This is a genomic window from Nocardia brasiliensis IFM 10847 (assembly GCF_000710915.1).
Lineage (GTDB): Bacteria > Actinomycetota > Actinomycetes > Mycobacteriales > Mycobacteriaceae > Nocardia > Nocardia brasiliensis_A.
In genome coordinates this window covers 1-56447 of the sequence record NZ_BAUA01000051.1, presented here as the reverse complement: position 1 = coordinate 56447, position 56447 = coordinate 1, and the positions used below count along the sequence as shown (strand labels likewise).

The 56447-nt window shown below is 67.8% G+C and carries 51 protein-coding genes, 2 tRNA genes and 1 pseudogene (1 of these 54 running past the window's edge); 25 read left to right on the top strand and 29 right to left on the bottom strand.

The window, feature by feature from the left end:
• The 3 genes from ctaJ to NBRGI_RS11350 all read left to right on the top strand — a co-directional run.
• Positions 1-168: the 3' portion of an aa3-type cytochrome oxidase subunit CtaJ gene (gene ctaJ, locus NBRGI_RS11360; RefSeq protein WP_029895288.1), read on the top strand. It extends 135 nt beyond the left edge of the window; the window shows 168 of its 303 coding nt (coding positions 136-303); the start codon falls outside the window, past its left edge; the stop codon is at positions 166-168.
• Positions 155-619 carry a DUF5130 domain-containing protein gene (locus NBRGI_RS11355; RefSeq protein ID WP_029895286.1) on the top strand — a complete coding sequence of 155 codons (465 nt, stop codon included), beginning with the start codon at positions 155-157 and terminating at the stop codon, positions 617-619. Before ctaJ ends, NBRGI_RS11355 begins: the two co-directional genes overlap by 14 nt.
• Positions 620-816: 197 nt before the next feature.
• Complete coding sequence (locus NBRGI_RS11350) at positions 817-1614, top strand: NAD(P)H-binding protein (RefSeq protein WP_029895284.1); 798 nt, start codon at positions 817-819, stop codon at positions 1612-1614.
• 42 nt (positions 1615-1656) lie between these two features.
• Here the strand turns inward: NBRGI_RS11350 and pepN are convergent, their stop codons facing one another.
• Positions 1657-4236, bottom strand: a complete 2580-nt coding sequence (gene pepN / locus NBRGI_RS11345; RefSeq protein ID WP_029895282.1) for an aminopeptidase N — start codon at positions 4234-4236, stop codon at positions 1657-1659.
• 112 nt (positions 4237-4348) lie between these two features.
• Here pepN and NBRGI_RS11340 point away from each other — a divergent pair, with 112 nt between their 5' ends.
• On the top strand, positions 4349-5173 hold the full coding sequence (locus NBRGI_RS11340) for a phosphoribosylaminoimidazolesuccinocarboxamide synthase (protein ID WP_029895280.1): 825 nt from the start codon (positions 4349-4351) through the stop codon (positions 5171-5173).
• 6 nt (positions 5174-5179) lie between these two features.
• Here the strand turns inward: NBRGI_RS11340 and NBRGI_RS11335 are convergent, their stop codons facing one another.
• The 4 genes from NBRGI_RS11335 to NBRGI_RS11320 are packed head-to-tail and all read right to left on the bottom strand — an operon-like array spanning position 5180 to position 8606.
• A complete protein-coding gene (locus NBRGI_RS11335; protein ID WP_029895278.1) occupies positions 5180-5665 on the bottom strand; it encodes an NUDIX domain-containing protein in 486 nt (161 codons plus the stop codon).
• Between the two features lie 50 nt (positions 5666-5715).
• On the bottom strand, positions 5716-6942 hold the full coding sequence (locus NBRGI_RS11330) for an RNA polymerase sigma factor (protein ID WP_029895276.1): 1227 nt from the start codon (positions 6940-6942) through the stop codon (positions 5716-5718).
• A gap of 14 nt (positions 6943-6956) precedes the next feature.
• Positions 6957-7358, bottom strand: a complete 402-nt coding sequence (locus tag NBRGI_RS11325; RefSeq protein ID WP_029895273.1) for a YciI family protein — start codon at positions 7356-7358, stop codon at positions 6957-6959.
• Between the two features lie 12 nt (positions 7359-7370).
• On the bottom strand, positions 7371-8606 hold the full coding sequence (locus NBRGI_RS11320) for an NAD(P)/FAD-dependent oxidoreductase (RefSeq protein ID WP_029895271.1): 1236 nt from the start codon (positions 8604-8606) through the stop codon (positions 7371-7373).
• A gap of 178 nt (positions 8607-8784) precedes the next feature.
• Between NBRGI_RS11320 and NBRGI_RS11315 the strand changes: the two genes are divergently transcribed.
• Entirely contained in the window at positions 8785-9432 is a 648-nt protein-coding gene (locus tag NBRGI_RS11315) for a mycothiol-dependent nitroreductase Rv2466c family protein (protein ID WP_029895269.1), read from the top strand.
• A 43-nt stretch (positions 9433-9475) separates the two neighbouring features.
• Here NBRGI_RS11315 and NBRGI_RS11310 read toward each other — a convergent pair whose 3' ends face one another.
• Entirely contained in the window at positions 9476-10516 is a 1041-nt protein-coding gene (locus NBRGI_RS11310) for a M48 family metallopeptidase (protein WP_029895267.1), read from the bottom strand.
• Between the two features lie 142 nt (positions 10517-10658).
• Between NBRGI_RS11310 and NBRGI_RS11305 the strand changes: the two genes are divergently transcribed.
• From NBRGI_RS11305 to NBRGI_RS11285, 5 genes are all read left to right on the top strand, one after another.
• Positions 10659-11132 carry a ribose-5-phosphate isomerase gene (locus NBRGI_RS11305; protein WP_029895265.1) on the top strand — a complete coding sequence of 158 codons (474 nt, stop codon included), beginning with the start codon at positions 10659-10661 and terminating at the stop codon, positions 11130-11132.
• Positions 11133-11144: 12 nt separating this feature from the next.
• Positions 11145-11957 (top strand): Fpg/Nei family DNA glycosylase, encoded by an 813-nt coding sequence (locus NBRGI_RS11300; protein WP_029895263.1) that lies wholly within the window; start codon positions 11145-11147, stop codon positions 11955-11957.
• A gap of 30 nt (positions 11958-11987) precedes the next feature.
• A complete protein-coding gene (locus NBRGI_RS11295) occupies positions 11988-13106 on the top strand; it encodes a histidine kinase (protein ID WP_029895261.1) in 1119 nt (372 codons plus the stop codon).
• Positions 13103-13789 (top strand): response regulator, encoded by a 687-nt coding sequence (locus NBRGI_RS11290; RefSeq protein WP_029895259.1) that lies wholly within the window; start codon positions 13103-13105, stop codon positions 13787-13789. Before NBRGI_RS11295 ends, NBRGI_RS11290 begins: the two co-directional genes overlap by 4 nt.
• Before the next feature lie 125 nt (positions 13790-13914).
• Positions 13915-15093 carry a serine hydrolase domain-containing protein gene (locus tag NBRGI_RS11285; protein WP_051727665.1) on the top strand — a complete coding sequence of 393 codons (1179 nt, stop codon included), beginning with the start codon at positions 13915-13917 and terminating at the stop codon, positions 15091-15093.
• A 114-nt stretch (positions 15094-15207) separates the two neighbouring features.
• Here the strand turns inward: NBRGI_RS11285 and NBRGI_RS11280 are convergent, their stop codons facing one another.
• Positions 15208-16158 (bottom strand): GGDEF domain-containing protein, encoded by a 951-nt coding sequence (locus tag NBRGI_RS11280; RefSeq protein WP_014982562.1) that lies wholly within the window; start codon positions 16156-16158, stop codon positions 15208-15210.
• A gap of 913 nt (positions 16159-17071) precedes the next feature.
• Here NBRGI_RS11280 and NBRGI_RS11270 point away from each other — a divergent pair.
• From NBRGI_RS11270 to NBRGI_RS45100, 4 genes are all read left to right on the top strand, one after another.
• Positions 17072-17145 (top strand) — tRNA-Gly (locus NBRGI_RS11270).
• A 47-nt stretch (positions 17146-17192) separates the two neighbouring features.
• Positions 17193-17269: transfer RNA gene (locus NBRGI_RS11265), tRNA-Pro, on the top strand.
• 218 nt (positions 17270-17487) lie between these two features.
• The gene (locus NBRGI_RS11260) at positions 17488-17844 is read left to right on the top strand and encodes a VOC family protein (RefSeq protein WP_029895252.1); all 357 of its coding nucleotides are present in this window, start codon (positions 17488-17490) and stop codon (positions 17842-17844) included.
• 261 nt (positions 17845-18105) lie between these two features.
• Positions 18106-20169, top strand: a complete 2064-nt coding sequence (locus NBRGI_RS45100; protein ID WP_051727664.1) for a tetratricopeptide repeat protein — start codon at positions 18106-18108, stop codon at positions 20167-20169.
• Positions 20170-20195: 26 nt separating this feature from the next.
• Here NBRGI_RS45100 and NBRGI_RS11250 read toward each other — a convergent pair whose 3' ends face one another.
• The 4 genes from NBRGI_RS11250 to NBRGI_RS11235 all read right to left on the bottom strand — a co-directional run bounded on the left by NBRGI_RS11250 (position 20196) and on the right by NBRGI_RS11235 (position 25372).
• Complete coding sequence (locus tag NBRGI_RS11250; RefSeq protein ID WP_029895248.1) at positions 20196-22256, bottom strand: helix-turn-helix transcriptional regulator; 2061 nt, start codon at positions 22254-22256, stop codon at positions 20196-20198.
• Positions 22257-22459: 203 nt separating this feature from the next.
• Positions 22460-23395: a hypothetical protein gene (locus NBRGI_RS11245; protein ID WP_051727663.1), complete on the bottom strand. Its 936-nt coding sequence runs from the start codon at positions 23393-23395 to the stop codon at positions 22460-22462.
• Between the two features lie 3 nt (positions 23396-23398).
• Positions 23399-24448 (bottom strand): 3-oxoacyl-ACP synthase III family protein, encoded by a 1050-nt coding sequence (locus tag NBRGI_RS11240; protein ID WP_029895244.1) that lies wholly within the window; start codon positions 24446-24448, stop codon positions 23399-23401.
• An 87-nt stretch (positions 24449-24535) separates the two neighbouring features.
• Positions 24536-25372, bottom strand: coding sequence for an SDR family oxidoreductase (locus NBRGI_RS11235; protein WP_029895242.1), 837 nt, complete (start codon positions 25370-25372; stop codon positions 24536-24538).
• A 281-nt stretch (positions 25373-25653) separates the two neighbouring features.
• Here NBRGI_RS11235 and NBRGI_RS11230 point away from each other — a divergent pair, with 281 nt between their 5' ends.
• Complete coding sequence (locus tag NBRGI_RS11230) at positions 25654-26421, top strand: trans-aconitate 2-methyltransferase (RefSeq protein ID WP_029895240.1); 768 nt, start codon at positions 25654-25656, stop codon at positions 26419-26421.
• Between the two features lie 15 nt (positions 26422-26436).
• Here the strand turns inward: NBRGI_RS11230 and NBRGI_RS11225 are convergent, their stop codons facing one another.
• From NBRGI_RS11225 to NBRGI_RS11200, 6 genes and pseudogenes are all read right to left on the bottom strand, one after another.
• Positions 26437-27078 (bottom strand): TetR/AcrR family transcriptional regulator, encoded by a 642-nt coding sequence (locus NBRGI_RS11225; RefSeq protein ID WP_029895238.1) that lies wholly within the window; start codon positions 27076-27078, stop codon positions 26437-26439.
• A 130-nt stretch (positions 27079-27208) separates the two neighbouring features.
• Complete coding sequence (locus NBRGI_RS11220; protein ID WP_029895236.1) at positions 27209-28462, bottom strand: EstA family serine hydrolase; 1254 nt, start codon at positions 28460-28462, stop codon at positions 27209-27211.
• Between the two features lie 161 nt (positions 28463-28623).
• On the bottom strand, positions 28624-31218 hold the full coding sequence (locus NBRGI_RS11215; protein ID WP_029895234.1) for a polynucleotide kinase-phosphatase: 2595 nt from the start codon (positions 31216-31218) through the stop codon (positions 28624-28626).
• Entirely contained in the window at positions 31218-31682 is a 465-nt protein-coding gene (locus NBRGI_RS47400; protein ID WP_235210918.1) for a hypothetical protein, read from the bottom strand. Before NBRGI_RS47400 ends, NBRGI_RS11215 begins: the two co-directional genes overlap by 1 nt.
• A gap of 604 nt (positions 31683-32286) precedes the next feature.
• Positions 32287-33060 (bottom strand): annotated as a pseudogene (locus NBRGI_RS47395) (3' terminal RNA ribose 2'-O-methyltransferase Hen1); the annotation flags it as partial.
• A gap of 72 nt (positions 33061-33132) precedes the next feature.
• Complete coding sequence (locus NBRGI_RS11200) at positions 33133-35592, bottom strand: phosphoketolase family protein (RefSeq protein WP_370627720.1); 2460 nt, start codon at positions 35590-35592, stop codon at positions 33133-33135.
• A gap of 182 nt (positions 35593-35774) precedes the next feature.
• Between NBRGI_RS11200 and NBRGI_RS11195 the strand changes: the two genes are divergently transcribed.
• The 7 genes from NBRGI_RS11195 (at position 35775) to NBRGI_RS49040 (ending at position 42124) form a co-directional block, all read left to right on the top strand.
• Positions 35775-36350 carry an FKBP-type peptidyl-prolyl cis-trans isomerase gene (locus NBRGI_RS11195; protein WP_029895231.1) on the top strand — a complete coding sequence of 192 codons (576 nt, stop codon included), beginning with the start codon at positions 35775-35777 and terminating at the stop codon, positions 36348-36350.
• Positions 36351-36519: 169 nt separating this feature from the next.
• On the top strand, positions 36520-37920 hold the full coding sequence (gene tig, locus NBRGI_RS11190) for a trigger factor (protein ID WP_036558508.1): 1401 nt from the start codon (positions 36520-36522) through the stop codon (positions 37918-37920).
• Positions 37921-38099: 179 nt separating this feature from the next.
• A complete protein-coding gene (locus NBRGI_RS11185) occupies positions 38100-38690 on the top strand; it encodes an ATP-dependent Clp protease proteolytic subunit (protein ID WP_014982580.1) in 591 nt (196 codons plus the stop codon).
• A 69-nt stretch (positions 38691-38759) separates the two neighbouring features.
• Positions 38760-39425: an ATP-dependent Clp protease proteolytic subunit gene (locus NBRGI_RS11180; RefSeq protein ID WP_029895226.1), complete on the top strand. Its 666-nt coding sequence runs from the start codon at positions 38760-38762 to the stop codon at positions 39423-39425.
• A 443-nt stretch (positions 39426-39868) separates the two neighbouring features.
• A complete protein-coding gene (clpX, locus tag NBRGI_RS11175; RefSeq protein WP_029895224.1) occupies positions 39869-41149 on the top strand; it encodes an ATP-dependent Clp protease ATP-binding subunit ClpX in 1281 nt (426 codons plus the stop codon).
• 199 nt (positions 41150-41348) lie between these two features.
• A complete protein-coding gene (locus tag NBRGI_RS11170) occupies positions 41349-41810 on the top strand; it encodes an STAS domain-containing protein (protein WP_235210917.1) in 462 nt (153 codons plus the stop codon).
• A gap of 29 nt (positions 41811-41839) precedes the next feature.
• Positions 41840-42124: a ribosomal protein bL12 gene (locus NBRGI_RS49040; protein ID WP_036558493.1), complete on the top strand. Its 285-nt coding sequence runs from the start codon at positions 41840-41842 to the stop codon at positions 42122-42124.
• 12 nt (positions 42125-42136) lie between these two features.
• Here NBRGI_RS49040 and NBRGI_RS11160 read toward each other — a convergent pair whose 3' ends face one another.
• Positions 42137-42589: an Lrp/AsnC family transcriptional regulator gene (locus NBRGI_RS11160; RefSeq protein ID WP_029895218.1), complete on the bottom strand. Its 453-nt coding sequence runs from the start codon at positions 42587-42589 to the stop codon at positions 42137-42139.
• A 110-nt stretch (positions 42590-42699) separates the two neighbouring features.
• On the opposite strand from NBRGI_RS11160, the gene NBRGI_RS11155 reads away from it, so the two are divergent.
• On the top strand, positions 42700-43317 hold the full coding sequence (locus NBRGI_RS11155; RefSeq protein ID WP_029895217.1) for a LysE family translocator: 618 nt from the start codon (positions 42700-42702) through the stop codon (positions 43315-43317).
• Between the two features lie 3 nt (positions 43318-43320).
• Here NBRGI_RS11155 and NBRGI_RS11150 read toward each other — a convergent pair whose 3' ends face one another.
• The 3 genes from NBRGI_RS11150 to NBRGI_RS11140 all read right to left on the bottom strand — a co-directional run bounded on the left by NBRGI_RS11150 (position 43321) and on the right by NBRGI_RS11140 (position 45920).
• Positions 43321-43962: a PhzF family phenazine biosynthesis protein gene (locus NBRGI_RS11150; protein WP_029895215.1), complete on the bottom strand. Its 642-nt coding sequence runs from the start codon at positions 43960-43962 to the stop codon at positions 43321-43323.
• 93 nt (positions 43963-44055) lie between these two features.
• Positions 44056-45036, bottom strand: a complete 981-nt coding sequence (locus NBRGI_RS11145; protein WP_029895213.1) for an aldo/keto reductase — start codon at positions 45034-45036, stop codon at positions 44056-44058.
• Entirely contained in the window at positions 45036-45920 is an 885-nt protein-coding gene (locus NBRGI_RS11140; protein ID WP_029895211.1) for an EamA family transporter, read from the bottom strand. The genes NBRGI_RS11145 and NBRGI_RS11140 overlap by 1 nt, the downstream gene beginning before the upstream one ends.
• Positions 45921-45983: 63 nt before the next feature.
• On the opposite strand from NBRGI_RS11140, the gene NBRGI_RS11135 reads away from it, so the two are divergent.
• Positions 45984-46490, top strand: coding sequence for an Lrp/AsnC family transcriptional regulator (locus tag NBRGI_RS11135; protein WP_235210916.1), 507 nt, complete (start codon positions 45984-45986; stop codon positions 46488-46490).
• Positions 46491-47039: 549 nt separating this feature from the next.
• On the opposite strand, the gene NBRGI_RS11130 is transcribed toward NBRGI_RS11135, so the two are convergent.
• From NBRGI_RS11130 to NBRGI_RS11115, 4 genes are all read right to left on the bottom strand, one after another.
• Entirely contained in the window at positions 47040-47855 is an 816-nt protein-coding gene (locus tag NBRGI_RS11130) for a hypothetical protein (RefSeq protein ID WP_014982591.1), read from the bottom strand.
• A gap of 191 nt (positions 47856-48046) precedes the next feature.
• A complete protein-coding gene (locus tag NBRGI_RS11125; protein ID WP_029895207.1) occupies positions 48047-48424 on the bottom strand; it encodes a nuclear transport factor 2 family protein in 378 nt (125 codons plus the stop codon).
• A 120-nt stretch (positions 48425-48544) separates the two neighbouring features.
• Positions 48545-49858 carry a bifunctional o-acetylhomoserine/o-acetylserine sulfhydrylase gene (locus NBRGI_RS11120; RefSeq protein ID WP_029895205.1) on the bottom strand — a complete coding sequence of 438 codons (1314 nt, stop codon included), beginning with the start codon at positions 49856-49858 and terminating at the stop codon, positions 48545-48547.
• Positions 49859-49883: 25 nt separating this feature from the next.
• Positions 49884-50399 (bottom strand): OsmC family protein, encoded by a 516-nt coding sequence (locus NBRGI_RS11115; protein WP_029895204.1) that lies wholly within the window; start codon positions 50397-50399, stop codon positions 49884-49886.
• A 577-nt stretch (positions 50400-50976) separates the two neighbouring features.
• Between NBRGI_RS11115 and mihF the strand changes: the two genes are divergently transcribed.
• Positions 50977-51291 carry an integration host factor, actinobacterial type gene (mihF, locus tag NBRGI_RS11110; RefSeq protein ID WP_029895202.1) on the top strand — a complete coding sequence of 105 codons (315 nt, stop codon included), beginning with the start codon at positions 50977-50979 and terminating at the stop codon, positions 51289-51291.
• Positions 51292-51406: 115 nt separating this feature from the next.
• Here mihF and NBRGI_RS11105 read toward each other — a convergent pair whose 3' ends face one another.
• The 4 genes from NBRGI_RS11105 to NBRGI_RS47390 all read right to left on the bottom strand — a co-directional run bounded on the left by NBRGI_RS11105 (position 51407) and on the right by NBRGI_RS47390 (position 56038).
• On the bottom strand, positions 51407-51940 hold the full coding sequence (locus tag NBRGI_RS11105) for a hypothetical protein (RefSeq protein ID WP_029895200.1): 534 nt from the start codon (positions 51938-51940) through the stop codon (positions 51407-51409).
• Between the two features lie 79 nt (positions 51941-52019).
• The gene (gene fdhD, locus NBRGI_RS11100; RefSeq protein ID WP_029895198.1) at positions 52020-52856 is read right to left on the bottom strand and encodes a formate dehydrogenase accessory sulfurtransferase FdhD; all 837 of its coding nucleotides are present in this window, start codon (positions 52854-52856) and stop codon (positions 52020-52022) included.
• Entirely contained in the window at positions 52849-55146 is a 2298-nt protein-coding gene (locus NBRGI_RS11095; protein WP_029895196.1) for an FdhF/YdeP family oxidoreductase, read from the bottom strand. Before NBRGI_RS11095 ends, fdhD begins: the two co-directional genes overlap by 8 nt.
• Positions 55147-55783: 637 nt before the next feature.
• On the bottom strand, positions 55784-56038 hold the full coding sequence (locus tag NBRGI_RS47390) for a hypothetical protein (RefSeq protein WP_029895194.1): 255 nt from the start codon (positions 56036-56038) through the stop codon (positions 55784-55786).
• Between the last annotated feature and the right edge of the window lie 409 nt (positions 56039-56447).

The following is a 56447-nucleotide window of genomic DNA, read 5'->3' as shown; positions in this document are numbered from 1 at the left end:
ACCTCGGCGCCGGTGCTGTGGAGTGCGACCGACGAGGTGACCTCGGCGGTTCATCACGAAAGGGCCGAGGAGGCGCACGGTGGGCATGCGGAGCCGCATGGTCACCACGCGGCCATCGACGCCCCCAAGGCGGAGCTGATCGGAGGCCGGGCAAGTGGCAAGTTCTAAGTGGCCCGCGGTGGTCGAGGCCGACCTGCCGCACGGGTACGTCGTCACCAGCAGCGGGCGCGTGTCCGGCGTGCACGAGGCCGGTGACGTGTTCAAGGAAGCCCCGTTCAGCGATGACGAGCGGCTGGCCATCGACAACGTGCTCACCGAGGCGACCCGCGCGACCAAGGTGCGGTTCAACATCTTCATCGGCGATCTCGGCGCCGATCCGGCAGCCGGCGCGGAAGCGATCTTCCCCTCGACTCCCGAAGCGCCGGCTTCGGTGCTCATCGCGGTCTCGCCCAACGACAAGGCGATCGAGGTGCGCTCCGGCCGCGAGGTCGCCGACCGCGCGAACGACCGCGTCTGCCAGCTCGGCGTCACCGCCGCGCTCAGCTCGTTCCGGCAGGGCCAGCTGATCGATGGGCTGGTGTCGGCGGTGCGCGTGATGGCCGCCGCCATCGGCCGCTGACAATCCGAAAACGTTACCGCGCCTGAGCCTTACCGACGCGGACCACGAGCGTGTTCTTCCGGCGCGCACACCCGAGCAGGGTGTGCGCGCCGGTTTCGTTTTGCCCACACCACGTGCGCAGACGCGGTCCGATTTTTTTCGGCAAGCACAAGAACTTGGGCTTGTTGGTCGCGGCCCCGCTCGCGCACTTTGGGGATATGCAGATTCTTGTCACGGGAGCCACCGGAAACATCGGCCGCAAGGTCGTCGACCACCTCGTCGCGGCCGGGGCCCAGAACGTGCGAGCGCTCACGAACAATCCGGCGCGCGCGGCGCTACCTCCGGGTGTCGAAGTCGCCGAGGGCTATCTCGGACGGGTGTCCACCCTGCCCGCCGCCTTCGAGGGGGTGGACCGGATGTACCTCGCACCGTTGCTGGACACCATCGATGAGGTGGTGGCACTGGCCAAGGACGCGGGCGTCGGTCAGATCGTGGATCTTTCCGGCGAAGCGCATTGGACGCCGATCGCCACGGCCGTCGAGAATTCGGGTCTGGACTGGACGCACCTGTTCACCGGTGACTTCATCGAGAACTCCACCATCTGGACAGATCAGATCCGCGAGTCGGACGAAATCCTCGATCCGTTCCCCGAGGTCGCGAGCACGCCGATCACGATGGACGATATCGCGCGCGTTGCCGCGGCGGTCCTGCTCTCCGACGGTCACGCGGGCCGGACCTACGAGCTGACCGGGCCGGAAGCGCTCACCCGCGCCGAGCGCATCCAGCAGATCGGCACGGCACTCAGGCGGACCCTCTCGGTGCGCAAGGTGCCCCGCGAGGAGGCGATCGAGATCTTCGCCCGCAGCATGGGGGACGGGGCCGAGTGGTACGTGGACACGACCGGTTCGATGCTGGGCTGGCAGCCCGAACCGACCACCGCCGTCGCGGATCTCACCGGCAGCCCCGCCACCACCTTCGCGAGCTGGGCCGCCGCCAACACCGCCGCGTTCAGCTGAGCGAGGAAGCCCCCGCCCCGGCGGGGGCGGGGGCCGCGACTGCTACTGCGCGTCGAAGGCGCGGGCGCGCAGGGCGCGCTCGACGCCCGCCTTGCCCTCGGTCACCAGGCGGCGCAGGGCGGGCGGGTGGTCACCGGCGAGGAACTTGTCGGCGGCCGCGACCGCGTCGGCGCTGACATCCCAGGACGGGTACAGCCCGACCACCACGGTCTGCGCGACCTCGCTGGAGCGACGCTCCCACACCTGCGCGACCTCGGCGAAGTAGCGCTCGACGTACGGCGCGAGCAACTCGGCCTGACCCACCGGGGCGAAGCCCGCGACGATCGCGCGCGTGGTGATGTTGGAGACCGAATCGTCCTCGAACACCGTGCGCCACGCCTGCGCCTTGACCTCCGCGATCGGCCGGGCGGTTGCCGCCGTCGCCGCCTGACGCTTGCCCGCCGCGGTCGGATCGTTGGCCAGTTCCTGGTCGATGAACGGGGTGGCCAGGCCGTCGGCGTCGATCTCGCCCGCGATGGCGAGCGCGATGACGATGCGCCAGCGCAGGTCCGTGTCGACCACGAGGCCGGGCAGCCCGACCTTGGCCGGATCGCCATCGATCAGTTCACGCAGCACCTCGGTGTGCCAAGCCGACAGCTTGGCGCCGGTGAGCGCGTTGACGAAGGCCAGCTGGTGATCCGAGCCCGCCGCGGCTTCCCGAGCCAGCTCCAGCAGCCGGTCCGCGTACTCGGTCCAGCCGGTGCTCGCCGCCCACTCCGGGTCGGCATAGCTGCTGAGCGCGAGGTTGGCTTGCATCAGAAGTCGTTGCACCACACCGATTTCGGTTTCGGCGCCGACGCCGCGCTGGACCAGCGCGAGGTAGTCGCGCGCCCGCAGTTCGGCCTGCCTGGTCATCTCCCACGCGGCCGACCACGCCAGGGTGCGGGGGAGCGGTTCTGCGATATCGGCGATCCGGTTGATCAGCACGTCCAGCGAACCCGCGTCGAGGCGCACCGAGCAGTAGGTCAGATCGTCGTCATTGACCAGAACCAGCTGTCCGCTCGGCACGCCGACCAGCTCGGGGACGTCGGTGCGCTCGGCGGCGTCCAGATCGAGCTCGATGCGCTTGGTGCGTACGAGCTTTCCGTCCTGGTCGTCGTAAACGCCGATGGCGAGCCGGTGCACCCTGCGCTCACCCGCGCCCGGCGTGGCACCGTCCTGAACGACCGCGAACGAGGTGAACTTGCCCTCGGCGTCGACCTCGAAGTCGGGACGCAGGGTGTTCAGGCCGGTGGTCTTGAGCCACTGCGCGCCCCAGGTGGAAAGGTCGCGGCCAGAAGACTTTTCGAGCGCGGTGAGCAGGTCGTCGAAGGTGGCGTTGCCGTAGGCGTGCTCGGCGAAGTAGGCGCGCAGACCGGCCAGGAAGGGCTCCAGCCCGACGTAGGCGACGAGCTGCTTGAGCACCGAAGCGCCCTTGGCATAGGTGATTCCGTCGAAGTTCACCTCGACCGCGGCGAGGTCGGGAATGTCGGCGGCGATCGGGTGGGTGGATGGCAGCTGGTCCTGCCGGTATGCCCAGGACTTCTCCACATTCGCGAAAGTGGTCCAGGCACTTGTGTATTCGGTCGCCTCGGCCTGGCACAGCACCGACGCGAAGGTCGCGAACGACTCGTTCAACCACAGGTCGTCCCACCACTTCATGGTGACCAGATCGCCGAACCACATGTGCGCCATCTCGTGCAGCACGGTCTCGGCCCGGCGCTCGTAGGACGCACGGGTCACCTTGGACCGGAAGACGTAGTCCTCCAGGAAGGTCACCGCGCCTGCGTTCTCCATCGCGCCCGCATTGAACTCCGGCACGAACAGCTGGTCGTACTTGCCGAACGCGTACGGTACGCCGAAGTTGTTGTGGTAGAAGCCGAATCCCTGCTTCGTCTCGGTGAACAGCCGCTCGGCGTCCATGTGCTCGGCGAGCGAGGCGCGGCAGTAGATGCCGAGTGGGATGCTGCCGTGGTCGTCGGTGTATACATCGGTCCACTGGGCGTACGGGCCCGCGATCAGCGCGACGAGGTAGGTGCTCATCCGCGGGGTGGTGCGGAAGATGTGCTTACCCGGTTCTGCCGCAAGGGTTTCCACGACAGCGCCGTTGGAGATGACCTTCCAGTCCGGCGCTGCGGTGACGTGCACGTCGAACGTCGCCTTGAGGTCGGGCTGGTCGAAGCACGCGAACATCCGCTTGGCGTCGGCGGTTTCGAATTGTGAGTACAGGTAGACGGCGTCGTCGGTCGGGTCGACGAAGCGGTGCAGGCCCTCGCCGGTGTGCGAGTACTCGCAGTCGGCCTCCACCACCAGCTCGTTGGTCGCGGCGAGATCGGGCAGTGCGATGCCGGTGGACTCGTCGTAGCCGGAGACATCGAGCGCGGTGCCGTTGAGCACCGCCGAGCGCACGCCGCGGGCGACCAGGTCGATGAAGGTGCTCGCACCCGGCGTCGCGGTGAAGGTGACCGTGCTGCGGGAGAAGAAGGTTTGTTCGCCCGGTTTGCCGGCACCGTCGGTCAGGTCCAGGTCGATGCGATAGTTCTCGACCGACACGGTCGAGGCGCGTTCGACGGCCTGGTCACGAGTCAGGTTCGGTGCGGACATAAGGCTCCTTCGGGTTCGAAGAACTACTCGGGCGCTCCCCACGATGCCACCTGGGTAAGGTTGCCCGCGCGGGACTTTTTTCCAGAACCCTATCCAGGAATGGAGCTGCGGAGTGAAGCATGTGCACGCCGGCAAGGTGCGCGACCTCTACGAGGACGGCGACACCCTGCTGCTCGTCGCGTCCGATCGGGTCTCGGTCTACGACGTGGTGCTGCCGACCCCGATCCCGGACAAGGGCGCGATGCTGACCCAGCTGTCCAACTGGTGGTTCGACTACTTCACCGACGTGCCCAACCACGTGATCTCCGCCACCGATGTGCCCGCCGAGTTCGCCGGGCGTGGGATCCGGGTCAAGCCGTTGAAGATGGTGCAGGTCGAGTGCATCGCCCGCGGCTACCTGGTCGGTTCCGGTTTGAAGGAGTACGAGCAGACCGGCGCCGTGTCCGGTGTGGTGCTGCCGCCGGGGCTGCGCGAGGGCGACAAGCTGCCCGAGCCGATCTTCACCCCGACCACCAAGGCGTCCGAGGGGCACGACGAGCCGATCACCTTCGACGACGTGGTGAACCAGGAGGGCCGCGAGGTCGCCGAGCGGCTGCGCGAGCTGACCCTGCACGTTTACACGCGCGGTGCCGCGCACGCCGCCGAGCGCGGTGTGATCGTCGCCGACACCAAGGTCGAGTTCGGCTGGGACGACAGCACACTCACCCTGGGCGACGAGGTGCTCACGTCCGACTCGTCCCGCTTCTGGCCGGCAGCCGAGTGGGAACCCGGCCGCCCGCAACGTTCCTTCGACAAGCAGTTCGTTCGGGACTGGTCCACTTCGACCGGGTGGAACAAGGAATATCCGGGTCCGGAAATTCCCGCCGACATCGTCGAGGCCACCCGCCAGAAGTACCGCGAGGCTTACGAACTCATCACCGGCAACCCCTGGCCGTAGACCGGTTCACGCCTGCGCGAGATGCTCGCGCAGGCGTTCCAGGTACGGCCGTTGGCCGGTGCCGAGTTTGAGCTGCGCGGTGGTGAGGTCGAACCAGTCGGCGCGGTCGATTTCCGGGAAGGTGGCCTGTTTGCCGGAGCGGGGCGGCCATTCCATCTCGAAGGTGCCCGGCGCCATGTCGGTGAGGTCGAGGTCGGATTCGACGGCCCACACGGTGAGGGTCTTCTTGCCCCGGCCGCTGCCGTAGCGCACGTCGCCGAGTGGGATCCAGTCGCCCGGGGGCACGAAAAGCCCTAGCTCCTCGTGGAATTCGCGACTGGCGGCCGCCCTGGCGTCCTCCAGCTCCGGTTCGTACTCGCCCTTCGGGATGGACCACGCGCCGTCGTCCTTCTTCGCGAAGAACGGGCCACCCATGTGCCCGAGCAGTACCTCGATCGTCTCGTCGTTCGTCCGCCGGAACAGCAGCACACCGGCACTGGTCTTATCCGTCACCCTCGCAGTCTGCCCCAACGGTCGAACCACACTCGGCGGCGCATGTCGGCTCACGCGTGCCGCAGCCGAGCGGCACGCAGCGTCAGGTAGCGGTGCTCCGGGACGCTGTGCGTGCGTTCCGCGGCCGCGGTGTAGGCGGTGATCGCGGCGGCGGGATCGCCGGCCATCTCGTACAGATGACCACGGACGGCGTCGAGTCGATGGTTGTCGGCGAGCTGGTCGTCGATGGTGGCGACGAGTTCCAGGCCGGCCGCCGGCCCGTGCACCATCGCCAGCGCGACCGCTCGATTCAGGGTCACCACCGGGTTGTCCGAGAGCTTGTCCAGCAACTCGTAGAGGGTGAGGATTTTGGGCCAGTCGGTGTCCTCGGTGGACCGCGCCTGCGCGTGCAACGCCGCGATGGCCGCTTGAATCTGGTACGGCCCGTCGAGCCCCGCGGCGAGCGTGCCCGTCGTCAGCGTGACACCCGCGACGATCTGCGCGTGATCCCACAGCGCCCGGTTCTGCTCGGCCAGTGGGATCAGCTCGCCGTGCGTGCCGGTGCGGGCGGCGCGCCGGGCGTCGGTCAGCAGCATCAGCGCGAGCAGACCGGTGACCTCGGTATCGGCCGGCACCAGCCGGTGCACGGCGCGGGCGAGCCGAATCGCCTCGCCGGACAGGTCCGTTCGGTGCAAGTCCGGGCCCGAGGTGCTGGTATTGCCCTCGTTGAAGATCAGGTACAGCACGTGCAGCACCGCGCCGAGCCGCTCGCGCCATTCCGCGGTATCCGAGCCGGCGAACGGCCGGTCCAACGTCGCCAGCTTCTTCTTCGCGCGCGTGATCCGTTGCGCCATCGTCGTTTCCGGCAACAGGAAAGCCTGCGCGATCTCGGCTGTGCTCAACCCGCCCACCGCGCGCAGCGTCAGCGCCACGGCACTGGCCGGGGACAGCGCCGGATGGCAGCAGAGGAAGAACATGGCCAGCGTGTCGTCCTGCTCGACCGGCATGGCGTCGGTCACCGCCCGCTCGAATGCCGTTGTCTCCCTGCGCCGCCGGGCCACCTCGGCGCGCACCGCGTCGGCCATCCGGCGCTGTGCCACCTGGATCAGCCAGCCGCGTGGGTTGTCCGGCAGGCCCTCGACCGGCCACTGGGTCGCGGCGGCGAGCATGGCCTCCTGCAGCGCGTCCTCCGCGGTGTCGAAATCGCCGAAGCGGCGGACCAGCGCACCGAGGACCTGTGGCGCCAACTCGCGCAACAGGTCCTCGGCCCTCGCCGGGAGCGGTGTGTCGTCGGGCACCGCTCGCCGGTTGGTCACTGCGGGGTGGCCGGGGCGTGCATGACCGGTCGCACCTCGATGTATTCGCCGATCGGTTTACCACCCGGACCCGGGGCCGCCGAGGCTTGCGCGGCGATCTCGTAGGCCCGCTCCGGGCTTTCCACATCCACGATCCAGTACCCGGCCAAGAACTCTTTCGTCTCCGGGAACGGTCCGTCGGTCACCATCGGCGCGGACCGGCCGTCGGAGCTGACGATGCGGGCTTCGGACGGACCGGCGAGCCCCTGCGCGTCTACCAGCTCACCCGACTTGGCCAGTTGCTCGCCGAGGGCGCGCTGAAAGTCTATGTGCGCCTGGATTTCTTCGGGGGACCACTCGTTGATCGGTGTGTCGCAGTAGGCGGGGGTGTTGTAGGTCTTCAGCAGCATGTATTTCATCGGGTGTCCGTATCACAGAGGGTTCGAGGTGTCGGCGAGCGCGTCGGGGTCGACCGGGGCCCCGGCCAGGATGAGTTCTTTGATCCGATCCGTCACGTCCCACACGTTCACGTTCATGCCCGCGAGCACTCGATCGTCCCCGTCCAGCCAGAACGCGACGAACTCGCGGCCCGCGACATCGCCGCGGGTCACCACCCGCGCGTAGTCGCCGGGCGCGGCGTAACCGGTGTACTCCATGCCCAGGTCGTACTGGTCGGTGAAGAAGTAGGGCAGCCGGTCGTAGCTCGCCTGCTTGCCGAGCATGGTCGCGGCCGCGACGGCGGGCTGGTTGAGCGCGTTCGCCCAGTGCTCCACCCGAATCCGGCGGTTCAGCACGGGATGCTGCTGCGCGGCGATATCACCCACCGCGACGATGTCCGCGTCGCTGGTGACCAGATGTTCGTCGACGAGCACGCCGCCGTCCACCGAGAGCCCGGCGGCGTGCGCCAGTTCGACGTTCGGTTCGGCGCCGACGGCGACCAGCACCGCTTCGGCCTCGATGGTGCTGCCGTCGTCGAGTTTCACGCCGGTGGCCAGATCGGTTGCGATGCCCTCCCTGGTGGTGATCTCGCTGATCTTTGCGCCGAGGCGCAGATCGACCCCGTGCGACCGGTGTAACTCGGCGAAGACCGCGCCCATCTCGGGACCTAGCGCGCCGAGCAGCGGCTGTTCGGCGCTCTCGACGATGGTCACCTCGACACCGGCGGTGCGGGCCGCGGCCGCCACCTCGAGGCCGATCCAGCCCGCCCCGATGATGACGATCCGTTGCGCGGCGCTGGCGAAGAGTTCGATCAACGTGTCGGAGTCGTTGATGGTGCGCAGCGTGTACACGTTGGGCGCGTCGGCCCCGGGGATGGAAAGGGTGCGCGGCGTCGATCCGGTGGCGAGGGCCAGCTTGTCGTAGGCGACGGTGGAACCGTCCGGCAATTCGACGGTCTTCGTGGCCGGGTCCAGCCCGGTGACCGTGGTGCCGAGTCGCAGATCGACGTTGTGGTCGCGATACCACTGCGCGGGATCGACGGTGAATTCGGCGAGCGCCTTCTTGCCGAGCAGATGTTCCTTGGACAACGGCGGGCGCTCGTAGGGCAGGTGCTCCTCCGCGCCGATCAAGGTCACCGACCCTGGAAAGTCGTTGGCGCGCAATGCTTCTGCCAGCTTCGCCGCGGCGAGCCCGCCGCCGACGATGACAAACCGCTGCCCCGAGCTCATGGCGGACTCCTTGTCGAGAGGGAACTGGACTCCTGGCGATCAACCCTAACCGGGCCGGCGACGGCATCGGCGGAAAACGCCGCGGCGGGCGGGAACGAATCGGCGCCCGCCGTGGTTGCTGGAGGTAGCGGTTGGGGGGACACCGCCCCGACAAGCCTGCGATTCGAGAGGACCCGCCGTGAGTGACAAAGGCTCCGCGAAGGATGTTGCCGATTTCTGGTTCGATCCACTGTGCCCCTGGTGCTGGATCACCTCCCGCTGGATTCTCGAGGTCGAGCAGGTACGCGACATCGAGGCCCGGTTCCACGTGATGAGCCTGTCGGTGCTGAACGAGAACAAAGAGGGCCTGCCCGAGCAGTACAAAGAACTGCTCGCCACCGGCTGGGGGCCGGTGCGCGTCGCCATCGCCGCGGCGCAGGAGCACGGCGACAAGGTGCTGCTGCCGCTTTACACCGCGATGGGCACTCGGATCCACAACCGGCGCGCCGAATACGAGCGGGACTCGCGCAAGGAGTCGCTGGCCGCGGTGATCGCCGACGCGCTCGCCGAGGTGGGCCTGCCCGCCGAACTGGCACAGGCCGCTGAGAGTACCGACTACGACGAGGCGCTGCGCGCGAGCCATCACGCGGGCATGGACAAGGTCGGCCCGGATGTCGGCACACCGACGATCCACATCAACGGCACCGCCTTCTTCGGCCCGGTGCTGTCCCGGATCCCGCGCGGCGAACAGGCGGGCAAGCTGTGGGACGCCTCGGTGACGCTGGCCGACTACCCGCACTTCTTCGAACTCAAGCGCACGCGCAACGAGGAGCCCGAGTTCGACTGAGTAGTTCGGCGAGTGCCGCGGAGGGTTCCGCGGCACTCGTTCGCTACTGCACCGGTTTCGGTGGGAACGCCGGAGTCTGGCCGTACGAACTCGGATAGACCGGTGGCGTCGCTGCGCCCGGCGGGTTCGGCCGCAACCAGAGTTTGCCGTGCCTGCTGCGGTCGCGCAGCGCCCACATCCGCCAGGTCAGCACCGGGTGTGAGGACATGGCGTTGACCACCCAGACGAAGAAGCCCTTCTCCAGCGCCGCCCGGTCGGCCATCTCGTCGAAGCCGACCAGCGTGTTCAGGTATTTGCCCGCGGCCAGCGTGGCCATCGCGGTGGGCGCGCCGGTGTGCCGATGGCAATAGCCGTGGTTGTCGGCGGTGTACTCCTGCGCGCGGATCAGCGAGTTGCCCAGGAACGGCAGGAACGGGACGAGGAACATGCCGAGCTGACGCCAGTAGGAGGTGTGGCCCGCCGCGATGTGCCCGACCTCGTGCCCGATGATGAACGCGAGCGCGTCGGGTTCGCGTGCCGCGCCGCCGATCTCGAACAGGTCGCTGTACACCGCGACGTAGCGGCGGAAGCCGTGCCCGCTGGCGAACGCGTTGATCTGACCGTTGCCGAGCACCACATAGGCGTCGGGCACCTTGGCCATGCCGAACCGGGCGGCCGCCTCGGCCACCATCCGATACCCCTCTGGGAACTGTGTCGGCGACATCCGCACCCCGTTGACCCGCTGGGTCGAGTAGGTGATGCCGCGACCCACCCACAACAGCACCGGCGCGAAGACCAGCAGCAGCACGTACTGGTCGACGCTGCCCGTCACCAGCAGCAGCACCGCGATCGCGTACGCGATCACCGTCAGCGTGACGATCACGACGAGCATCGGGATCTCCCAGCTGTGCCGGGCGGGCATGCCGTAGGGCGAGAGCCCGCGCGGTTGCTGCTGGGGCGGTACCGGCGCGCTCGGGTACGGCCCGTAGGGAGCGGGGTTCGGCGGGGAGCCGTAGGGCGTGTTCGGGACCTGCGCCCACCCGGCCGAGGCATACGGGTCGGCCTGCTGGCCCGTCTGTGGGGGCTGGGGTTCGTGCGGCTGCATGAAATGAACTCTATTCAGTTGCTGGGAACAGGCGGTGCCGCGACGGCGCGCAGACCTGGGTCTGCCGGTCGCTCGCGGCGTATCTCTCGATTCGCGGCAGCCGCCCCCGGTGTTAATCGAGCCGCCTGACAGAATGCCTGCCATGCGCGTATACCTCGGTGCCGATCATGCCGGTTTCGAACTCAAGAATCTTGTCAAGGATCATCTGGAAAAGGCGGGCCACGAGGTGGTCGACTGCGGCGCACTCGAGTACGATGCGCTGGACGACTACCCGGCCTTCTGCATCGAAGCAGCCCGCCGCACCGTCGCCGACCCCGGCAGCCTGGGTCTGGTCTTCGGCGGCAGCGGTAACGGCGAGCAGATCGCCGCGAACAAGGTGCCCGGCGCCCGCTGCGCGCTGACCTGGAGCGTGGAGACCGCCAAGCTGGCCCGTCAGCACAACAACGCGCAGCTGGCCGGTATCGGCGGCCGCATGCACTCCACCGAAGAGGCGCTCGCCATCGTGGACGCGTTCGTCACGACCCCGTGGTCGGAAGAGGAGCGCCACCAGCGTCGCATCGACATCCTGGCCGAGTACGAGAAGTCCGGCGAGGCACCGGCGGTCCCCGCGTACTGACGCAGACCGGCTGTGCCTGAAGGACATACGCTGCACCGTCTCGCGAAGCTGCATCAGCGGCGGCTCGCGGGCGGTGTGGTGCGCGTGTCGAGCCCGCAGGGCAAGTTCGCCGCCGGCGCCGCCCAAGTGGACGGGCAGCTGCTGACCAGGGCCGAGGCGTGGGGCAAACACCTGCTGCACCACTACGATTCGGGTCTGGTCGTGCACGTGCATCTCGGCCTCTACGGCAAGTTCTACGATTCCGAGCTGCCCATGGGGGAGCCCGTCGGGCAGGTGCGCATGCGCATGCTCGGCGCGCCCGACGGGCAGCCGGGCTTCGGCACCGATCTGCGCGGTCCCACCGCCTGCGAAGTGCTGCTGCCGCCGGAGGTTTCGGCCTTGACCGACCGGCTCGGTCCCGACCCGCTGCGTCGTGGCGCCGACCCCGAGCGCGCGTGGGCCCGCATACACCGTTCGCAGCGGCCGATCGGCGCGTTGCTGATGGACCAGAAGGTGGTCGCCGGCGTCGGCAACGTCTACCGGGCGGAAGTCCTTTTCCGTCATAATGTTTCGCCGTATCGCCCGGGCCGGTCGTTGACCCGCGCCGAGTGGGACGCTGTTTGGCTCGACTTGGTCGAGTTGATGAAGGTCGGCGTTCGTCGCGGCCTGATGCACGTGGTGCGCCCCGAACACGACCATGGCGCACCGTCGTACGCTGCCGACCGTCCCCGTACCTACGTCTACCGGCGCGTCGGTGAACCCTGTCGCCTGTGCGGCAGCCCCATCTCGCATGCGGTGATGGAGGGCCGGAATCTGTTCTGGTGCCCAGCCTGTCAGGCTCGCTGAGGTTCCGCCGATGGTTGCTTATACGTCGGCATGGCTATCGTGAGGCAAGTGCTGGCAAATCATCGGCCACTATTGATCGACACACTGCTCGCGGTAACACTGACAGCCTTGACCGTGGTCGGCATGCCGACCACGGATCGTATGAGTTGGCCGGCCGTGATGTTGGCGACATTGTCGACAGCGCCGATCGTGGTGCGCAGCTTTGCACCGGTGACATGCATGCTGATCATCAGCGGTGCGGTGGTCGCCTATCTCCTGTTGGGCCATGGCGGGGACTTCCCGCTCTACGGGATCGGCCTGCTGGTCGGGATGTTCAGCGTGGCGCAGCATCGGCCCACCAGGGTTGCGGCGGCCATCTGGGGTCTGGCGATAGCCGCCGCGCTGTTCGCCTATCTGCCTACGGCGGCCGGATTGAGCTGGCCGGATGTGGTGAACGCGGTGTTGCAGACCGTGGGTGCGTGGGCACTGGGCGACGCGTTCCGGCGGTGGGCCGAGCGGGCCGACCACCGCGCGGCGCAGGCCGCCGCTGAGGAGCGGGCGCGGATCGCGCGGGAGCTGCACGATATTGTCGCCCATCACATTTCGGTCATCTCCCTGCAAGCCGGCGTTGCCGAGTACGTACTGGATTCCGATCCGCGGGCCGCACGTACGGCGCTCACCGCGATCGCAGATTCCGGTGGCCAGGCACTGGCCGAGATGCGACGGATGCTTGCGGTGCTGCGCACCGACCCCGAAGATACTTCGGACTACCACCCGCAACCGGGACTGGCGCAGCTGAGTGAACTGGCCGACCGCACTCGTGCGGCTGGTCTGCCCATCGAACTCATCCGCACCGGGCGCGCTCGGTCTCTACCGCCGGGAATAGACCTGTGCGCCTACCGCATCGCGCAGGAAGCGCTCACGAACGTCCTCAAGCACGCCGGGCCCGCGGCGGCGCGGATCTACCTCGACTACGGCGAGCGCACACTGACGGTGCGGGTGATCGATAACGGTCGTGCGGGCGGAGCATCGACGAGCTCCGCTGTGCCGCAAGGTATCTCGGGCATGCGTGATCGCGCCGCGCTTTACGGCGGAGTCCTGACCGCCGGCCCGCGCACGAGTGGCGGGTTCGCTGTCGAAGCGCGGCTGCCGATGAACGGCGTGCGATGACCATCCGCGTACTCATCGCTGACGACCAGACGTTCATCCGTACCGGTCTGGTCACCCTGTTCAGTGCCGCACCTGGATTCGAGATCGTGGGCGCCGCCGCCGATGGTCGCCAGGCCGTCGAACTCGCGAACCGCACCTCCCCGGATGTGATCCTGATGGACATCCGCATGCCCGTACTCGACGGGATCGCGGCCACCCGACAGCTCTTGGATGCTCCGCACGACAATCGACCGCAGGTAATCGTCCTCACCACGTTCGACCTCGATGAATACGTTTACGCAGCGCTCGCGTCCGGTGCGTCCGGATTCCTGCTCAAAGACACCCCGACGCAGCGGATCATCACCGCCGTGCAGGCCATTATCGCCGGTGACGTACTCCTCTCGCCCGCCATCACACGCAGACTGATCGAAACCTATGCACACCGGCACCGGACCAGCTCTGTCGCCCGCCCTCGACTGAACGCACTCACTCCTCGCGAGACCGAGGTGTCGCGGCTGATCGGCAAGGGACTGACCAATGCCCAGATTGCGCAGCACCTGGGACTCAGCGAAGCAACCGTCAAAACCCACGTCAAGCGCATCATGGGCAAACTCGGACTGTCCAGCCGTGCGCAAGTCGTCGTCGCCGTCTACGAGAGCGGCTTGATCACGCCCTCCCCGCCGACCGATCACCGGCGCTCGTAAACCTGGAAGTACCACCCTGGGGGTACAGCGAATTCCGGGCGTCACCGGATAGGCACGGATGGACTCCGTCTCTACCGTCAGATCGAGAAGGAAATCGGTCATCTGGTGGAAAGAGGTTCAACAGAGTGGGTTGGGGCATATTTCGGGGGCGCGGCCGGTACCTCGTCTTCACCGCGGCGATGCTGGTCGCGGCGGGTTGCGATGAAAACACAGCGGCCGACAGCACCGCGAGCCGGAGTGCTGACGCATCGATGTCTAGTCGAGTCGCCGACGCACTGACCGATCTGGTCCGCTCCGGGATGCCCGGCGCGCAGGCAGTTATCAGTGGACCGGACGGACAGCACACCTTCACCGCCGGGGCGGGTGACCTTGCCACCGGCGCACCATATGCGGACGCGGCTCACATCCGAATCGGCAGCGTCACAAAGACTTTCGCTGCCACGGTGGTGATGCAACTCGTCGGCGAGGGCTCCGTCGAGCTCGAGGCTCCGATCGAGCGGTATCTACCGGGCCTGGTGCATGGCAACGGCAATGACGGCAACCGGATCACGGTGCACCAATTGCTCCAGCACACCAGTGGCCTTGCGGACTTCGCCCCCGAAGGCGGCTCCGAGAAGCTGCCTCAGCAACTCGATCAGACGACCGACGGCAGGGCCTATCGTGATTTCACACCGGCCGACCTGGTGCGTATCGCGACGAGTATGCCGCCGCAGTTCGAGCCCGGAGCGCAGTTCCGGTATACCAACACCAACTATGCGCTCTTGGCGATGTTGATCGAACACGTCGCGGGCCGTCCGTTCGCCGCCGAGATCAGCAGCCGCATCTTCGAACCTCTCGCCATGCGCGACAGCTACATTCCGTCGCGCGGTGACACCGGCTTACGCGATCCGCACCCGCGGGGCTATCGCAAGATCGACGACAAGTGGGTCGATGCCACCGACGCCGAGGTGGCATGGACGGGAGCGGCCGGCGCGATCGTCTCTACTGGCGCCGACGTGAACCGGTTCTTCACCGCACTGGTCACCGGCAAACTGCTACCGGCAGCGCAACTCGCGCAGATGGAAGATGCGATGCCGATGCCGTCCTTCACCGAGATGACCTACGGACTCGGCTTGGTCCGTTTCGAGGTGCCCTGCGGGAACGAAGTGAAACAGGCGTGGGGGCACTCGGGCGGGATTCCTGGCTTCAGCACGATGGCGATAGCCACGAGCGCGGGAACCGCGGCAACCATCAGCGTCAACACCGAGCAGACCAACGAACGGTATGCGACCGCATTCGCAGCCGTCTTCTGCGCGATCGCGTGACTCGAGGTATCCGCCTGCCGCCGCTGCGGCATCCCGGTCGCCATGCCGTCATGGAGGCCCGAAACCTGTTCTGGTGCCCCACCTGCCAGCCTGACTGAGTAGACACGGCCGTCGCTATCCGGCGACGGCCGTGTCGATCTCCGGTTCGTCGGCGAGGGCGAAGCGGCGTCCGCCTGCCGTCTTGGCCGAGTACATCGCGCGATCGGCGCGACGCAGCAGATCACTGAAATCGCAGGAACTTCCGGGCGGGCAGTACGCGGTGCCGACGCTCGCCGAGACCGGGACCGGGCCGGCCGTCGACCAGACCGGGTCGCGCAGCGCGGCCACGATCCGATGGGCGAGGTCGCCGAGGGTGTTGTGCGGCGGATTCACCGCGAGCACGAATTCGTCGCCGCCGTACCGGCAGATCACGGTGTCGGGCGGGCACACCTCGCGTAGCCGGTTGGCCAGTTCGACGAGTACCTCGTCGCCGATCGCGTGGCCGTAGCCGTCGTTGATCTGCTTGAAGCGGTCGAGGTCGATCAGCAGCAGGCCGACGCCGCGGTTCGGGTCGGTGGACATCAACCGGACCCGATCCTGGAGCAGGGTTCGGTTGGCGAGGTCGGTGAGCGCGTCGTGGGTCGCCTCGTGCCGGAGCCGATGCTGCAACGCCGCGATCTCCTGGACGCGCAGCGACACCTTCGCGGAAAGATTCTGTTCCTGCTGTGCCAGCGCGCGTTCCTGCAGCGCCTGGGCGTAGCTGTCGATGGCCTGGCTCGCGACGAACGGCCAGCGCGTGGCGACCAGTGAACCCGGCGCGCCGGAGGGGAAGCCGAGCAGCCAGCGGGTGGCCTGCGCGAGCATCCGGATGCGGTCGAACGGCGCCTCGGCGAGCCGGGCGCCGAGCATCCGCGCCTCGGGCACGGGGAACGGCTCGGACCGGGCCAGGGTGAGCAGCCGGTCGACGATTTCGATCAGTACCGGTTCCAGCTGCTGCGGCGCCGCGCCGGAACCCGGCTCGGCGCACACCGCACGGGCCCAGGCGCGGGCCATCGCGGCGACGGGGGGCTCGATATCGATCGACATCGAACTCACCCGACGCAGGTAACGTCGGTGCCTTGCGGCACGGCGCCGGCACTGGTGCCGGTTTCACCCCGATCCTTCGCACTGCTACGCGGTTGGGTCCACCTCGCTCGGTGCACGCTCACCGCCCCCTTTCCAGATACCCCCGTCCGGCAAAAAGGATCCTAGCAAGCCACCCGGCATCGAAAAACGCTGTTTTACAACGTGTTCTCGATCCCTCGCGAATGGCGATCGGGTATGTGATCGCAGCAGACGCGCCAGTGTTACACCAGGATTTCGTTCGCTGTGAAGTCGCGCCAGGACGCGCTGGCGACACGCTGTAGCGCCACGCCGAACGGGTCCCCGCGACCCCTCGCGATGCCTCGATGCCGTGGGGCCGGGCTCGCCGGCCGCCGGTCCATGTTTCGGACCTCGGCATCGAAGTAGCCGGAGGAGTAGCCGAGGATGCGCGAGTCTTCGGCCCGGTAAGGGTGTTGGGCCGGATTTTCCTGCCAGTAGCACACTCGGCGGTCGGCGGCAGCTGACAAGAAACTGCTGCTGCCTTTGCGGCGAGTCGTGATGTCCCCATGGGTGGCATCCTCTCCGCGACCGGTCGAGCGTGACAAATGGCCACCCCGTGGGCCACGGCTCCCCCCCGACAGGAGTCGTCACGCGAACCATATGCTCCCCGTTTCCGGTCCGACACGCCCGAGTTTCAAGGAAGAGACCCCTTTTAATTTCATTTAGTTCTGTTCTGCGCGCCCCACGCTGACCGGGGCGGTACCGTGCGAGACTCCTGCCGGGCGTTGCGACGACGACCGGTCCCGGCACCCGCGTGATCGCACTGCGCGGGGGGCTGATTGGCGTTTGGGAAGCCGGGTTCGGTACAGTCTCAACGCACACGACATCGTGGCGATCCCATAGATGTCGTATGCCTGCGGGTGTAGTTCAATGGTAGAACCTCAGCCTTCCAAGCTGATGGTGCGGGTTCGATTCCCGTCACCCGCTCCACACAGGATTCAGCCTCGGCGGCGGCCGATCACCCGCCGCGAGGGACACGGGGTGTAGCGCAGCTTGGTAGCGCATCCGCTTTGGGAGCGGAGGGTCGCAGGTTCAAATCCTGTCACCCCGACCAGTTTCAACTCTGTCTTAGCAGGTCAGAGATTCATGCCGGGTACGGCCGAGCCTGCTCGATGCGCCGATGGTGCTCGGATTGGACCGTAGGCGTTTGGTGCGTAGTGCACGTTGGGTGCACGCTCCGCCTCGCCGGATCTCGCCTGCACCGTCGCCAATTCCTCGCGACCCGACACCGCGGTTAGGTTTGTCTATCCGCCCTCGTAGCGGACGACAGGAATGGTGGACGTGGACCTCTACAGCGTCATGGGCGTCAGTGATCGGACCCGAGCGCGGGCTTGGTATGCGGCGTTCTTCGGGCGGGCGGCCGACGAGGTCATCGGCGAGGAATGGCTGTGGCAAACCGGTGCGAACGCGTGGGTCGTCGTCGACGATCGTGCGGTTCGGGCCGCCCGGGTGGGCGGTTCGATGATCACACTGGGCGTCACGGACCTCGACGTCTTCCTGGCTCGTCTCGACGAACACGGCATTGCCTACGGAACGGTCGAGACCTACGGCAACGGCGTGCGCCATGTCGACGTGCTCGACCCCGACGGGAACAGCCTCTCGCTCGCCGAAGCGCCACCGGTCCTGTGAAACGACCTCTGTGCCTGGCTTGTCCGTGGAGTCGGCGTCGGCGGGCAGGGTGGGCGGAGGGTGCTGGGCCGGACTGCCGTAGCCGGCGAACCGTGCCGCCCACCTGATCTCGCAATCTTGCGGACAACCCGTTCCACACCTAGTGTCGGCGCGCAGGGGAGGCCGCTGGCCGCGACGCGCACGATTTCGACATCCGTTCCGCGCCATCGGCAAGCGAGGCGGCGTCCGACCGCTATCGCTGGAAAGGTTCGAACCCGAGACGTGCATCCCATCGACATCATCACGACCGCCGTGGCAGCCGGGGCTGCCGGACAACCAGGTGTCACCACCGCCGTCGTGCTCGACGCCTACGGTGAGTTGCGGAACCTGATCGGTCAGCGTTATCCCGGAGTCGACCTGCGAGACATTGCGGCCGAACCGGATTCGGCCACGGCTCGCGCGACGCTCAACGCTGCCTTCGTCGCCAACCACGCCGACATTGATTCCGAATTGCTCTACGCGGCACAGCAATTCGTAGATACCGCGCTCGGCAACCCGGCGGCGGATCGCACCACCGCGACGTTGTACGAGGTGTTGCTGGCTGGGGCCGAGCAAACACAGGGCCCGGACAATCCGGATACTCTGATGATCCGGCACGAACTTGCCCAGGCCTATCACTCCATCGGTGACATAGACAGTGCCATAACACATTTCGAGGTGACGCTCGCCGCTCGCGAACGAGTGCTGGGCGCCGATGACACCCTCACCATCACGACCCGAACCTGCCTCGCGAACTGCTACCGGGACGTGGGACGAGTCGATGACGCGATTCCCTTGGACGCAGCCGTGCTCACCGCGCGTGAACGGTATTTCGGTCCGGCTCATGACAATCCGGTCGGCTACCGGGACTTCCTCGCCGACGCGTACGAGTCCGCCGATCGCTTCGACCGCGCCATCGAGTTGCGGGAGACCAACCTGCGGCTGCGCCGTCGAGAGCTCGGTGCCGACCACCTCGACACTCTCGGAACGCAGCTGAGCCTCGCGTGCGCATACGGTTTCGCCGGACGAATCGAGGAGGCGGTCACCGCGTACGAGACGGCGCTGACCGAGCACGAGCGCGTGGTCGGTACGGCACAGGAGCAGACGATCCTGATTCGCTACACGCTGGCTCGCGGGTACCGGGCGGCCGGACGTTTCGACGAGTCGATCGCGTTGCATATCAGGGTGATCGAGGAATACGTCCGGGTGGTAGGCCCGGACCATGCCGATCTGCTGGCGATGCGCAACAGCCTGGCGGGCGTGTACGAGAACGCCGGACGTCTGGACGACGCCGTCGCCACCTACACGCGCGTGCTGGCGGATTCCGAACGGGTCTACGGTGTCGAGCACGAGCTGACCGACCAGGTGCGTACCTGGCTGGCCCATCTCACCCGAGCCTCGGACGACGGGGCAGCTCCCGTGGACGCCGGTGGCGACCTCGACGAGCTCACTCAGCGGCTCGGCAATCGACTGGTCGATCTGGTCGGCGAAACAGGCTGGCGCCGGATAGATCTGATCGCGCGAGTGAGTGGCAGGGTCCACGATCTGTCGCTGACGGTGCTGCCGGACCACGGTGCGGCCACCGTGCTCGCGGCGCCGACCGAGCTGACACCGCTGCTGGACGCCATCAAAATCGCGCACTACCGGCGCGATCCGGAACGCGGCGGGTGGTTGTCGGCCAGGTTCCTCATCGACTCGTCCGGCTCGTTCTTCCGTTCGTACAACATCGATTACGAGCCGGACTGGCCGTTCGCCATCGATGAGGCGACGTATGTCGAAGAACTCGAGCGGTTTCCGCGCGAACTCGAGTACACGCCGGAATGGCTGCTCGATCGGTTGCCGAAATGGCAAGGGCGGGCCAAGAACACCGACGTCGACATCACCGAGCTCATACCGCTGAATATGCAGCTCGTCGCCCAGGAGCTCGACAGCTACCGCGATCATCTGCTGCACCGGTTGCCGAGCGACTGGCAACAGCTGTTCATCGACTTCCGGTCGGTCGGCGAGTATGTGGAGACGCGGGCGCAAGTGCTCACCGTGCTCGGTCAGGCGATCGAGTGGCAGGCTCCACAGGCGCGGACCTTCTTCAGCGAGCTGCGCCGCGACATGTACCGGCCGTGGCAGGGCACGTGGACCTCTGTCCGGTTCCACCTCGTGGTGAACGGGAAGTACCACGCGGAATACGACTGGGACCACGAGCCGGACTGGGACCATCGACCCGACGCGCGCGCGTACCAGCAGGAACTACAGATGTTTCCGCGCAGCGCAGAGCACGTTCCCGGCTGGCTTGATGCCCGGCAGCGCTGAGCCACGGTCGCGCCGGCCTAGCATCCTCAGGCGGGTGCCGACACCGAGTTCGGGGCGTTCAGGGTGAAGGTGAGTTCGGTGCGGCGGGTGATCTCCAGTTTGCGATAGACGCGGGTCAGGTGTTGTTCGACGGTGCTGGTGGTGATGGCCAGGGCGGCGGCGATCTCGCGGTTGCGTTTACCGTGGGCGGCGAGCTCGGCGACGCGGCGTTCGGCGGGACTGAGGGCGGCCACGCCGGTGGGTGTGGCGGTGAGCGGAGAGACCGTGGGCGCGGGCTGGCGTTCGCCGAGCAGCTCGCGCAGCAGCGGGTCGGCGCCGCAGGCTTCGGCGATGCGCACCGCCTCGCGAACGAGCATGCGCGCCTTCTCGTGATCGCCGACAGCCCGGTGCGCGGCGCCGAGATCACCGAGGACCGTGGCGAGTTCGAGATCGCAGCCGGCTGACCGCGCGATCGCGGTCGCCTCGCGCAGTAACCGGACCCGCTGATAGCGGTCGGCCGTCGCGGCGAGCAGACGCAGCGAGACACCGCCGGTGCGATGGGCCGGCGCACCGCCGAGCAGGTCGAGGTGCCGGGTGGCGAAGGCGCGGGCATGTCGGCCCTCGCCGAGCGCCAGATGCGCGACCGCGATGTCGTTGCGCCACGGCACCAGCCACGGGAAGTCCATCCGCCAGCGGCGCATCAGCTCACCACAGCGCCGGAAGGTGCGCAGCGCCTCGCGTGGCTGCCCGGTGGCGAGCTGAAAGTGGCCGTGCGCGTGCAGGTACAGCAGCCCGAAGCGGGACTCGAACAGCGCGCGCGGCACCGGCCTGCGCAGCTGTGCCTCGGCCTCGGCCAGTCGGCCCGCGGACGTCAACGCGCGCACCCGCACCGCGATCGGGATCCCGATCCACACGCCTAGATGCTCGGCCGGAACATGATTCAGCGCGAGCGCGGCCTCGTTGGCGGCGGCGCGCGGATTGCCCTTGCGCAACATGGTTTCCGCGCGCAGGCCGGCGAAGATCGCCTGCCACGTGGGGGCTTTGCGTGCCTCGGCCTCGGCGAGCAGCGAATCACACCACGCGGCGGCGGTATCGAGCCGATCGGTGTAGATCAGGCAGTGTACGGCCGCGGCAAGGGTTTCCACGGTGGTGGAGGCGAGCCGATGACAGGTGAGCAGGCGCTGGGCGAGCGTGGTGGTGTCGTCGAGCGGATGCGGGGTGCACAGCCGGGTCAGCAGCTCGGCGCCGAGCAGATGCGGAGGCCGCTGGTCCGGCTGCGTCGGTCTTCGTGGCGCGACGGTCCCGGGCGCAGGTTCGGGTAATCGGTCGTCGGCGGGTAGCCGCCCGTCGGCGAACAGACCCTGGTGCCGGGACACGTAGGGCGGGTGGGTGAAGCGCAGCCAGGCGCGCAGGAACTCGGCCTGCGGCGCGGATTCGTCGCGCGGGCACGAACCCAGCTGTCCCAGCGCATGATCCGCGCGCTGGGTCTGGCCGTGCCAGAGCAGGAACATGACGGCGGCGGGCAACTGTGCGGCAGGCACCCGCCCGCCGCGCAGCGCCGCCCGCATCCGGCTGAAGTTCCGGGTCCGGCTCGACGGGCTGCCACGCCAGTCGACGCAGACCAGCCGGACCGCGAGCGCGCCGCGGGCGCTCGGGTCCCGGGTGGCGCGATAGGCCAGTTCCAACCGGTCGGCCGCCCGGTCGATCTGATCGTTGGCCAAGGCCTCGTCGGCGGCGGCGAGCAGCACCCTGGCCGCCCACGGGTAGTCGGCGACGCCGGCCTCGACCAGCTGGTCGGCTACCGTCGCCGCCGGGAATCCCTTGCTGTGCAACAGTTCCGCCGCGCGGCAGCGCAGTTCCGGATGGGCGGGCGCGGGGATTTCGCGGGGTCGCCGCTCCACCGCGTCCAGATCGTCGATCACCACCCGGGTCGAGGACCGGGCGGCCAGCCTGCGCACCACCGTGCGGACCGCCGTCTCGTCCACGGCGAGCAGCTCCGCGATCAGGCCGACGGTGCTGCACCCGCCGAGCACCGCCATGGCCTGGCCGATACTGGATTCCGCGATGGTCGACCACTGGGTGTTCTGTACCGAGATCGGCCGTTGCATGCCCTAGTCCCTTCATCGATGAGTGTGCCCGACTGTGGAAGGGCACCATCGATGCGTCGTCGCAGCAGGGGCATGTCCGGATGCCCCGTTGATCCAGCCGGTGCAAACAGCCTAAGCCGCCTTCTCTGACCTGTCCCGGCATTGCGGCGACAAGGCTGCCGGAATGCCGGTAATGCGTGGAAAACCGTGGAAGCTCCCGAACGTCAAGGCCTTTCGGTCTCTGTGACGGCAGCGCGGCCGACGAAGGCCGGCACCGGCTGCCGATAGGGCAGACAGGCCGCCGAGGCGTCGTCGGCGGCCAGGAACAGCACTGTCTCCGCGGCGGCGAGCACGCCCGACTCCTGCGCGTTCAGGTACGCGTGTACCGGCGCCGCGGAGTAGGGGTCACCGACCTCGGTGGGCACGCCGACAAGTGATTCCGGTGCGAGCCCGAGGATTTCGGCCAAGCGCGCCCGGAACCCCAGCGCGGGCGCTGGTGTGAGCAGCAGGGTCCGGCCCGTGGCGAAGTCGTGGCTGTCGATGCCCTCCTCGGCTGTACAGGCGCGTACCGCGGCCGCCGCGAGCGTGAGCGGGTCTTCGTCGCCGTGCCGCACGCGCATGGCCGAGCGGCCGTTCGCGCCCGCCTCGCCGAGCGCCACCCAAGCGCTGGGCTGGGCGTCACCGTCGGTCCGCGTGGTGTACAGGCGGCCGAAACCCGCTGCGAAAGGTGTGCTTTCGAGCAGTACCGCGGCTGCCCCGGTGGTGTAGGGGAACCCGGCGACATATCGCTGGCGCGACGGATGGGTATCACCGGCCAGAATCAGGGCGTACTCGACTTCGCCGGTGGACAGGAAGCATTCGGCGGCGGTGACCGCGTGCAGCAGGCCGGTGGAACCGTGCATGAGGTCGAAGGAGAAGGCGGGGACCCGGCCCGGCTCGTACTCGAGTCCGATGCCGACCCGCTTCTGGATGAGCGCCGCGACCGCGGGCTCGGAAATATTGTCATCGCGGAACACGCCGGTATTGACCAGCATGCCGACCTCGTCGACGGAGACGTCGGCCTGCTCCAGGCAGGACATCGCCGCGCGGGTCGCCAGCTCGAAATAGCTGCCGGTGTCCAGATCGGTGTTCGTCGCCGCCGCGACGATGGTGGTCGCCATGACTCAGGCCTCCAGTCGGGAGACGGTCGCGGCGAGATAGCCGGAAACGATGCCGGAGGCCGCGGGGATCATCAGGATCTTCGAACCCTTCGGTATCTGCTGCCGCGCGAGATACTCGTGCAACACCAGGAAGTGTGAGGTCGACGCCGTATTGCCATACTCCTGCAACACATTCAGCGCCTGTGGCATCGCAGTGCCGAAGTGCTGTCCGGTGAGCTGCCCCAGGTATTCGAGCGCCGGAGCGCTGAACTGGTGATGGATCCAGTAGTCGAATTTCTCGGTCTCCCAGGATCTTCCGCTCTCCCGCAGGAAAGTGTCGATCCGCTCGATGCCCTGGCGGTAGCGCGACTCGTTCTGCATGGCGCGGTTGTCGGTGTAGAGCGCGATGCCGGCCGACCGGTCGCTCGGCATGCCGAGGCAGTGCTCGGCGCCCTCCGCGGTGGTCATCAGCTCGACGTAGTGGATCTCGTCATGGTCGTCGCCCTGATCGTCGAGGATCACCGCGACCGCCGCGTCACCGACGGTCAGCGCGGCGAACTGCGGGTCGTACGGTTGGCTGATCTCGCGCATCGCGGTTTCGGCGATCGGGGTGATCTGCTCACCGCTGACCACCATGCCGTTGCGCACCACCCCGGCCTTGATCATCCGGTCCAGCACGAGCACGCCGGTCATCATCCCGGCACAGGCATTGGACACATCGAAGTGCCTGGCCTCGGTCGCGCCGATGGCGTTGCCGAGCATCAGCGCGAACGCCGGTGCGTAGCAGAAGATTTCCCTCCCGCGGGTGCGGGTGATCGAAGCCGAGATGATGATGTCCAGATCGTCTGCGGCGTAATCGGAATGGCGCAGACAGTCGTCGATGGCGCGCAAGGCCAGCTCGAACGACGATTCGTAGCGGTCCGGATGGGAATCGTAGACTCGCCGCCGTTCGATTCCGGTGATCCGCGCCAGATCCAACGACCGTGGTATCGCGAGGCCGGCGATCAGTTCTTCGGTGGAACGGACAGTGGCCGGAGTGTACGAGCCGATGGACTCGAAACGCGTACGCTGCATTGTCCCTGCTTTCTACAACTCAGTCGGTGACAAACCATTTGTGTCGCTAGGACTTTCGACAACGTTGTCGTTGACTGTGTGGCGTGCCTATCCGGTGGCGGTGACCAGGTTCGCGCTCACCGTGTAGAGCCGCTGGCCGAGCGCTTCGTCCTGGGCCCGGCGCGACGGCGTCTTGATGCGGTTGTGCTGGAAGTAGGCGCCGCTCACCCCGGCCACTTCCGCGCCGATGGCGAGGTAGGCCAGCGCCTGCCCGCCCTCCTCGGCGGTGATCATGAACAGTCGCTTGGCCAGCGCGACCAGCGGCTGCCCGAACCACGGCATGTCATCCCAGATACCGGTGGCCACCGCCCCGGGGTGGAAAGCGTTGACCGTCACCCCGGTGCCCTCCAGGGTTCGGGCCAGCGCCCGGGCATACAGAATGTTCGCGAGTTTTGATCGGCTGTAGGCCTTTTCGCCCGAGTATCCGCGTCGGAACGCGAGATCGTCGAGATCCAGGCCCGCGCCGAAATGCAGGACCGAAGAGGTGAACAGGATGCGCGAGGGCGCGCTGCGCACCATCAGTTCGGTGAGCAACTCGGTGAGCAGGAAGCCGCCGAGATGATTGACGGCGAAGGTCTTTTCGACGCCCTCCTTGGTGACGGTCCGATCTTTCTGGTAGCCGCCCGCGTTGTTCGCGAGTACATCGAGCCGGTCGTACCGGGACAGCACCGCCTCGGCGAGTCGCCGTACCGAATCCTGCTCGCCGAAGTCGCACTCGAGGGTGTCGACCGCACCTGCCCCGGCGGCGCGCACCTCGGCCGCCGACTCGGCGAGCTTGCGCGGATTCCGGCCGACCAGCACCAGTCGATCGCCCCCTGCCGCGATCTGCCGCGCCGCCGCGAGTCCGATACCCGACGTGGCCCCCGTGATCAGGATCGTCTTCATAGCCGATCACCCTGCCACACGCCGCGAGGCCGAAAGGCCCTCGTGACCGGGGGTTATCCGCAACTGTGCGTATCGCGAAAGTTGCTGCCCCGGAACAACATCAGCGCACCCGCGCAGGTCGGCAGAGTGAGGTGTGAGCGCCCGTAATGCCGGGTACTCGGGCAGCGCCCGATCATCGGCGCGGCCGATAGGGGGTGATAGGGGTTCGACATATCTGCCCGTCAAGCCATACAGTACAATCGTACTAAGTACGCCCGTACTGTTAAACGAGGAGGGTTCGTATGTGGGATCCGAAGAAGTATCTCGACTTCGCCGATCACCGGGCACGCCCGTTCTTCGAGCTGATCGGGCGTATCGACGCCGAAAAGCCGCGGCGCGTGGTCGATCTCGGGTGCGGGCCGGGCAATCTCACCGAAGTGCTCGCGCAACGCTGGCCGGACGCGCGACTGGACGCGTTCGATTCCTCGCCGGAGATGGTGGACGATGCGCGGCAGCGCGGGATCGACGCGAAGGTGCTCGACGTGCACGACTGGCAGCCGGACGCGGAAACCGACGTCGTCGTCTGCAACGCTGTCCTGCAATGGGTTCCGGATCATCTGGCGCTGCTCGCCGAGTGGCTGCCCGAGTTGCCGCGCGGTGCCTGGTTCGCCATGCAGGTCCCCGGCAACTTCGACGCGCCGTCGCACCGGGAGATTCGCGCGCTGGCCGGCGAGGCGCGCTGGCGGTCCCGGCTCGCCGACGCGATGCTGCGCGGGGTGGACGCGGTACCCGAACCGGCCGGGTACGCAGCGGTGCTCAGCACCGAGCACACCGTCGCCGATATCTGGGAGACCACTTACTACCAGCGTATGCACGGACCGGACCCGGTGCTGGAGTGGGTCACCGGCACGGCGCTGCGACCGATCCGGGCCGCACTGGACGACGAGGACTGGCGTGAATTCCGGACCGAGCTGGCCCCGCGCTTGCGCGTCGTCTACCCGGCCTTGCCCGACGGCACCACATGGTTTCCGTTTCGCCGCATCTTCGCGGTGGCGCACAAGTCGGCTTGACCTGGATCGGGTGGGTCAGGGGGCGGTGAGGAATCCGTCGACGATGCGGCGCGCGCGGCGTATGGCCGCCGGGTCGCCGACGCGGAGCGCGGTATTGGTGGCGCAGAGGACCGAATCGATCTGGAACGCGGCGAGTTCCACGTCGAGTTCGGCGATCTCCCGGGCCGTCACCGCGCGCCGCAGTTCGTGTTCGAGCACACGTACCCAGGCGTGCCGGTCGCGCAGCAGCGCGTCGAGCACCGGACCGGGCCTGCTGTCCTGTTCCGGTAGCGCGGCCATCCAGAAGCAGCCACCGGTGAACAGTGGCGCCTCGATGTAGGCCAGCCAGTATTCGATCAGTGCCCGCAGCCGGGGCAGGCCACGTGGCGTCGTGCGGGCGGGTTCGATCACCGCCTCGACGAACAGGTCGCGTGCGTGGTCGATCGCGGCGAGTTGCAGGGCTTCCTTCGTTTTGAAGAGCGTCTGGATGCCTGCCTTGCTCAGACCGGACTCGGCCGCGAGTCGGCCGAAGCTCAGGCCCGCCAGTCCGTCGAGCGAGGCGATGTCGACGGCGTGCCGCAGCACCGTTTCCCGGGTTCGTGCCCCGCGCAGCAGCCGCTTGTCCGTGATCTCGGCGGGTTCGCGCCGGGTGAGGACGGAGTCGGGGCCACTTTCCATACGGTCGATCGTACTCAGGCTGGCGAGAATCGGTCACCGTCCGACTCGCGGCGCGGGTCACGCCGCGGCAATGGCGTATCCGATCCTGGGCGCAGTACCGCGCCGACCCTCGGTGCGGGACCGCGCAGGATCAGCCCGCCGCGGCCTGCCGCGTGACCGGCACGCTGCCCGCGGCCCGGCTGACCGTTCCCGCACGTCTGGCGAGGGCGGACAGCGTGGGGAGTCGCGCGTCGCCGAGCGTCATCCCGGAGTAGCCGAGGTGATTGGTCACGAAGGCGACGGAGACGCCGACGCCCGGCATGGCGATCGCCCCGGAGCCGCCGACACCGAAGTGCCCCAGTGCTTCTCGGGTCAGCCTGGTGCCGACGATGCCGCGGTGATAACCGAGGGCCCAGTGCGGTGGCGCGCCGAGCACATAGTCGAAACGACTGTTCGGCAGCATCTGCGCGATCATCCGGGTGGTCTCCGGCCGCAGCAGGCGGCGGGTGCCGACCACGCCGTCGTTGGCGAGCGCGCCATACATCCTGGCCAGCGATCGGGCCGTGAAAACGCCGCCCCAACTGGGCATCACGGCATCGTAAGGCCGCTGGCCGATGCTCATGTCGGCCCAGCCGTCGTAGATCGCACTGTGCGCGGACTGCACCCTGCGCAGCGCGCCGAACGGCGCGATCAGGCGGTCCACCGGAACCCGGCCGATGGTGAGCCGCGGCGAGAGAGTGGCCAGCCGGTGTCGTTCGCCGCGCGGGACGCCGAACCAGAAGTCGTTGTCGCCCAGCGGTTCCGCGAGCTCGGCGTGTACCACGTCGGCGAACGAGCGGCCGGTGGCGCGCTGCGCCAACTCGGCGACGAGGGTGCCGAAGGTGAGGCCGTGATAGCCGGAGGCACGCAGTCGCAACGGATCCGGCGCGGACGCGGCCAGTGCCGCGGCCAGGCTGTCGTGGTCGAGCAGGGCGTCATCGTCCAGCAGGGTGCCCTGGCTGTCGACCAGTCCGCGGATGCGTTGCAGTCCCGCACGATGGTTCAGGACGTCGCGAACAGTGATGGCGTCCTTGCCGTTCGCCGCGAACTCGGGCCAGTAGGTCGCCACCGGTGCGTCGAGGTCCAAGAGGCCGCGTTCGATGAGCCGGTGTGCGACGGTCGCGGCGACACCCTTGCCGGTCGAATACGTCAGCGCCATCGTGTCGGAGCGCCAGCGTCGTTCCGGATCGGCCCATCCTGCCCAGATGTCCAGCACGGGCTCGCCGTCGAGGTAGACCGCGAGCGCGCCGCCGCCCTGTCGCCTACGCCGGAACATGGCGAAGAACTTGGCGGCGACGGCCGTGAAACGGTCGTCGACCAGCATGCGGCCGGTGCTCGAGGCGCCGTCCGGGGTCGCTGCGGGCATGGTCAGACTCCCTTGTCCAGTACGCCGGGCGGCTCGCTGTATAACACTTGCAAGCAGCCCGCTAACTCGCACGGTAACGTGTTTCAGTTGCCCCGTGCAAGGGGGTCCGGTGCTCGAACGCGAGGTGCGGACGCCTCGCGCTCAGCCCCGCGTGAGGGACGTCACAACCGCGGGTCGACCGGTTCCGACTCCAGTGCGAGCACCGCGAAAACCGCCTCGTGCACCCGCCACAGCGGCTCGCCCGCGGCCAGCCGGTCGAGTGCCTCGAGCCCGAGTGCGTACTCGCGCAAGGCCATCGAGCGTTTGCGGCCGAGGCCACGGGTTCGTAGCCGTCGCAGGTTGTCCTCGCGCAGGTACTCCGGCCCGTAGATGATCCGGAGATACTCGGGCCCACGGCATTTGACGCCGGGCTGGACCAGTCGGCCGTCGTCCGTGGCCGCCTCGTCCTTTCGCGGACCACGCGCCAGCGCCTGGCGCGGCTTGACCACCATGCCTTCCCCGCCTGCCGTGGTCAGTTCGCTCCACCACGCGGTGGCGGCGGCGACGCTGTGCTCGTCGGTGAGGTCGACGAACACCCGCCCGGTCGGCGCGCAGAGTTCCGGATCGGCGGCGACCAGCCGATCGATCCGTTCCAGGTGCCAATCGTGCTCGCGCACCGCGTGGTTCGCGCCTTCGGCGGCGAGGATCTGGAACGGTGCGAGCCGCAGCCCCGCCGTGCCGTCCACCGGCCAGCAGTAGTGGCCGTACGCGGCGGTGAACGCCGCGGCGTCGTCTCGGCGTGCGCCGGTGCGATGCGCGAGTTCGCCCACGTCCAAGCCGCGGGCGGTCACCGCGGTCAGCACCTCGCCTGCGGCGTCGAGCGCGGCACGCGCCGCCGCGCCGACCGCCGCGTACTGGGAGCGCAGCAGGCCGAGCGCCTTCGCCGACCACGGCATCAGCTCGGTGTCGAGCAGCAGCCACTCGCTGCCGAGTTCGGTGAAGAGCCCGGCACGCTCGGCGGCCGCACGGACCCGCGCGAGCACGGCCTCGGTGTGGTCCCGATCGTCGAAGAACGGACGCCCGGTGCGGGTGTAGATCACGCCGGTGCCGCCGTCGTCGACGCCGAAGCGGTCCCGCGCCGCCTGCGCGGACCGGGCCACCAGGACCACCGCCCGCGAACCCATGTGCTTCTCCTCGCACACGAGCCGGTCGACGCCCTCCGCGCGGTAGTACGCGAAGGCTTGGTCCGGGTGCTCGAGGTAGCCGTCCAGCTCCGAGGTCGCGCACGGCGCCATCGTCGGCGGCAGGTACACCAGCCAGCGGGGGTCGAGCGCGAACCGGCTCATCACTTCCAGTGCGGCACCGGCGTTTTCCTCTTGGACGCCGACCCGGCCGTGGTAGCGGGTCTGCACAACCCGGCGGCCGATCACGTCCGCCAGATCGAGCACGCCGGGATCCCGGTGCACCACGCCTTCGGCGGTGCTGATCGTGGTGGCCTGCAACGGCCGTACCGGTTCGTACCAAACCTGTTCCGCGGCAACCGAGACCGGCTCGCGTTCCGGGTACCGCAACGCCGAGAGCCTGCCGCCGAACACCACGCCGGTGTCCAGGCACAGGGTGTTGTTCACCCACTGCAGGTCGAGCACCGGGGTGTGCCCGTACAGCACGGTGGCCGTGCCGCGGTAGTCGTTGGCCCACGGGTAACGCACCGGCAAGCCGTATTCGTCCGTCTCGCCGGTGGTTTCGCCGTACATGGCGAAGGAGCGGACCCGGCCCGAGGCGCGGCCGTGGTACTCCTGCTTCAACCCGGCATGCGCGACGACGAGCTTGCCGCCGTCGAGCACGTAGTGGCTCACCAGGCCGCGGCAGAACTCGTGCGCGGCCTTGCGGAACACCTCGTCCTCGGCGTCGAGCTGGGTCAGCGACTCGGCCAGGCCGTGCGCTACCCGCACCTGCTTACCGTCGAGGGCGCGGACCAGCTTGTGCTCGTGATTGCCGGTGACGCACAGGGCCGTTCCCGTGGCCACCATGCCCATCACCAACCGGAGCACGCCCGGTGTATCGGGCCCGCGATCGACCAGGTCGCCGACGAACACCGCGGTCCGGCCCGCCGGATGGTGCGCGCCGACCGCGCGCCCGCTGTCGTCCCGGTCGATGGTGTAACCGAGTTCGCCGAGCAGCGTTTCCAATTCGCCCCGGCAACCGTGCACGTCGCCGATCACGTCGAACGGGCCGGTGAGCTCGCGCTTGTCGTTCCACGACTTCTCGTCCACGATCGTCGCGGCCTCGATCTCGGCGACGCCGCGCAGCACATAGACCTTGCGGAAACCCTCCCGTTCCAGGCTCCGCAGGCTGCGGCGCAGCTCGCGCTGCTGCCGGACGACGACGTGCGCGCCGAGACCGGCGCGGTCGGGCCTGGTCGAATTCCGTTGCAGGCAAACCGAATCCGGGACGTCGAGCACGATGGCGACCGGCAGCACGTCGTGGGCGCGCGCCACCGCGATGAGTTCCTGCCGCGACTTGGCCTGGACATTCGTCGCGTCGACCACGGTGCGCAGACCGCGGCGCAGCCGAACGCCCGCGATGTGGTGCAGCAGGGCGAAAGCCTCGGCGGTGGCCGACTGGTCGTTCTCGTCGTCGCTGACGACGCCGCGGCAGGCATCGGAGGAGACGATCGCGGTCGACCGGAAGTGCTTGCGCGCGAAAGTCGACTTGCCCGAGCCGGTGCTGCCGATCAACACCACCAGCGACAGTTCGGGCACCGAGAGTTCCGCCATCACGCTGCTCCTTCCTGGATCGATGTGGTGAAGACCGCCATTTGGGTCGGCGCGCCCACTGCTGGGTCGAGTGGGCCGATCGGCACGAAGCGCACGGCGTAACCGTGCGCGGCCGCCACTCGCGCCGCCCACGACTCGAATTCTGCACGGGTCCACTCGAATCGGTGATCGGCATGCCGGAATTTCCCCGCGGGCAAGCTCTCGTAACGCACATTGAACTCGGCGTTGGGCGTCGTCACGAGCACGGCGCGGGGTGCGGCCGCGGCGAAGACCGCGTGCTCGAGCGCGCCGAGCCGCGGCGGATCGACGTGCTCGATGACCTCCATGAGCACCGCCGCGTCGTAGCCGCGCAGCTCGGCGTCGGTGTAGGTGAGCGCGCCCTGACGCAAGGTCAAGCGGGCCGCGACCCGCTCGGGCAGCCGATCCAGCCGCAAGCGACGTTCGGCGATATGCAACGCCCGCATCGAGACGTCGACGCCGACGATCCTCCCCGAAGGCCTTGTCCGCCAGCAGTTCCCGCAACAGCACGCCTTCACCGCACCCGAGATCGAGCACCCGCCCGGCCCCGACCTCATGCAGCGCGGCAATCACCGCCGCCCGCCGAGCCACCGCCAACGACGGGGTACGTGGAGCGGTTTCCTCTGCCCCCGCGGACCCCGACCCGGCCGAAGCGTATTGTGCCGGTTCTGGATTCGCCGGAGCGAGTCTCGCCGCGCCGGAAAAACCCGTGCCGGGCAACGCCGGATCGGGTTGGGCTGCACCGGGCAACGTCGCATCAAGCTGCGCCGGGCCAGGCTGGGCCGGACCAGGCTGCGCCGCGTCGGGCAACGCTGCATCAAGCTTCGCCGGGCCAGGCTGGGCTGCACCGGGCAACGTCGCATCAGGCTGCGCCGGATCGGACAACACCGTGTCGGACAACGCCGCGTCGGGCTGCGCCGAACTGGACTGCGCCGGTTCCCGCTGAGCCGAGGCGGTTTGTCGCGGCGCGCGGTGAGCCGGATCGTTCTGCGCCGCATCGCGGTCGGTGGCCGCGATCTCCGCGCCTTCGTCCACCCCCTCCTCGACCGCGTCGAGCTCCTCCGGTTCCACCTCGTCCACTTCGGCGAGGCGGGCGAGTGCGGCTCGTACCAGTGACTGGCGGCGGGCCAGGTATCGCCGGGTGATCCAGGCGCGTTCGGGGTGTTCGGCCAGCCAGCCTTCGCCGGCGCGGATCAGTTTGTCGACCTCGTCGGCGGCGAGCCAATAGTGTTTGGCCCCATCGAGGACCGGCAGCAGCACGTACAGGTGCGACAGTGCGTCGGCCAGCCGCATCGTGCCGGTCAGCGCCAGCCGCAGATGGTGGGAATCGCCCCAGTCCGGGAAGGCCGGATCCAGTGGCAGGGGAGTCGCGGTCACCGTCCAGCCCAGCGGCGCGAACATCCGCTCGGCCACCTCGGCGCCGCCCTTGCACGGCACGGCGGGCAATTCGAGCCGCAGCGGCAGCGCGGTCTGCGCCAGTTCCGGTCGCAGTGTGCAGCGGCCGTGCAACGCGGTCCGGAACACCGCGCCGATGGCCACCGACAGCAGCGACGACGCCGCGTACGGCCGGTCGTTGACATACTGGCCGAGGCTGAAATCCGGTGTGCCACGGGAACGTCCGCGCACCAGGCGGATCGGGTCGATCTCCAGCAGCAGGGCGGCGGTGCACCGCTCGGCCGTGGCTTCCGGGTAGACGACGTGCGCCGTGCCGTACGACTGCTCGAACGCCTGGACCCGGTCGGGGTTCTTGTGCAGCAAGAACCCCAGGTCGGTCGCCGGCCACGCGGCGCCGTCCGGCGGGGTACAGGTGATCGTCAGCAGCATGCAGCGATCGTCGCCCAGCCGCGGGAACCCGCGCAAGGAAGTTTCATCCTGGTGGCAGTGCCTGGCAGCCCGTCACCGCGAGGGCTGCGGCCAACTCCAGTCCGCGACCTCGGGGATGTCCTCGCCGTGCTCGCGCGTCCAGGCCCGTGCCGTCCAGCGGGCGTCCACCATCTCCTGGCGCAGGCCCGCGGCCCGCTCGCCGAGGCTCGGCACCCGATCGATCACGTCCATGACCAGGTGATAGCGGTCCAGGTCGTTGAGCATCACCATGTCGAACGGTGTCGTCGTGGTGCCCCGTTCCTTGTAACCGCGTACGTGCAGTCCGGCATGGTTGGTCCGTCGGTAGGTGAGCCGGTGGATCAGCCACGGGTAACCGTGAAAGGCGAAGATCACCGGCCGGTCGTGGGTGAACAAGGTGTCGAACTCGCTGTCGGGCAGGCCGTGCGGGTGTTCGTCCTGAGGTTGCAGGCGCATCAGGTCGACCACATTCACCACGCGAATCCGCAACTCCGGCAACCGTTCCCGCAGGATCGCCGCCGCCGCGAGCGTCTCCAGCGTCGGCACGTCGCCGGCACAGGCGAGCACCACATCCGGGACGGTGCCGAGTTCGTCGTTGTGCCCGGCCCAGTCCCAGATCCCGATGCCGCGCGCGCAGTGCTCGGCCGCGTCGTGCACCGAAAGCCAGTCCGCCTGCGGCTGTTTGCCCGCGACCACCACATTGACGTAATGGCGTGACCGCAGGCAGTGGTCGTAGGTGGACAGCAGCGTATTGGCGTCCGGCGGCAGATAGACGCGCACGATCGAGGGCTTCTTGTTGAGCACCACATCGAGAAATCCGGGATCCTGATGGGTGAACCCGTTGTGGTCCTGTCGCCAGACATGCGAGGAGAGAAGGTAATTCAGGCTGGCGATGGGCCGCCGCCACGGCACCGCCGCACTGGCGTCGAGCCATTTGGCGTGCTGGTTGAACATCGCGTCGACGATGTGGATGAACGCCTCGTAGCAGGTGAACACGCCGTGCCTGCCGGTCAGCAGGTAGCCCTCCAGCAGTCCCTGGCACATGTGCTCGGACAGCACCTCGATCACCCGGCCGGTGCGGTCGAGTTTCTCGTCGTGACTGCCGATTTCGGCCTGCCAATTGCGCCCGGTGACGTCGAGGACGTCCTGTAACCGATTGCTGGCCAGCTCATCCGGCGCGAAGGTGAGGAAGTTGTCCGGGTTGGCCCGGGTCACTTCGCGCAACCAACCGCCGAGCACCCTGGTCGCCTCGTGCGACGTGGCGCCGGGCGCGCTCACCTCGACCCCGAAGTCACGCCAGTCCGGCAGGTTCAGATCGCGAACGAGCATGCCGCCGTTGGCAATCGGGTTCGCGCTGAGGCGCCGATCGCCCTCGGGCACCTGATCGAGCAGTTCCGAAACCGGCCTGCCGTGATCGTCGAACAGCTCCTCGGGACGATACGAACGCAGCCATTGCTCGAGCACCGCACGATGATCGGGGTTCGAGCGCGCACCGGGCAGCGGCACCTGGTGGGCCCGGAACGTGCCCTCGACGGGGTCGCCGTCGACCACCGGGGGACAGGTCCACCCCTTGGGTGTGCGCAGGACGATCATCGGCCAGACCGGCCTGCTGCCGTCGGCGCCGCCGCGGGCGGCCCGCTGGATCTGCGCGATGCGTTCCATGCAGGTGTCCACCGCCGCGGCCATCGTCTGATGCACCGCGGCCGGGTCGCTGCCCGAGACCACGATCGGGTCGTATCCGTACCCGCGCAGCAGCGAGACCAGCTCGGCTTCCGGAATGCGCGCCAGGATGGTCGGGTTCGCGATCTTGTATTCGTTCAGCGCCAGAACCGGCAGCACCGCGCCGTCCCGCGCCGGATTGACGAATTTGTTGGCATGCCAGCTGGCAGCCAGCGGGCCGGTCTCCGCCTCGCCGTCGCCGACTACGCAGAACACCGTGAGATCCGGGTTGTCCAGCGCGGCGCCATAGGCGTGCAGCAGCGAGTAGCCCAGCTCGCCGCCCTCGTGGAACGAGCCCGGCGTCTCCGGCGCGCAATGGCTGGGCACGCCGCCGGGGAAGGAGAACTGGGCGAAGAGCGTGCCCATGCCGGTCCCGTCCCGCGGAATATGGCTGTAGAGCTCGGAATACGTGCCCTCCAGCCAGGCGCACGCGTTCGGGCCCGGGCCGCCGTGTCCGGGCCCGGCCACGAACACCGCGTCCAACCCGCGCTGCCGGATCGCCCGGTTCGCGTGCACCCACACCAGATTCAATCCGGGCACGGTGCCGAAGTGGCCGAGCAGCCGCGGTTTGATGTGCTCGGCGCGCAGCGGCTCGCGCAGCAGCGGATTGGCCATCAGATAGATCTGACCGACCGCCAGATAGTTCGCGGCCCGCCACCACGCGTCGATCGAGGTGAGTTCGTCGCGCTCGAGTGGTCCGTCGACCGCTGCCAGCCGATACGGCTCCGGTGCGACCGTCTCGCCGCCGGTGCTTTCGACATTGTCGGCGGCGGTGTCACCGCCCGCGCTCGCCATGTGGGTCATGCGCCGCCTCTCCTCGTATTCGGGGGTCTCAGTAGCCGCGATACCCAACTGAACGGTGTGCACAAGTCCGCACGGAGATTTCACGGCCAGCGTAGTGCTCGATGGCACGGTTGACGCGGTAGTCGGACATGTCGGCTCGGACATTCCGGCCGGTGTGGTCTAGGGTCCGCCGCATGCAGACACTCGGCAGGATCATCGCGATCGGCACCATGACCGCGGCGGCGTGCACGCTGGTCGCGTGCGGCTCGGACGACAAGTCGTCGCCCGCTCCCTCCACCACCTCGGCCGCGCGGGCCGCCGCCACCACGGCCGCCGGGGGCCCGACCCCGAGCAAAGGCCGGGAATGCACCGCCGACGACATCACCGTGAGCGGTGACTTCGGCGCCGCCCCGACGATCACCATCCCGGACGACTGCGATCCGCCGAAGCAGCTGATCACCAAGGACCTGAACCCGGGCAGCGGACCCGGTGCCGAGCCGGGCCAGCAGCTGACCATGAACTACGCGCTGATCACCTGGTCCAACAAGCAGAAGAAGGACAGCTCCTTCGACCGTGGCAAGCCGTTCCAGCTCACCCTCGGCGCCGGTCAGGTCATCCAGGGCTGGGACCAGGGCCTGGTCGGCGTGCAGCAGGGCGCGCGCCGGCTGCTGATCGTGCCGCCGGACCTCGGCTACGGCGCGGGCGGGCGCGGGATCGCACCGAACGAAACGCTGGTCTTCGTCACCGACGCGGTGTCGATCGGAAAGTAGGGGCCGGGCGACCGGCCGAGTGCAGCCCGCCCCGGCCGGTCAACTAACCTGGTCGGGATGCGTACGCCGCGTCCCTCGCCACCCGGCGGGTGCCGGTGTCCCGGAGCATGTCCGGGATGACGGGGGATCGCGTCTCAACCAGAACAGACGACGAACAAGGAGCATGTCCGTGAAGAGCACCGTCGAGCAGCTGAGCCCGACCCGGGTCCGGATCAATGTCGAGGTGCCCTTCGAGGAACTGAAGCCCGACTTCGATCGCGCGTACAAGGCACTGGCCAAGCAGGTCAAGATCCCCGGCTTCCGTCCCGGCAAGGCGCCGGCCAAGCTGCTCGAGGCCCGCCTGGGTCGCGGCGCGGTGCTGGAGCAGGTCGTCAACGACGTGCTGCCGGGCCGCTACAGCGAGGCCGTCACCGCGGGTCAGGTGAAGGTCATCGGCCAGCCCGAGATCGAGATCACCAAGATCGAGGACGGCGAGGAGCTCGCCTTCACCGCCGAGGTGGATGTGCGGCCGGAGATCACGCTGCCCGCCTACGACGGCATCGAGGTCACCGTCGACGCGTTCACCATCGGCGACGAGGACATCGAGGAGCAGTTGCTCTCGCTGCGTCAGCGCTTCGGCACCCTGACCGGTGTCGAGCGGGCCGTGCAGGACGGCGATTTCGTCTCCATCGACCTGTCCGCCACCGTGGACGGCGAAGAGGTGCCCGAGGCGGCCACCACCGGCCTGTCCCACGAGGTCGGCTCCGGCCAGCTGATCGAGGGTCTGGACGAGGCGCTCATCGGCCTGAACTCCGGTGAGTCCAAGGAGTTCACCTCCACCCTGGTGGCCGGTGAGCACGCGGGCAAGGAAGCCGTCATCACCGTCACCGTGCAGTCGGTGAAGGAGCGCGAGCTGCCCGCCGCCGATGACGACTTCGCCCAGCTGGCAAGCGAATTCGACACCCTGGACGAGCTGAAGGAAGACCTGCGCACCCGGGTGGAGCGCAGCAAGAAGGTGCAACAGGCCGGCGAGATCCGGGACAAGGTGCTCGAGACCCTGCTGGAGCAGGTCGAGGTGCCGCTGCCCGAGGCCGTCGTCAAGGCCGAGATCGACGCTGTCACCCACGACGCGGTGCACGGCTTCGACCACGACGAGGCCAAGCTCGCCGAGGCGCTGGAGGCGCAGGGCTCGAGCCGCGAAGAGTTCGACAAGGACGCCAAGGAGTCCGCCGAGAAGTCGGTGAAGACCCAGCTGCTGCTGGACGCGATCGCCGAGGCGGACAACACCCAGGTCGGTCAGGAAGAGCTCACCGAGCGGATCCTGTTCCAGTCGCAGCGTTACGGCCTGGCGCCGGAGCAGTTCATCCAGCAGGTGCAGCAGGCGGGCCAGCTCGGCGCGATCTTCGCCGACGTCCGTCGCGGCAAGGCGCTGGCGGGCGTGGTCGGCAAGGTCAAGGTGACCGACTCCGCGGGCAACGCCGTGGACACCGCCGAAATGTTCGGTGCGCCTGAGGGTTCCGCGCCGGAGATCGAGGCCGACGGCGTGGTCGAGGTCGAGTCGGACGAGACCGCCGCGGCGAAGGCAGAGTAGTAGAGCACAGCGCAGCTGAGCGCCGCGAAGTTGCGCTGTGAGCGAAGTAGGGCGGTACCGGGAGTTCGGTGCCGCCCTGCTTCGTTAATGTTTGTGACAACGAACCAGAGATGGCCGTCGGCCAGCGAGCCGGTATGAGAAGGCAGGTATCCGTGACAAGTAATCAGGCAGGGATCGCTATGACGTCCGCGACTGCTGGGCTCAACCTCAGTGATTCGGTGTACGAGCGCCTGCTTCGCGAGCGCATCATCTTCCTCGGCACCCAGGTCGACGACGACATCGCGAACAAGATCTGCGCGCAGATCCTGCTGCTCACGGCGGAGGATCCGACCAAGGATATTTCGCTCTACATCAACTCGCCGGGTGGCTCGGTGACCGCCGGTATGGCCATCTACGACACCATGCAGTTCGCCGAGTGCGATATCCGCACCGTCGGCATGGGGCTGGCCGCCTCGATGGGCCAGTTCCTGCTCACCGCGGGCACCAAGGGCAAGCGCCTGGCCCTGCCGCACGCACGGATCATGATGCACCAGCCCTCCGCCGGTATCGGTGGTTCGGCCGCCGACATCGCGATCATGGCCGAGCAGTTCGCGCACACCAAGCGTGAGCTGAACGAACTGCAGGCGCAGCACACCGGCAAGTCCGTGGAGCAGGTCACGGCCGACGCCGACCGCGACCGCTGGTTCACCGCCAAGGAGGCCCTGGAATACGGCTTCATCGACCGGGTCGTCAGCCACGCGAACCAGACCGGCGGCGTGAGCGACAACTAGGCGCGATCGGCGACTCTTCGTCGGTGCCAACGCCCCAGCCGCTTACCCACAGAGACTTTGGAGACCAAGATGGCCAACCAGTTTGACCCACGCGCACTCGGCGGCATGGCGCCGCAGAGCCCGCAGTCGCGCTACATCCTGCCGTCGTTCATCGAGCACTCGAGCTTCGGCGTCAAAGAGTCCAACCCGTACAACAAGCTGTTCGAGGAGCGCATCATCTTCCTCGGCGTGCAGGTGGACGACGCCTCCGCGAACGACGTGATGGCGCAGCTGCTCGTGCTCGAGTCGCTCGATCCGGACCGCGACATCACCATGTACATCAACTCGCCCGGTGGCTCGTTCACCTCGCTGATGGCCATCTACGACACCATGCAGTACGTGCGCGCCGATGTCGCGACCGTCTGCCTGGGTCAGGCCGCCTCGGCCGCCGCCGTGCTGCTCGCGGCCGGCACCCCGGGCAAGCGCGCCTGCCTGCCCAACGCCCGCGTGCTGATCCACCAGCCGTCGCTGGAGGGTGGCATCCAGGGGCAGGTGTCGGACCTGGAGATCCAGGCCGCCGAGATCGAGCGCATGCGGCGCCTGATGGAGACCACGCTGGCCCGGCACACCGGTAAGGACGCGGACACCATCCGCAAGGACACCGATCGCGACAAGATTCTCACCGCCGAAGAGGCCAAGGAATACGGGATCGTTGATACGGTGTTCGACTACCGCAAGCTCAGCGCACAGAAGTGATCTCGTCGCGGGTCGCCGTTTCCCGGCGGCGATTCGCGCGCGAATAGCTGTACCCCACGGAGTTCCGGCCGGGAAGCACGCCAGATGGCATGCGGCCCGGCCGGACTGCTTCAATGACGACGTCGGCGCCGAAACACTTCGGTCTCCGGCGTCGATGAACAAGCGGCCGGAGCTCGAACAGGCCGTCGCAATGACAGAACGCGCTCCGGTGCCGTGAGAACTCGCACAACCCGGCGGAGAAACATGCTCGAGTTGTCGACCTCCATCGCACACACCAGGTACGGTCAACCTAGGGACCTTTGCTCCCGGTTGACAGCACTGCCGTACACACCGGAACCGGTCGACGCGTTTTCGACCATGCCGTGGTGCCGACAAGCAAGGCGGCAGATAACTGGCAACCTGGACGACGGTTGCACGCGGACAAGGAAGTAGGGACCCACGAGATGGCGCGCATCGGAGATGGCGGCGATCTGCTGAAATGCTCGTTCTGCGGAAAGAGCCAGAAGCAGGTCAAGAAGCTCATTGCGGGACCAGGGGTGTACATCTGCGACGAGTGCATCGATCTGTGCAACGAGATCATCGAGGAAGAACTCGCCGAGTCCAGCGAGGTCAAGCTCGATGAACTGCCCAAGCCGGCGGAGATCCGGGACTTCCTGGAGAACTACGTCATCGGGCAGGACACCGCCAAGCGCACGCTCGCGGTGGCCGTGTACAACCATTACAAGCGCATTCAGGCCGGCGACAAGGGCCGCGACAGCCGCGGCGAGGTCGTCGAGCTCACCAAGTCGAACATTCTGATGCTCGGGCCCACCGGCTGCGGCAAGACCTATCTCGCGCAGACCCTGGCCAAGATGCTCAATGTTCCGTTCGCCATCGCCGACGCGACCGCGCTGACCGAGGCGGGCTACGTCGGTGAGGATGTCGAGAACATCCTGCTGAAGCTGATCCAGGCCGCGGATTACGACGTGAAGCGCGCCGAGACCGGCATCATCTACATCGACGAGGTCGACAAGATCGCCCGCAAGAGCGAGAACCCGTCGATCACCCGCGACGTCTCCGGCGAGGGCGTGCAGCAGGCGCTGCTGAAGATCCTGGAGGGCACCCAGGCGAGTGTGCCCCCGCAGGGCGGACGCAAGCACCCGCACCAGGAATTCATCCAGATCGACACCACCAACGTGCTTTTCATCGTGGCGGGTGCGTTCGCCGGCCTGGAGAAGATCGTCTCCGACCGGACCGGCCACCGCGGCATCGGTTTCGGCGCCGAGGTGCGCTCCAAGGCCGAGGTCGACACCACCGACCACTTCGCCGAGGTGATGCCGGAGGATCTGATCAAGTTCGGTCTGATCCCCGAGTTCATCGGCCGGCTGCCGGTCGTCGCATCGGTGACCAACCTGGACAAGGATTCGCTCGTCAAGATCCTGTCCGAACCGAAGAACGCGCTGGTCAAGCAGTACATCAGGTTGTTCGAGATGGACGGCGTGGACCTCGAGTTCACCACCGACGCGCTCGAGGCGATCGCCGATCAAGCCATCCTGCGCGGCACCGGCGCCCGTGGCCTGCGCGCCATCATGGAGGAAGTGCTGCTGCCGGTCATGTACGACATCCCCAGCCGCGACGACGTCGCCAAGGTGGTCGTCGATTCCGACACCGTTACCGAGAACGTGCTCCCGACGATCGTGCCGCGCAAGGCGCAGCGCGCCGAGCGCCGGGAGAAGTCGGCCTAGTCCTCCGGTACGGACGCACCGTCGAAAGAAGCCACCGCGACTCGCGGTGGCTTCTTTGGTTTATCGCGAGTCGTCGCTGGGTAATCTCCCTTGAGGGTTGAGTAGACAGCCCAGCTCGGGATGGCACCGTCGCATCAGGGCGAAAAAACTTGCCGGCAACCGCACTTCATTTGCCGCGCGCGACAGGACCGAGGTCCTCATGTCGACCACACTCGCTACTTCAGCATTCCTCCTCGACAACACGGCGAGATCCGCGACCATCCCGAAGCGAGGTGGGGCACCGAGTCGAGTCACGGCGCCGCATCGGCCCGACCCGTTGGACCGGCTGCGCGTTTCCCTGACGGCGCCCAGCGACACAGTGACCTTGTGTGCGCTCGCCGGCGAGGTCGATTTCTACACCGCTGAGCTGTTCCGCTCCCGGCTGACCGATGCGCTCGGCAACGCCGCCTCGACCGTGGTCATCGACCTGTCCCAGGTGACGTTTTTCGGCGTCGCCGGGCTGCAGGTGCTGCTCGAGGCCCGGAACTGGGCCGAGCACATCGACCGCAGGATTCGCCTGGTCACCGGCCCGCGTTGTGTAAATCGGCTGCTCGCCGCGGCCGGCGACGACGCCGAGTTCGACACCACCGACAATCTCGCCGACGCGGTGCTCGCTGCCTGATCGCCGACGGCGGTCACTACGATTCGAGCATGTTCGCCCACCGCCGCCTCGAGCGGAAGATCGACGCACTGCACGTCAAGCTGGATCTGATCCTCGATCATCTGGGGATCCAGGAACGACCCGACCTCACCACCGCCAAACCCATCCCTGCGATGCCGGTCGCCCCGCGTCCCGCGTCGTTCAGCTGGGCCGAGATCGATGATCTTCTGGTGCAGGGCAAGAAGATTCAGGCCATCAAGCGATACCGTGAGCTTACCGGTGCGGGGTTGAAAGATGCCAAAGACGCTGTGGAGCAACACGAACGGCGGTACTGAGCGCTGTTACCGTCACAGCGGCACCGGTCGCTCGTGCACCACATGCTTCATCACCAGGGTGGAGGTGAGGTGTTGCACGCCGGGCAGCGTCGCCAGGCGCTCGTCGTAAAGCTGTTGGAACGCAGGAAGATCCGCGGCTACGACGCGCAACAGGAAGTCGGGGTCGCCGAACAGGCGCTGAGCTTGCAGCACATGCGGAATCTCCGCGACCGCCTGCTCGAACGCGGCGACGGTGGGGCGATCTTCCTGTCGCATCGTGACGAAGACCAGCGCCTCGAAGGTCAGCCCGACGGCCGCCGCGTCGACCAGCGCGCGATAGCCGCGGATCACCCCGGACTTCTCCAGCTCTCGTAAGCGGCGGTGACACGGCGAGAGACTGAGACGTACGCGGGCGGCGAGTTCGGTGATCGTCAAGCGGCCGTCCTGCTGCAGCTCGGCAATTATCTTCCGGTCGATCCGATCCATGGAGAAGATTCTTCCACAATACCGGCCTTACCTGCGAAAAGTTGAAATCACCTCCCTGTTGATCACGCCTATCCTTCCTGGGGTCGCTGTTTCGAGGGAGAGGGTTGGGTATGGCTGTCGGGTACATCGCCGCGTTCTGGACGGTGTCGGTGCTGCTGATCCTGGTTCCCGGCGCGGACTGGGCGTACGCGATCGCCGCGGGCCTGCGGGAGCGTTCGGTGGTGCCCGCGGTCGGTGGGCTGCTGCTCGGTTATGTCGCGCTGACCGTGGTGGTCGCGGCCGGCGTCGCGGCGGTCGTCGATCGCAATCCGGTTGTGCTGACGGCACTTACGGTCTTCGGGGGCCTGTATCTGATGTGGCTCGGCGGGACGACGCTGGCGGCGTCGAACGCGCCCGCCGCGGTAGCGGGGGAGCAGAATCCGGCACCGTGGGGTGCGAGCCTGCTGCGCGGCATCGGGATCAGCGGCCTGAATCCTAAGGCGCTGTTGCTCTTCGTGGCCCTGCTGCCGCAGTTCACCGACCGGACCGGGAGTTGGCCGCTCGCCGCCCAGATCGGCGCCCTGGGATTGATCCACACCCTCAGCTGCGCGGTGATCTACCTCTGCGTCGGTGTGCTCGCCCGGACCGTACTGCGCGCCCGACCGACCGCGGCCCGGATCGTCACCCGGATCTCCGGCGTAGCGATGCTTGTGATCGGCGGGTTGCTGCTGGTGGAACGGTTGATCTGAGTCCTATTCGGCTGTTACGCGTCCACCGACTTCGATCAGTCCGTCCGGTTGCGGTGTGGTCACGATGATCGAGCCTAGACCTTGCGAAATATGCAGGGGGCGTGCGAGTTCGGCGGTGAGTAGCAGGGCGGCGGCGCCGGTGGCCTCGTCCTCGTCGATGCCGTCGCCGCGGCCGGGGAAGGCGCGTGCCCGCACGTGACCGGCGCGCTCGTCCTGCCATGCCCACGCGTAGATCCATTCGCCCGGCTCGGGCACAGTCAGTGCGTCCACGTCGGCGGCGGACCCGTACTGGCGCAACGTCCGTGGCGGCGCCCACTCGGATCGCGCTGCGATATAGGTGAATTCGTGGTCGTGCCGGGCGCCGACGACGCCCGCCGCGGTCACGAGTTCGGACGCACGGAGCAGCCAGGCGGTGCCGACGCACGGGTGCCCGGCAAAGGGGAGGCGCACCGTCGGGGTGTAGATATCGATGATCCCGCGCTCGGCATCATCGACGAACACCGTCTCGCTGAACCCCAACTTCGCGGCAAAACGTTGCCGCGCACCGACATCCTCGACAGCACCCCCGTCCCGCACCACTGCGAGCCGATTACCGAAGCCACCACCGGCTCCGCAGAACACACGCAGCACGTCGTACTCGATCATCCGACGAGTCAACCACGCCCGCACCGGTGGGTGCAGGCGCATTCGGCGGCGGACGAGGGTGCGTACAGCGGCCCGGGCCACCAGGCCACCGGGTTAGTGGTGGCCGAGGACGGGGTGGGGACGGTAAGGGGCTTCCAGTGTGGTCATTTCGTCCTCGATGAGATGTAGCCGCACGGCGTCGAGTGCATCGTTCAGGTGGTTCGGTTTGGTGGCGCCGATAATGGGGGCGGTGACGCCGGGGCGGCTGAGGAGCCAGGCGAGGGCGATCTGGGCGGGCGGCAGGTTGCGGGCGGCGGCTACTTCGCGGACCGCGTCGACGACGTCGAAGTCGTTGTCGGTGTACATGTTCGCGGCGATGTGGTCGGAGCTGGAGCGGGCGGTGGCGGGGTGGCCGCCGCGGGTGCGGGAGCCGGTGAGGAGTCCGCGTGCGAGCGGACTCCAGGGGATCACGCCGACGCCCTGGTCGCGGCAGAGCGGGAGCATCTCGCGTTCCTCCTCCCGGTAGACGAGGTTGTAGTGGTTCTGCATCGCGACGAACTTCGTCCAGCCGTGTGTTTCGGCGACGTGCTGCGCCTTCGCGAACTGCCAGGCGAACATGCTGGATGCGCCGAGGTACCGGGCTTTCCCGGCGGTGACCACATCGTGGAGCGCCTGCATGGTCTCCTCGATCGGCGTCTCGTCGTCCCAGCGGTGGATCTGATACAGGTCCACGTGGTCGACGCCCAACCGGTCGAGCGAGGCGTCGATGGCGGACATGATGTGCTTGCGGGACAAGCCTTTGTCGTTCGGTCCGGAACCCATCGGGAAGTACACCTTGGTGGCCAGTACGTAGTCGTCGCGGCGGGGGAACAGCTTGCCCAGCAGCCGCCCGGTGATCGATTCGCTGACTCCCGCGGAGTACATGTCCGCGGTGTCGAAAAAGTTCACCCCCGACTCGACGGCGTGCCGGACGATGGGTTCGGCGGCGTCTTCATCGAGCACCCACGCCCACGACGCTGGATCGCCGTAGCTCATCATGCCCAGGCAGATCCGGGACACGGTGAGGCCGGTGTGTCCCAGCCGGATGTATTCCATCAGTTCTCCTTGTTTTCGTGTTGCCGGTGGATCGAGACGCCCGCGGCGATCAGCGCGATGCCGGCCAGTTCCTGGACGGTGGGGACTTGGGCGAGCACCACGATCCCGATCACCGCCGCGACCGCAGGCAAGATGCTGAGCAGCAGGGCGAAGGTGCTGCGCCGTAACCGCGCCATGGCGAGCTGATCGGTCACGTAGGGAATGACCGAGGAGCAGACCCCGACGCCGATCCCGGCGAGCAATGCCACGGGACTGGTGAACGCCGGGACGGCAGCGCCGAGACAGAACGGCGTCGCCACCACCGCGGCGATCGACATCGCGGCGGCGAGCTGGTCGAGGCCGCACACTGCTGCGCTGTTGGCGATCCGGTGGCCGAGCAGCACGTACAGCAGAAACAGCGCGCAGTTGGCGAACGCGAAGACGAATCCGGTCGGTGCGCCGGCCAGCTGGATGTCGGTCAGCGCGACGACCCCGCCGACTGCGAGCACGAGGGCGATCATGTTGCGCCCGTTGCGCAGACCGATCACGGCGAGCACGATCGGCCCGAGGAATTCGATCGCGCCGACGGTGGCCAGCGGTAGCCGCGCGATGGCGAGGTAGAACGTCGCGTTCATCGCCGCGAGCACGATCCCGAGCGCGAGCAGCACCCGTCGCTGTGCAGAGGTGCCATGCCGGAGCAGCCGCCACGGCCGGCGCCAGGCCGCGAACACCAGTGCGGCGCTGACGATCCGCAACCACGCCACGCCGAGCACATCCACCCGGGCGAACAGCAGCACGGCGCAGGCGGGACCGAGGTAGTGGAAGACCGCGCTGATGCCGAAGTAGGCCACGGCGGGCATTCGTGGGGCCGTGCGCTGCGCAGTGCCCCGCGACGATTCGGTCATGCGGAGTATCTTCCGAAGAAATACCCGCGGCCGGAATGGCACTATCCAGGAAGATGGCGTGAGTTGTCTGGAAAATCAAGGCAGAACGGCCACATTGCCTTCACCGATCGCGCGCGGCTGTTGGACGAGGTGAATGTGCGCCTGCTCAACGAGCTGCACGCCGATCCGCGACTGTCCATGTCCGAGCTCGCGCGCCGCGTCGGTATGTCGGCGCCCGCGGTCACCGACCGGGTACAGCGACTGGAGCAGAGCGGCGTGATCACCGGCTTCCGGATGGAGGTCGACCCGGCGGCGCTCGGCATGCCGGTGACCGCGTTGGTGCGCATCCGGCCCGGACCCGGCCAACTGCCCAAGATCGTGGCGGCTGCTCGCGACACCCCGCAGGTGGTCGAATGCTTCCGGATCACCGGTGAGGACTGCTTCCTGCTGAAGGTGCACGGTCCGTCGATCGGCGAACTGGAGGAACTGCTCGACGGATTCCTCATGTTCGGGCAGACCACCACCTCGATCGTCGTGTCCGAGCCGGTGCCCCGCCGCCCCTTACCGGTTCCGGTGCAGCACAAGCGCTAGCGAAGTCCGCGGGTGGCGAGCGCGTGCGTGTGCGCAGCGGCCGCTGCGCCACCGAACGCGGGCCGCACCCGTTCTGCGTTCGCGCACCTGCTGTGGCGGGCCGTAGGGGGTGCGACGGCGCAGAAAAGGTGCGGCGGCGCAGAAGGTGTGCGGCGGCGCAGAAGGTGTGCGGCGGCGCAGAAGGTGTGCGGCGGCGCAGAAGGTGTGCAGCGGCGCAGAAGGTGTGCGGCGCAACGGAAGAGTGTCGCGGTGTGCCAGGGCGCCACGCGATCGGATCGGTGGCAGCCGAGATTTGGCGGGGCCGTGCTACCGCGGACCGGTGTGGGCGGCGCAGCAAGTCGCGCGCGGCCCACCAAACCGGGCGTCGCTCCACAAGTGGGCCGCGGCCGAGCGAGTGGTGCGCGGTCTAGCAAGGGGTGCGTCGCTCAGCAAGGGGTGTGCTGCCGAGCAAGGGGTGCGCAGTCGAGCGAGTGATGTGCCCGCTCAGCAAGTTATGCCCCGCCGAGCAGTCGTGCGGGGAGCTGCGCGGACTTTGCCGCGACCGTGCGATTACGCGCGAGCGGTGTTGAGCAGACCGCTTTCGGCCCTCGGCCAGGGGGTGTTGGGGTTGTCGCGGATGTGCTCGGTGGCGCGCGCGATCGCTTGGCTGTAGCGCGAATTCGCGGCGTCGTGGGTGAGCAGCGCGACGCCGATCATCACCGGCGCGACGGCGTGCACGCCCGCGTCGAACCAGCGGCCGTCGCGTACGTGCGGGTAGGTATTGAGCCCGACCGTCAGCGCGAGCAACGCGACCTCGGCGGCGACGACCTGCGTGCGACTGTCCAGCACGCCCCACTCGGTGATCTTGGTGGTGCCCACCATGATGATCACCAGACAGACGCTGATCATCGCCTCGACCAGGTAGCTGAACCAGTACAGCGGGTCGCCGGCGCCGTCCGGCGCGATGTTGTGCTGCACGTTGACCGCCGACCACAGCATGCCCGCGATCACCACGCCGGCCAGTGCGCGCAGCGACCACGTCCGGTGCCGGTACAGCGACGCCAGCTGGGCGTGCGGGCTGGATTCCCGGCGTTGCGCGGCAATGGCCTTGCGCGCCATCAGCAGATCGCGGATGTCGGCCTTATCGATGGCCTCCTTGGTCTGCCGGGCGCGGTCGGCCGCGGCGGACACGGCCTGGGCGTACTTCCACCGCTGGCCGCGCTCCTGCGTGCGGATGCGCTCGGCCAGCTCGCGCTCGGCCTCCAGCTCGTCCTCGGCCAGTACATCGGTCAGCGCGGGATCGAACTGGTAGGCCAGCCGCCCGCGGGCCCGCTCGACCCGCCTGGCCAGCTGTGCGACTTCGTCGATGGGGTGTTCGTCGGGCATGCGGCTCCAAAAGTGGATGTGCTGAACGGAACTCGACAAATAGCAAGACGCCGGGCAGCCCGCTCACCGAGAGCTGGGTCCCAGCTCGATGAGAGGGTATCGGACGGGAGGCTCCGATACCCACTCTTCCTAGTCGATTCCGCGCGCCAACAACACGCCACGCGGTCGATTGCACCGAAAAACGCGGCGTGTCACTCCGGTTCGATGGCCATGTCGTCCTGGCTCCAGAAGGCGCGCATGCGCACGATCTTGCCTGAGTCGTCGAATTCCATGTAGTCGATGGGCGACATGGTGAAGCGCTGGCCGCCCACGCGCGTGATGATCGTGAACTGGAAGGCCACCTCGTTGCCCGCGACGCGCACCGAGTCGGTGCGCAACTCGGTCTCGCGGTCCAGGGGCGCGAGGATGTCGTAGAACTCGCGGATGGCCTCGTGCCCGTGCCGCACGGGCGCGCCGACCGGATCTTCGACGGTCGCCTCCGGCGCGTAGAGCTCGACGATGGCTTCGGTCGGACCCGAGCCGACCAACTTGACGTACCGGTCGACGACATCACGGATCTGCTCGGTCATCTGAACTCCTGCGGAATTGAAACGTGTTCTAATTCCGGGCAGCGTAGCAGCATGTCGGCGCGGACGAAACGGCAACGGGCGGGATGGTTTCGCCCATCCCGCCCGAGGGCGTGCCCGCCGCTACCCGGCGGCGGCGAACCCGGCGCGCAGATCGGCGAGGATGTCCTCGATTCCCTCGATGCCCACCGCCAGCCGGACCAGTCCCGGGGTGACGCCGGAGCTGAGCTGTTCGTCGGGGGTCAGCTGGGAGTGCGTGGTGGAGGCCGGGTGGATGACCAGCGAGCGCACGTCGCCGATATTGGCGACGTGGCTGTGCAGGGTCAGCGCCTCCACGAAACGCTTCCCCGCGTCGACGCCGCCGGCGAGTTCGAACCCGATCACCGCGCCCGCGCCCCGCGGCGCCAGCGTCTTCCCGCGCTCGTACCACGGCGAGGACGGCAGCCCGGCATAGGACACCGAGGTGACTTCCGGCCTGCTGCTGAGGAATTCGGCCACCTGGTGGGCATTGCTCACGTGCCGTTCGATGCGCAGGCTCAGCGTCTCGAGGCCTTGGCTGATCAGGAACGCGTTGAACGGCGAGACCGCCGCGCCCAGATCACGCAGCAGTTGCACGCGGGCCTTGAGCGCGAACGCGGGCGCACCCAGATCCGCGTACACCACACCGTGGTAGCTGGGATCGGGGACCACGAAACCGGGGAAACGCGGCTCCTCGCCGGACCTGACGGTCCAGTCGAAGGTGCCGCCGTCGACGATGACGCCGGCGATGGCCGAGCCGTGCCCGCCGAGGTACTTGGTCGCCGAGTGCACCACGATGTCGGCGCCGTGCGCGAAGGGCTGGATCAAATACGGTGTGGCGACGGTGTTGTCGACGATGAGCGGAACGCCCGCGGCATGCGCGACGTCGGCGATGCCGCGGATGTCGAAGATGTGGTTCTGCGGATTCGAGATGGTCTCGCCGTAGAACGCCTTGGTGTTCGGCCGGATCGCGGCGCGCCACTGCTCGAGGTCGTCCGGGTCGTCGACGAAGGACACCTCGATGCCGAGTTTGGGCAGCGTGTAGTGGAAGAGGTTGTAGGTGCCGCCGTACAACCGCGGACTGGACACCAGATGATCACCCGCGCCCGCGAGGTTCAGAATCGCCAGCGTCTCCGCCGCCTGCCCGGACGAGAGCAACAGCGCGGCGACGCCGCCCTCGAGCGCCGCGATCCGCTGCTCCACCGCGTCCTGGGTGGGGTTCATGATCCGGGTGTAGATGTTGCCCGGCTCGGCGAGGCCGAACAGCGCCGCCGCGTGGTCGGTATCGCGAAAGGTGTAGGAGGTGGTCTGGTAGATCGGCAGCGCGCGGGCGCTGGTGGTGCCGTCAGGGACCTGGCCGACGTGGACCTGCTTGGTCTCGAAACTCCACGTCGCGGACGGGTCGAGCGACTCTGTCATCAATGCTCCTGGGTTATCGCGGTGGCTAGTTGGTGATCAGGGTGGTTTCGACCGGTGTGGCACCGGTGCTGAGATCGAGGACCGGGCAGTGCGCGTCCACCGAGCGCTGGAGTTGGGCGTACCGCTGCGGCGTCTCCGGTCCGGAGATCCGGACGGTCACCCGGACGGCCTGGAAGCCGGGCCGGACGCTGTCGTCCAAGCCGAAGAAGCCGCGGACGTCGAGATCTCCCTCGGCCTGGACATCGAGTTCGTCGACGGTGATCCCGAGTCGCTGGGCCCAGAAGCGGTAGGTCACCACCTGGCAGGAGATCAGCGCGGCGAGGTAGACCTCGACGGGATTGGCGGCGGTGTCGTCACCGCCGAGCGTGGGTGGTTCGTCCACCCGGACGACGTGTCGGCGCGCGGTGATCGTGCTGCCCACGGTGCCTTCCGGGGTACCTGCGGCGCGAAATACCACCAGCGCGTTCGCCGGGTCGGTCGCGACCGCTTGCGCGGTGGCGTCGCCGATATCGTTGAGCGGAGCGCTCAGATGAGTGGTCACGACTGTGCACGGTAAGAAGCCCGGCACGCGCTGACGATGGTTTGATTCGGACAGAACCCAACGGTGGACGCCGCTGCTTCCGTCCTCGTTCGACGCCTGCGGGGGCGGTCAAGCAATGGATCCGCTCAATCGTCGAACGGGCGACGGCGCTTCGGCCCGTCGCGAAGTCCCCCCAAAGTTTGGCTGGCCCCCGCAGTCGCTCTTCTTTTGTCGGCACCAACGCTGACGAGACACGGTGACGATCGGGGAAACCGATCGCGCCCGGAGCCGGAAATCGCCGTTGATCTCCCGTGGTTCGCCGTTGAACCTTGATCCCGCGCTGATGCTTTCGTCCATTGTGTCGCATCGGTCGGGTGCGGTGTTACGTCCGTTTCGGTGTGCGGACCGGGAGTCATTGTTCATCCCATTTGCCCGTTGTGTGCCACTCGATTACTGCTCCCAACGCCCCCGGTCCAGGAAACTCATCGCTAACTCCGCCGAAATGGTCCCGGTGTGTCGACCTTGCGCTGCCGGTGAAGTGCTGTTTACTCGGTCCGGTCAACCAGATGTTCGAGTGACGAGTGGAAGCGGAGGAGACATGGCACTGCCTACCATGACCGCGGAGCAGCGCACTGAGGCGCTGGCCAAAGCGGCAGCGGTCCGCAAGGCGCGCTCCGAACTGATCGGCAAGGTGAAGGCGGGCAAGGTTTCGGTCGCCGATCTGCTGAAGAAGGCCGACTCCGATGAGCTGGTCAAGAAGACCAAGGTCGCCGCGGTGATCAAGGCTCTGCCCGGTGTCGGACCGGTGAAGGCGGCCAAGCTGATGGACCAGGCCGAGATCCCGGAGGATCGTCGTATCGGCGGGCTCGGCGCGCGGCAGCGTGCGGCCCTGCTCGACGCCCTGAAGGACTGACGGGGCTAAGCGGACCGAACAGCTCTACCTCGGTGGCGCGGCTACGCCCGCGCACGACCGCATAGACAGTTCAAACGCCCCACAGCGCCGGCACGGGCTGTGGGGCGTTGTCGTCCTAACCGCGTTTGCGGCGCGGAAACCGGACGTTGATCGGGCTCGGATCCGACATCGGAATATCGCCGCGCGGCGGCAGCAGCACGCAGGCCGCGGCGAGCGCCACCAGCAGGGCGGAGGCGAGCACGCTCAGCGTGAAACTCACGGTGCTCATCCCGTCGGGTTGGTGGAAGAGGTGATAGACGACGTGCGGCACGCTGAAGAAGAGCCAGCCCAGGCCCGCGATCCGCGCCACGGTGGTGCCGTCGACCACCAGAGCAGCGATCGATACCGCGGTCAAGGCGAGGAAGAACGCGCCCACATCGGCCGCGAGATGATGGTTGTACGGGCCGTCCGCCGCGACCCACCGCATGCCGAAGCCGGGAAAGCTGGTGTACCAGGAATGCGGCGCCACCGTGGCCCACAGTCCGCTGATCGCGCCCTGAACGGCCAACACCACCAGGGTGATTCGAGTCGCCAGCAGGCGGCGGCGATACTGTTCGAACCGCATCCGTACGCGCAGCCCCTCCTGCGTGCCCTCCACCGAAATCCGCATCGGTCTCTCCGTTCCCGCCGAACCGCTCCGATCACGTAGCTGTCACGGTAGAGCCGGCATTCGGGTCGGGCAAGGGTGCTCAGGCCGGCATCGGCGTGGCGTTCGAGGCGACGACCCGGTCCGGGTGGGTGTAGACGTTCATCGTGTCGCCGCGCAGGAACCCGACCAGCGTGAGCCCCGCTTCGGCGGCCAGGTCGACCGCGAGCGAGCTGGGCGCCGAGACCGCGCCGAGTATCGGAATGCCCGCCATCACAGCCTTCTGGACCAGCTCGAACGAGGCGCGCCCGCTCACGATGAGCACCAGATCGGCTGCGGGGACGCGATTTTGCCGCAGTGCCCAGCCGATCACCTTGTCCACCGCGTTGTGCCTGCCGATGTCCTCGCGCACGGCGAGCACCGTGCCGTCGGCGGCGAACAGACCCGCCGCGTGCAGCCCGCCGGTGGCCTCGAACAGGGATTGCTTGCCGCGCAACGTTTCCGGCATGCCGCCGAGCGTGTGCGGGTCCACCGCGATGCCCTTCTCGGCGATCGGATAGCGGGTGTTCTTGCGCACCTCGTCGAGGGCGGTCTTGCCGCAGAGCCCGCAGGCGCCGGTGGTCAGGAAGCTGCGGGTCTGCACCGGAACCGGGTTGCGCAGGGTGAGATCGAGGACGTTGTAGGTGTTGCGGCCGTCGTCGTCGGTGCCCGAACAGTAGCGGGCCGCGGTGATGTCTTCGGCGACGCCGATCATCGCCTCGCTCAACAGGAATCCGTGCACCAGGTCCACATCGTTGCCCGGTGTGCGCATGGTGACGGTCAGCGATCGGCCGCCGATCCGGATCTCCAGCGGCTCTTCGACGGCCAGGGTGTCGGGGCGCTGGATCTCCCCGGTCGGCGAGATCCGGCGCGTCCGGCGGCGGGCGGTGACTCTACTCATGACTGGCACGCTGCAATCTGATGGTGATCGATTTGGAGACCGGCGTATTCGAGCGTGCCGCGACATGGTCCAGTGGCACAAGCGGATTCGTCTCGGGGTAGTAGGCGGCCGCGTTACCGCGCGGGGTCGGATAACCGACCAGGCGGAAACCCTCGACGCGGCGCTCGGTGCCGTCGGTCCACTCCGAGATCACGTCCACCAGTTCGTCTTCGGCGAAGCCGAGCGCCGCGATGTCCTCGGGGTGCACCAGCACCACTTTGCGGCCACCGTGCACGCCGCGGTAGCGGTCGTCCAAGCCGTAGATGGTGGTGTTGTACTGGTCGTGACTGCGCAGGGTCTGCAGGATCAGTCTGCCCTCCGGGACCGGTGTCCAAGTGAGTTCGTTCACCGCGAAGTTGGCTTTGCCGGTGCTGGTACGGAATTCGCGGCTGTCCCGGGGCGGGTGCGGTAGGACGAACCCGTTGCGGGCGCGCACCTTCGTGTTGTAGTCGGCGCACCCGGGAACCACCCGGGAGATCGCGTCGCGGATGGTGTCGTAGTCGCTGCGGAAACGCGCCCACGGCACCGGATGATCCGCACCGAACAGGGTCAGGGCCAGATCGCAGACGATCGCGACCTCGCTGCGCAGGTGCTTGCTCACCGGATCGAGCCGACCGGTGGACAGATGCACCATCGACATCGAATCCTCCACCGAAACCTGCTGTTTCACACCGTCACGCAGATCCTTGTCGGTGCGGCCGAGCGTCGGCAGGATCAGCGCGGTCCGGCCGTGCACGACATGGCTGCGGTTGAGTTTGGTGGAAATCTGTACCGTCAGTGCGCAATTGCGCAGGGCGGTCTCGGTCACCTCGGTATCGGGGGTGGCCGAGACGAAATTGCCGCCCATCCCGACGAACACCGCGGCGCGACCGTCCCGCATGGCGCGGATCGCGTCGACGGTGTCCCAACCGTGCTTGCGCGGGCTGGTGATGCCGAACTCCCGGTCCAGCGCGTCGAGGAAGGTGTCCGGCATCTTCTCCCAGATGCCCATGGTGCGGTCGCCCTGCACGTTCGAATGCCCGCGCACCGGGCAGACCCCCGCGCCCGGTTTGCCGATCATCCCGCGCAGCAGCAGCAGATTCGTCGCCTCCTCGATGGTCGCGACACCGTGCGACTGCTGGGTCAAGCCCATCGCCCAGCAGATGATGACGTTGTTCGCCTCGGCCAGATGCTTCGCGGTACGGTCGATCTCGGCCCGGCTCAGTCCGGTCGCGGCGAGCACCGTATCGAAATCGACGGCGCGGACCTGCTTTTCGTACTCGGCCAGACCAGCACAGTGCGCGTCGACGAATTCCCGGTCGACGACGGTGCCCGGGGCGCGGTCCTCCGCCTCGAACAGCAACCGCCCCAGCGCCTGGAACAGCGCCATGTCACCGCCCAGGCGGATCTGCAGGAAGTCGTCGGCGATCGCGACACCGGTGGTGTAACCCTTGACGGTCTGCGGATCCCGGAAACCGAGTAAGCCGGTCTCGGGCAGCGGGTTGATCGCGATGATCCGCGCGCCCTCGGATTTCGCGTTCGCCAGGGCGCTCAGCATGCGCGGATGGTTGGTGCCGGGATTCTGCCCGGCGACGATGATCAGGTCCGCCGCGGCGAAATCGTCGATCGACACCGAGCCCTTGCCGATGCCGATCGAACTGGTCAACGCGGCGCCCGAGGACTCGTGGCACATGTTCGAACAGTCCGGCAGATTGTTCGTGCCGAAGCTGCGGACCAGCAGCTGATAGAGGAAGGCGGCCTCATTGCTGGTGCGACCTGAGGTATAGAAGACGGCCTCGTCGGGAGAAGCCAAGGCGCCCAGATGATCCGCGATCAACCGGTAGGCGTCGTCCCACCCGATCCGCGAATAATGAGTGTCGCCGGGACGCAACACCACCGGATGAGTCAACCGGCCCTGCTGGCCGAGCCAATACCCCGACTTGCCCGCCAGCTCATCGATCGAATGCGCGGCGAAGAACTCCGGCGTGACCGTGCGCAGCGTGGCCTCCTCGGCCACCGCCTTCGCGCCGTTCTCACAGAACTCGGCCGGGCGGCGATGACCCGTCGGCTCCGGCCAGGCGCAGCCGGGGCAGTCGAAGCCGTGCACCTGGTTGACCCGCGCCAAAGTGCGGGCAGTGCGAATCACGCCCATCTCCTCCACCGCGCGGCGCAGCGACACCGCGACCGCGGTGACACCCGCCGCCTGCTCTTTCGGCGCGGAGACGGTGAGCTCGGACTCGTCGATATCCTGGGTCGGCCCGTTACGGTGCATAGTTCGTATTGTCCTCTTCGCAGTGTCTGAGTCGGGCAGTGGACCGGCTACCTCGATGGTATGCACTGGGAACGTCCAGGGCGCGGAACATGCGCCGCGCCCGGCGCCTGAAAACGTGGGCAGCGGCAACGCCATATGTGCGTGCCGCGCATGGTTTCGTACCGCGCGCGCGTGTCGTTCGACTGACACACGCGCGGCACGACGGGATGTGCGCGGCGGGCGGCACGCCCCGCCGCGGGACAGTCGGGGAGCGGCACGCCGGAGTTGGCTCCGCGTTGGCGCACAGAGCATTACGATGCTAGTGATCCGCACGCATCAGGGGGCGGCCGGACGGACTCCGCCGGCACACCACTTGACCGAAGCGACGGCGGAGGTACGCCTAGCGAGAGCACGGCCGATGGGGACGTTGGCACCAGTCGTTGCGCGTGTCGGTGCACGGTCCCGGCAAGCGCGAACCCGGCATGCGAGACAAGTCGCTGGGCTGGGGGTGTTATGCGCCGTGGTGCTGAGCTGTGGTGCATTCGTCGGGGCTGAACGCGGCTCTGGCGTGGTGGGGTTCACCCCGACCCCGCATGGTGAGTCGACTGTCGTGCCGAGGATCAGTTGGCCCCGCAGCGGCGCGGCGGCCATCAGCGCGTCACAAGGTGCTGAAGTGTTCGCCGACGCGGGATCGGGTGCCGCCGTGCGGTGGCACGCGCAGTTCCTCTTCCCGGTGGTCGGCGGTGGGCGAGAAGGGAATTGGCTGGTCGACGGCCGGGCCGCTGAGTACTTGTCGCCGAGGGCAGACATAGCGCGGCAAGAGCTGCGCGCGGATAAGACGGGTGTAGACGGGCTGCTCTTCGTCCTCGACAGCAGAGACGTCTTTCGAGATGCGGATGGCTCCGGGCTTCATGACGGCTGGGCTGAGCCAGTGCCGGTCCGGTTGCCGGTCGGTCCGAAGGCGAGGTCTGACGGGGGTGGAGGAGCGGGCGCCGCTACAGGGCGGGTTCTCACCGGTTCCGGCGGCCAGCTGGGCTCTGTGCCGGCGCGGTTGCTGGTCGGTCCGAAGGCGGCGCCGGATAGGGACGGGGCAGCGGGCCTTGGTCCTGCGCAGGTTCTCACCGCTTCGGGTGGTCAGGTCGGGTGGGCCGGGCCCGTGCTGGTGCGGCAGCCGACGACGCCGAAGCCGCCGGCGTCGGATGGGGGTGGGACCAGGGACGGGACGGGAGCGCCTGATCCGGCGCAGCCTCCGCCTCCTCCGCCGCCTCCTCCTCCGCCGCCTCCTCCTCCGCCGCTGCAGCCTCCGCAGCAGCAGCAGCAGC

Excerpts from the sequence above, each read along its gene's own strand:
- NBRGI_RS11350 (WP_029895284.1), top strand. The coding sequence starts at position 817 with ATGCAGATTCTTGTCACGGGAGCCACCGGAAACATCGGCCGCAAGGTC.
- pepN (WP_029895282.1), bottom strand. The coding sequence starts at position 4,236 with ATGTCCGCACCGAACCTGACTCGTGACCAGGCCGTCGAACGCGCCTCG.
- NBRGI_RS11325 (WP_029895273.1), bottom strand. The coding sequence starts at position 7,358 with ATGAAATACATGCTGCTGAAGACCTACAACACCCCCGCCTACTGCGAC.
- NBRGI_RS11320 (WP_029895271.1), bottom strand. The coding sequence starts at position 8,606 with ATGAGCTCGGGGCAGCGGTTTGTCATCGTCGGCGGCGGGCTCGCCGCG.
- NBRGI_RS11310 (WP_029895267.1), bottom strand. The coding sequence starts at position 10,516 with ATGCAGCCGCACGAACCCCAGCCCCCACAGACGGGCCAGCAGGCCGAC.
- NBRGI_RS11305 (WP_029895265.1), top strand. The coding sequence starts at position 10,659 with ATGCGCGTATACCTCGGTGCCGATCATGCCGGTTTCGAACTCAAGAAT.
- NBRGI_RS11295 (WP_029895261.1), top strand. The coding sequence starts at position 11,988 with ATGGCTATCGTGAGGCAAGTGCTGGCAAATCATCGGCCACTATTGATC.
- NBRGI_RS11290 (WP_029895259.1), top strand. The coding sequence starts at position 13,103 with ATGACCATCCGCGTACTCATCGCTGACGACCAGACGTTCATCCGTACC.
- NBRGI_RS11280 (WP_014982562.1), bottom strand. The coding sequence starts at position 16,158 with ATGTCGATCGATATCGAGCCCCCCGTCGCCGCGATGGCCCGCGCCTGG.
- NBRGI_RS11260 (WP_029895252.1), top strand. The coding sequence starts at position 17,488 with ATGGTGGACGTGGACCTCTACAGCGTCATGGGCGTCAGTGATCGGACC.
- NBRGI_RS11250 (WP_029895248.1), bottom strand. The coding sequence starts at position 22,256 with ATGCAACGGCCGATCTCGGTACAGAACACCCAGTGGTCGACCATCGCG.
- NBRGI_RS11245 (WP_051727663.1), bottom strand. The coding sequence starts at position 23,395 with ATGGCGACCACCATCGTCGCGGCGGCGACGAACACCGATCTGGACACC.
- NBRGI_RS11240 (WP_029895244.1), bottom strand. The coding sequence starts at position 24,448 with ATGCAGCGTACGCGTTTCGAGTCCATCGGCTCGTACACTCCGGCCACT.
- NBRGI_RS11235 (WP_029895242.1), bottom strand. The coding sequence starts at position 25,372 with ATGAAGACGATCCTGATCACGGGGGCCACGTCGGGTATCGGACTCGCG.
- NBRGI_RS11230 (WP_029895240.1), top strand. The coding sequence starts at position 25,654 with ATGTGGGATCCGAAGAAGTATCTCGACTTCGCCGATCACCGGGCACGC.
- NBRGI_RS11225 (WP_029895238.1), bottom strand. The coding sequence starts at position 27,078 with ATGGAAAGTGGCCCCGACTCCGTCCTCACCCGGCGCGAACCCGCCGAG.
- NBRGI_RS11220 (WP_029895236.1), bottom strand. The coding sequence starts at position 28,462 with ATGCCCGCAGCGACCCCGGACGGCGCCTCGAGCACCGGCCGCATGCTG.
- NBRGI_RS11215 (WP_029895234.1), bottom strand. The coding sequence starts at position 31,218 with ATGGCGGAACTCTCGGTGCCCGAACTGTCGCTGGTGGTGTTGATCGGC.
- NBRGI_RS47400 (WP_235210918.1), bottom strand. The coding sequence starts at position 31,682 with ATGCGGGCGTTGCATATCGCCGAACGTCGCTTGCGGCTGGATCGGCTG.
- NBRGI_RS11200 (WP_370627720.1), bottom strand. The coding sequence starts at position 35,592 with ATGGCGAGCGCGGGCGGTGACACCGCCGCCGACAATGTCGAAAGCACC.
- NBRGI_RS11195 (WP_029895231.1), top strand. The coding sequence starts at position 35,775 with ATGCAGACACTCGGCAGGATCATCGCGATCGGCACCATGACCGCGGCG.
- NBRGI_RS11185 (WP_014982580.1), top strand. The coding sequence starts at position 38,100 with ATGACGTCCGCGACTGCTGGGCTCAACCTCAGTGATTCGGTGTACGAG.
- NBRGI_RS11180 (WP_029895226.1), top strand. The coding sequence starts at position 38,760 with ATGGCCAACCAGTTTGACCCACGCGCACTCGGCGGCATGGCGCCGCAG.
- clpX (WP_029895224.1), top strand. The coding sequence starts at position 39,869 with ATGGCGCGCATCGGAGATGGCGGCGATCTGCTGAAATGCTCGTTCTGC.
- NBRGI_RS11170 (WP_235210917.1), top strand. The coding sequence starts at position 41,349 with ATGTCGACCACACTCGCTACTTCAGCATTCCTCCTCGACAACACGGCG.
- NBRGI_RS49040 (WP_036558493.1), top strand. The coding sequence starts at position 41,840 with ATGTTCGCCCACCGCCGCCTCGAGCGGAAGATCGACGCACTGCACGTC.
- NBRGI_RS11160 (WP_029895218.1), bottom strand. The coding sequence starts at position 42,589 with ATGGATCGGATCGACCGGAAGATAATTGCCGAGCTGCAGCAGGACGGC.
- NBRGI_RS11155 (WP_029895217.1), top strand. The coding sequence starts at position 42,700 with ATGGCTGTCGGGTACATCGCCGCGTTCTGGACGGTGTCGGTGCTGCTG.
- NBRGI_RS11150 (WP_029895215.1), bottom strand. The coding sequence starts at position 43,962 with ATGATCGAGTACGACGTGCTGCGTGTGTTCTGCGGAGCCGGTGGTGGC.
- NBRGI_RS11145 (WP_029895213.1), bottom strand. The coding sequence starts at position 45,036 with ATGGAATACATCCGGCTGGGACACACCGGCCTCACCGTGTCCCGGATC.
- NBRGI_RS11140 (WP_029895211.1), bottom strand. The coding sequence starts at position 45,920 with ATGACCGAATCGTCGCGGGGCACTGCGCAGCGCACGGCCCCACGAATG.
- NBRGI_RS11130 (WP_014982591.1), bottom strand. The coding sequence starts at position 47,855 with ATGCCCGACGAACACCCCATCGACGAAGTCGCACAGCTGGCCAGGCGG.
- NBRGI_RS11125 (WP_029895207.1), bottom strand. The coding sequence starts at position 48,424 with ATGACCGAGCAGATCCGTGATGTCGTCGACCGGTACGTCAAGTTGGTC.
- NBRGI_RS11120 (WP_029895205.1), bottom strand. The coding sequence starts at position 49,858 with ATGACAGAGTCGCTCGACCCGTCCGCGACGTGGAGTTTCGAGACCAAG.
- mihF (WP_029895202.1), top strand. The coding sequence starts at position 50,977 with ATGGCACTGCCTACCATGACCGCGGAGCAGCGCACTGAGGCGCTGGCC.
- NBRGI_RS11105 (WP_029895200.1), bottom strand. The coding sequence starts at position 51,940 with ATGCGGATTTCGGTGGAGGGCACGCAGGAGGGGCTGCGCGTACGGATG.
- fdhD (WP_029895198.1), bottom strand. The coding sequence starts at position 52,856 with ATGAGTAGAGTCACCGCCCGCCGCCGGACGCGCCGGATCTCGCCGACC.
- NBRGI_RS11095 (WP_029895196.1), bottom strand. The coding sequence starts at position 55,146 with ATGCACCGTAACGGGCCGACCCAGGATATCGACGAGTCCGAGCTCACC.
- NBRGI_RS47390 (WP_029895194.1), bottom strand. The coding sequence starts at position 56,038 with ATGAAGCCCGGAGCCATCCGCATCTCGAAAGACGTCTCTGCTGTCGAG.